This is a genomic window from Streptomyces sp. NPDC090798 (assembly GCF_044768965.1).
Lineage (GTDB): Bacteria > Actinomycetota > Actinomycetes > Streptomycetales > Streptomycetaceae > Streptomyces.
The window spans coordinates 1-56,751 of sequence record NZ_JBIVXA010000003.1 but is presented as its reverse complement, the minus strand read 5'-3'; the positions used below and the strand labels follow the sequence as shown (position 1 = coordinate 56,751).

Annotated in this window: 51 protein-coding genes, 1 rRNA gene and 1 pseudogene (1 of these 53 only partly in view); 17 read left to right on the top strand and 36 right to left on the bottom strand. The window is 71.7% G+C overall.

Features of this window, described 5'->3' with window-relative positions; translation table 11 throughout:
* Both ACIQTP_RS07820 and ACIQTP_RS07815 read left to right on the top strand, forming a co-directional pair.
* Nucleotides 1–1,045: the 3' portion of a glycosyltransferase family 39 protein gene (locus ACIQTP_RS07820; protein ID WP_403397394.1), read on the top strand. Its footprint begins 125 nt before the window's first position; 1,045 of the gene's 1,170 nt are visible here — the last part of the coding sequence; the start codon falls outside the window, past its left edge; its stop codon occupies nt 1,043–1,045.
* Between the two features lie 239 nt (nt 1,046–1,284).
* Entirely contained in the window at nt 1,285–2,325 is a 1,041-nt protein-coding gene (locus ACIQTP_RS07815) for a phosphatase PAP2 family protein (protein WP_403397392.1), read from the top strand.
* 168 nt (nt 2,326–2,493) lie between these two features.
* Here the strand turns inward: ACIQTP_RS07815 and ACIQTP_RS07810 are convergent, their stop codons facing one another.
* Nucleotides 2,494–2,709 carry an I78 family peptidase inhibitor gene (locus ACIQTP_RS07810; protein WP_403397389.1) on the bottom strand — a complete coding sequence of 72 codons (216 nt, stop codon included), beginning with the start codon at nt 2,707–2,709 and terminating at the stop codon, nt 2,494–2,496.
* Between the two features lie 415 nt (nt 2,710–3,124).
* On the opposite strand from ACIQTP_RS07810, the gene ctaD reads away from it, so the two are divergent.
* Nucleotides 3,125–4,819: a cytochrome c oxidase subunit I gene (gene ctaD, locus ACIQTP_RS07805; RefSeq protein ID WP_403397387.1), complete on the top strand. Its 1,695-nt coding sequence runs from the start codon at nt 3,125–3,127 to the stop codon at nt 4,817–4,819.
* On the opposite strand, the gene ACIQTP_RS07800 is transcribed toward ctaD, so the two are convergent.
* From ACIQTP_RS07800 to ACIQTP_RS07785, 4 genes are all read right to left on the bottom strand, one after another.
* On the bottom strand, nt 4,767–5,738 hold the full coding sequence (locus tag ACIQTP_RS07800; RefSeq protein ID WP_403397385.1) for a helix-turn-helix transcriptional regulator: 972 nt from the start codon (nt 5,736–5,738) through the stop codon (nt 4,767–4,769). The two genes, ctaD and ACIQTP_RS07800, sit on opposite strands and share 53 nt — an antisense overlap.
* A 67-nt stretch (nt 5,739–5,805) precedes the next feature.
* On the bottom strand, nt 5,806–6,633 hold the full coding sequence (locus tag ACIQTP_RS07795) for a hypothetical protein (protein ID WP_403398121.1): 828 nt from the start codon (nt 6,631–6,633) through the stop codon (nt 5,806–5,808).
* Between the two features lie 137 nt (nt 6,634–6,770).
* Nucleotides 6,771–8,033 (bottom strand): ABC transporter substrate-binding protein, encoded by a 1,263-nt coding sequence (locus ACIQTP_RS07790; protein ID WP_403398119.1) that lies wholly within the window; start codon nt 8,031–8,033, stop codon nt 6,771–6,773.
* Nucleotides 8,034–8,081: 48 nt separating this feature from the next.
* Nucleotides 8,082–8,624: a hypothetical protein gene (locus ACIQTP_RS07785; protein WP_403397382.1), complete on the bottom strand. Its 543-nt coding sequence runs from the start codon at nt 8,622–8,624 to the stop codon at nt 8,082–8,084.
* 131 nt (nt 8,625–8,755) lie between these two features.
* Here ACIQTP_RS07785 and ACIQTP_RS07780 point away from each other — a divergent pair, with 131 nt between their 5' ends.
* Genes ACIQTP_RS07780 through ACIQTP_RS07770 form a run of 3 tightly spaced genes read left to right on the top strand, consistent with a single transcriptional unit; the run spans nt 8,756 to nt 12,647 of the window.
* On the top strand, nt 8,756–9,250 hold the full coding sequence (locus ACIQTP_RS07780) for a hypothetical protein (protein WP_403397381.1): 495 nt from the start codon (nt 8,756–8,758) through the stop codon (nt 9,248–9,250).
* On the top strand, nt 9,250–11,994 hold the full coding sequence (locus ACIQTP_RS07775; protein ID WP_403397379.1) for an ATP-binding cassette domain-containing protein: 2,745 nt from the start codon (nt 9,250–9,252) through the stop codon (nt 11,992–11,994). The genes ACIQTP_RS07780 and ACIQTP_RS07775 overlap by 1 nt, the downstream gene beginning before the upstream one ends.
* Nucleotides 11,991–12,647, top strand: coding sequence for an ABC transporter ATP-binding protein (locus tag ACIQTP_RS07770; RefSeq protein ID WP_403397377.1), 657 nt, complete (start codon nt 11,991–11,993; stop codon nt 12,645–12,647). Before ACIQTP_RS07775 ends, ACIQTP_RS07770 begins: the two co-directional genes overlap by 4 nt.
* On the opposite strand, the gene ACIQTP_RS07765 is transcribed toward ACIQTP_RS07770, so the two are convergent.
* Nucleotides 12,644–13,105 (bottom strand): transglycosylase family protein, encoded by a 462-nt coding sequence (locus ACIQTP_RS07765; RefSeq protein WP_403397376.1) that lies wholly within the window; start codon nt 13,103–13,105, stop codon nt 12,644–12,646. The two genes, ACIQTP_RS07770 and ACIQTP_RS07765, sit on opposite strands and share 4 nt — an antisense overlap.
* A gap of 99 nt (nt 13,106–13,204) precedes the next feature.
* Nucleotides 13,205–13,921 (bottom strand): transglycosylase family protein, encoded by a 717-nt coding sequence (locus ACIQTP_RS07760; protein WP_403397374.1) that lies wholly within the window; start codon nt 13,919–13,921, stop codon nt 13,205–13,207.
* A 539-nt stretch (nt 13,922–14,460) separates the two neighbouring features.
* Here ACIQTP_RS07760 and ACIQTP_RS07755 point away from each other — a divergent pair.
* Together ACIQTP_RS07755 and ACIQTP_RS07750 are read left to right on the top strand one after the other, a co-directional pair.
* Nucleotides 14,461–15,234, top strand: coding sequence for a hypothetical protein (locus ACIQTP_RS07755; RefSeq protein WP_402044158.1), 774 nt, complete (start codon nt 14,461–14,463; stop codon nt 15,232–15,234).
* A gap of 189 nt (nt 15,235–15,423) precedes the next feature.
* Nucleotides 15,424–15,834 (top strand): hypothetical protein, encoded by a 411-nt coding sequence (locus ACIQTP_RS07750; protein ID WP_402044161.1) that lies wholly within the window; start codon nt 15,424–15,426, stop codon nt 15,832–15,834.
* A gap of 63 nt (nt 15,835–15,897) precedes the next feature.
* Here ACIQTP_RS07750 and der read toward each other — a convergent pair whose 3' ends face one another.
* The 5 genes from der to aroH all read right to left on the bottom strand — a co-directional run bounded on the left by der (nt 15,898) and on the right by aroH (nt 20,465).
* Nucleotides 15,898–17,382, bottom strand: coding sequence for a ribosome biogenesis GTPase Der (der, locus tag ACIQTP_RS07745; RefSeq protein WP_403397371.1), 1,485 nt, complete (start codon nt 17,380–17,382; stop codon nt 15,898–15,900).
* A gap of 77 nt (nt 17,383–17,459) precedes the next feature.
* A complete protein-coding gene (locus ACIQTP_RS07740; protein ID WP_403397369.1) occupies nt 17,460–18,173 on the bottom strand; it encodes a lysophospholipid acyltransferase family protein in 714 nt (237 codons plus the stop codon).
* The gene (gene cmk / locus ACIQTP_RS07735; RefSeq protein WP_403397367.1) at nt 18,131–18,826 is read right to left on the bottom strand and encodes a (d)CMP kinase; all 696 of its coding nucleotides are present in this window, start codon (nt 18,824–18,826) and stop codon (nt 18,131–18,133) included. Before cmk ends, ACIQTP_RS07740 begins: the two co-directional genes overlap by 43 nt.
* A gap of 194 nt (nt 18,827–19,020) precedes the next feature.
* Nucleotides 19,021–20,106 carry a prephenate dehydrogenase gene (locus tag ACIQTP_RS07730; protein WP_403397364.1) on the bottom strand — a complete coding sequence of 362 codons (1,086 nt, stop codon included), beginning with the start codon at nt 20,104–20,106 and terminating at the stop codon, nt 19,021–19,023.
* Nucleotides 20,103–20,465, bottom strand: a complete 363-nt coding sequence (aroH, locus tag ACIQTP_RS07725; protein ID WP_054234458.1) for a chorismate mutase — start codon at nt 20,463–20,465, stop codon at nt 20,103–20,105. The genes ACIQTP_RS07730 and aroH overlap by 4 nt, the downstream gene beginning before the upstream one ends.
* Before the next feature lie 426 nt (nt 20,466–20,891).
* Between aroH and ACIQTP_RS07720 the strand changes: the two genes are divergently transcribed.
* Genes ACIQTP_RS07720 through ACIQTP_RS07705 form a run of 4 tightly spaced genes read left to right on the top strand, consistent with a single transcriptional unit; the run spans nt 20,892 to nt 23,423 of the window.
* Entirely contained in the window at nt 20,892–21,560 is a 669-nt protein-coding gene (locus tag ACIQTP_RS07720; RefSeq protein WP_403398117.1) for a hypothetical protein, read from the top strand.
* Nucleotides 21,561–21,605: 45 nt separating this feature from the next.
* Entirely contained in the window at nt 21,606–22,190 is a 585-nt protein-coding gene (locus ACIQTP_RS07715) for a DUF6529 family protein (protein ID WP_403397363.1), read from the top strand.
* The gene (locus tag ACIQTP_RS07710; RefSeq protein WP_403397361.1) at nt 22,187–22,618 is read left to right on the top strand and encodes a Rieske (2Fe-2S) protein; all 432 of its coding nucleotides are present in this window, start codon (nt 22,187–22,189) and stop codon (nt 22,616–22,618) included. The genes ACIQTP_RS07715 and ACIQTP_RS07710 overlap by 4 nt, the downstream gene beginning before the upstream one ends.
* Nucleotides 22,619–22,640: 22 nt before the next feature.
* Nucleotides 22,641–23,423, top strand: a complete 783-nt coding sequence (locus ACIQTP_RS07705; protein WP_403397359.1) for a DNA polymerase beta superfamily protein — start codon at nt 22,641–22,643, stop codon at nt 23,421–23,423.
* 62 nt (nt 23,424–23,485) lie between these two features.
* Here the strand turns inward: ACIQTP_RS07705 and ACIQTP_RS07700 are convergent, their stop codons facing one another.
* From ACIQTP_RS07700 to ACIQTP_RS07650, 11 genes are all read right to left on the bottom strand, one after another.
* Nucleotides 23,486–24,511 carry an ADP-ribosylglycohydrolase family protein gene (locus ACIQTP_RS07700; RefSeq protein ID WP_403397357.1) on the bottom strand — a complete coding sequence of 342 codons (1,026 nt, stop codon included), beginning with the start codon at nt 24,509–24,511 and terminating at the stop codon, nt 23,486–23,488.
* Nucleotides 24,508–25,251 carry an NUDIX hydrolase gene (locus tag ACIQTP_RS07695; protein ID WP_403397355.1) on the bottom strand — a complete coding sequence of 248 codons (744 nt, stop codon included), beginning with the start codon at nt 25,249–25,251 and terminating at the stop codon, nt 24,508–24,510. Before ACIQTP_RS07695 ends, ACIQTP_RS07700 begins: the two co-directional genes overlap by 4 nt.
* Nucleotides 25,252–25,476: 225 nt before the next feature.
* On the bottom strand, nt 25,477–26,649 hold the full coding sequence (locus ACIQTP_RS07690; RefSeq protein ID WP_403397353.1) for a pseudouridine synthase: 1,173 nt from the start codon (nt 26,647–26,649) through the stop codon (nt 25,477–25,479).
* Entirely contained in the window at nt 26,649–27,305 is a 657-nt protein-coding gene (gene scpB / locus ACIQTP_RS07685; protein WP_402044197.1) for an SMC-Scp complex subunit ScpB, read from the bottom strand. Before scpB ends, ACIQTP_RS07690 begins: the two co-directional genes overlap by 1 nt.
* The gene (locus ACIQTP_RS07680; protein ID WP_403397351.1) at nt 27,302–28,501 is read right to left on the bottom strand and encodes a segregation and condensation protein A; all 1,200 of its coding nucleotides are present in this window, start codon (nt 28,499–28,501) and stop codon (nt 27,302–27,304) included. Before ACIQTP_RS07680 ends, scpB begins: the two co-directional genes overlap by 4 nt.
* Nucleotides 28,502–28,519: 18 nt before the next feature.
* Entirely contained in the window at nt 28,520–29,089 is a 570-nt protein-coding gene (locus ACIQTP_RS07675; RefSeq protein WP_403397350.1) for a hypothetical protein, read from the bottom strand.
* Nucleotides 29,074–30,201, bottom strand: a complete 1,128-nt coding sequence (locus tag ACIQTP_RS07670) for a ParA family protein (RefSeq protein ID WP_075027827.1) — start codon at nt 30,199–30,201, stop codon at nt 29,074–29,076. The genes ACIQTP_RS07675 and ACIQTP_RS07670 overlap by 16 nt, the downstream gene beginning before the upstream one ends.
* 423 nt (nt 30,202–30,624) lie before the next feature.
* Complete coding sequence (gene ald / locus ACIQTP_RS07665; RefSeq protein WP_403397348.1) at nt 30,625–31,749, bottom strand: alanine dehydrogenase; 1,125 nt, start codon at nt 31,747–31,749, stop codon at nt 30,625–30,627.
* A 165-nt stretch (nt 31,750–31,914) separates the two neighbouring features.
* Nucleotides 31,915–34,068 carry a tetratricopeptide repeat protein gene (locus ACIQTP_RS07660; RefSeq protein WP_403397346.1) on the bottom strand — a complete coding sequence of 718 codons (2,154 nt, stop codon included), beginning with the start codon at nt 34,066–34,068 and terminating at the stop codon, nt 31,915–31,917.
* A gap of 181 nt (nt 34,069–34,249) precedes the next feature.
* Nucleotides 34,250–34,876, bottom strand: a complete 627-nt coding sequence (locus ACIQTP_RS07655) for an NUDIX domain-containing protein (protein WP_403397343.1) — start codon at nt 34,874–34,876, stop codon at nt 34,250–34,252.
* Nucleotides 34,877–34,962: 86 nt separating this feature from the next.
* The gene (locus ACIQTP_RS07650; protein WP_402044215.1) at nt 34,963–36,612 is read right to left on the bottom strand and encodes a CTP synthase; all 1,650 of its coding nucleotides are present in this window, start codon (nt 36,610–36,612) and stop codon (nt 34,963–34,965) included.
* Nucleotides 36,613–37,108: 496 nt separating this feature from the next.
* Here ACIQTP_RS07650 and ACIQTP_RS07645 point away from each other — a divergent pair, with 496 nt between their 5' ends.
* The 3 genes from ACIQTP_RS07645 (at nt 37,109) to ACIQTP_RS07635 (ending at nt 42,256) form a co-directional block, all read left to right on the top strand.
* Nucleotides 37,109–38,911, top strand: coding sequence for a glycoside hydrolase family 15 protein (locus ACIQTP_RS07645; RefSeq protein WP_168507782.1), 1,803 nt, complete (start codon nt 37,109–37,111; stop codon nt 38,909–38,911).
* Nucleotides 38,912–39,208: 297 nt separating this feature from the next.
* Nucleotides 39,209–40,546: an FAD-binding protein gene (locus ACIQTP_RS07640; RefSeq protein WP_403397341.1), complete on the top strand. Its 1,338-nt coding sequence runs from the start codon at nt 39,209–39,211 to the stop codon at nt 40,544–40,546.
* A gap of 57 nt (nt 40,547–40,603) precedes the next feature.
* Nucleotides 40,604–42,256, top strand: a complete 1,653-nt coding sequence (locus ACIQTP_RS07635; protein ID WP_403397339.1) for a PucR family transcriptional regulator — start codon at nt 40,604–40,606, stop codon at nt 42,254–42,256.
* 18 nt (nt 42,257–42,274) lie between these two features.
* Here ACIQTP_RS07635 and ACIQTP_RS07630 read toward each other — a convergent pair whose 3' ends face one another.
* From ACIQTP_RS07630 to ACIQTP_RS07605, 6 genes are all read right to left on the bottom strand, one after another.
* On the bottom strand, nt 42,275–43,411 hold the full coding sequence (locus ACIQTP_RS07630) for a glycosyltransferase family 4 protein (RefSeq protein ID WP_403397336.1): 1,137 nt from the start codon (nt 43,409–43,411) through the stop codon (nt 42,275–42,277).
* 231 nt (nt 43,412–43,642) lie between these two features.
* Nucleotides 43,643–44,386: a hypothetical protein gene (locus tag ACIQTP_RS07625; protein WP_403397334.1), complete on the bottom strand. Its 744-nt coding sequence runs from the start codon at nt 44,384–44,386 to the stop codon at nt 43,643–43,645.
* A gap of 147 nt (nt 44,387–44,533) precedes the next feature.
* A complete protein-coding gene (recN, locus tag ACIQTP_RS07620) occupies nt 44,534–46,252 on the bottom strand; it encodes a DNA repair protein RecN (protein ID WP_403398114.1) in 1,719 nt (572 codons plus the stop codon).
* A gap of 138 nt (nt 46,253–46,390) precedes the next feature.
* On the bottom strand, nt 46,391–47,296 hold the full coding sequence (locus ACIQTP_RS07615) for an NAD kinase (protein ID WP_067364895.1): 906 nt from the start codon (nt 47,294–47,296) through the stop codon (nt 46,391–46,393).
* The gene (locus ACIQTP_RS07610) at nt 47,293–48,108 is read right to left on the bottom strand and encodes a TlyA family RNA methyltransferase (protein ID WP_266415616.1); all 816 of its coding nucleotides are present in this window, start codon (nt 48,106–48,108) and stop codon (nt 47,293–47,295) included. The genes ACIQTP_RS07615 and ACIQTP_RS07610 overlap by 4 nt, the downstream gene beginning before the upstream one ends.
* 7 nt (nt 48,109–48,115) lie before the next feature.
* On the bottom strand, nt 48,116–48,427 hold the full coding sequence (locus ACIQTP_RS07605) for a hypothetical protein (RefSeq protein WP_403397331.1): 312 nt from the start codon (nt 48,425–48,427) through the stop codon (nt 48,116–48,118).
* Between the two features lie 42 nt (nt 48,428–48,469).
* On the opposite strand from ACIQTP_RS07605, the gene ACIQTP_RS07600 reads away from it, so the two are divergent.
* Entirely contained in the window at nt 48,470–48,817 is a 348-nt protein-coding gene (locus ACIQTP_RS07600) for an SCP2 sterol-binding domain-containing protein (protein WP_403397329.1), read from the top strand.
* Here the strand turns inward: ACIQTP_RS07600 and ACIQTP_RS07595 are convergent.
* The 4 genes from ACIQTP_RS07595 to ACIQTP_RS07580 form a co-directional block, all read right to left on the bottom strand.
* A complete protein-coding gene (locus ACIQTP_RS07595) occupies nt 48,801–49,700 on the bottom strand; it encodes an ABC transporter ATP-binding protein (RefSeq protein WP_403397327.1) in 900 nt (299 codons plus the stop codon). The genes ACIQTP_RS07600 and ACIQTP_RS07595 overlap by 17 nt on opposite strands.
* Nucleotides 49,697–50,740, bottom strand: a complete 1,044-nt coding sequence (locus ACIQTP_RS07590; protein ID WP_403397325.1) for a FecCD family ABC transporter permease — start codon at nt 50,738–50,740, stop codon at nt 49,697–49,699. Before ACIQTP_RS07590 ends, ACIQTP_RS07595 begins: the two co-directional genes overlap by 4 nt.
* The gene (locus ACIQTP_RS07585) at nt 50,737–51,780 is read right to left on the bottom strand and encodes a FecCD family ABC transporter permease (RefSeq protein ID WP_403397323.1); all 1,044 of its coding nucleotides are present in this window, start codon (nt 51,778–51,780) and stop codon (nt 50,737–50,739) included. Before ACIQTP_RS07585 ends, ACIQTP_RS07590 begins: the two co-directional genes overlap by 4 nt.
* Before the next feature lie 85 nt (nt 51,781–51,865).
* On the bottom strand, nt 51,866–52,894 hold the full coding sequence (locus ACIQTP_RS07580) for an HAD hydrolase-like protein (protein ID WP_403397321.1): 1,029 nt from the start codon (nt 52,892–52,894) through the stop codon (nt 51,866–51,868).
* Nucleotides 52,895–52,966: 72 nt separating this feature from the next.
* Here ACIQTP_RS07580 and ACIQTP_RS07575 point away from each other — a divergent pair, with 72 nt between their 5' ends.
* Nucleotides 52,967–54,259, top strand: a complete 1,293-nt coding sequence (locus tag ACIQTP_RS07575; protein WP_403397319.1) for a DUF1015 domain-containing protein — start codon at nt 52,967–52,969, stop codon at nt 54,257–54,259.
* A 92-nt stretch (nt 54,260–54,351) separates the two neighbouring features.
* Here the strand turns inward: ACIQTP_RS07575 and ACIQTP_RS07570 are convergent, their stop codons facing one another.
* From ACIQTP_RS07570 to rrf, 3 genes and pseudogenes are all read right to left on the bottom strand, one after another.
* Nucleotides 54,352–55,221: a hypothetical protein gene (locus ACIQTP_RS07570; protein WP_403398111.1), complete on the bottom strand. Its 870-nt coding sequence runs from the start codon at nt 55,219–55,221 to the stop codon at nt 54,352–54,354.
* A gap of 177 nt (nt 55,222–55,398) precedes the next feature.
* A pseudogene (locus tag ACIQTP_RS07565) lies at nt 55,399–56,085 on the bottom strand (hypothetical protein); the annotation flags it as partial.
* A 571-nt stretch (nt 56,086–56,656) separates the two neighbouring features.
* Nucleotides 56,657–56,751, bottom strand: a 5S ribosomal RNA gene (rrf, locus tag ACIQTP_RS07560); the annotation flags it as partial.

Genomic DNA, 56,751 nt, shown 5'->3' with positions numbered 1-56,751 from the left:
CGCGGCGAACGGCAAGAGCGCCCACAAACTGCTGACGGCCCGCTGGGACTCGCTCTGGTACACCCGCGTCGCCGATCTCGGCTACGGCTACGAGGTGCGGCTGCCCAACGGCGACGTCCACTCGAACCTCGCGTTCTTCCCGCTGCTGCCCTGGCTGGAGCGGCTCGTCTCGGCGCTCGCCCCTCTGTCGTACGCGGATGCCGGGCTGCTGGTCAGCACGCTGGCCTCGCTCGCCGCGGCCTGGGGGATCTTCACCGTCGCGGACCATGTGTACGGCCCCCGCGTGGGCGTCTGCGCGGCGCTGGTCTGGGCGGTGCTGCCCGTCGGCATCGTGCAGTCGATGGCGTACAGCGAATCCCTGTTCACGGCGCTCGCCGCCTGGTCGCTCTACGCGGTGCTGACCGGCCGCTGGGTGACGGCGGGCCTGCTCGCCGCATTCGCCGGCCTGACCCGCCCGGTGGGAGCCGCGGTGGTGGCGGCCCTGTGGGTGGCGGCCATCACCTCGTTCGTGCGGGATCGGAGCGCGCACCCCGCGCACGGCGCGTCCCGGCTCCGGCGCGCCCTCGGCATGCTCCTCGCGCCGCTCGGCGCCGCCGGGTACGTGCTCTGGGTCGGCCGTCGCACGGGCAAGGGGCCGCTCGGCTACCTCGACGTCCAGGCGGGCTGGCGCAACGGATTCGACGGCGGGTACGCGTTCGCCCGCTTCGTGGGCGACAAGTTCACCTCATTTCCGTCGGCTCTGGCCGGCGTCGGACTGATCGTCGGAGTCGCGCTGATCGTCTGGCTGTACGTGACGTGCATACGACAGCACCAGCCGCCGGCTCTGCTGGTGTACGCGGGGATCGTCCTCGCGCTCGCCCTGTGCGCGTCGAGCTACTTCGGCTCGAAACCGCGCCTCCTGCTGCCCGCCTTCCCCCTCCTGTTCCCCCTCGCGCTGGCCCTGGCCCGACTGCGTACGTCCAGGTCAGCGCTGATTCTCGGTGGTGTGGCGATGGCCTCCGCGCTCTACGGGGCGTTCTGGCTGAACGGCTCCGGTCCGCCATGATCCACTCGTTGACGCTCGGTGAGCGGCCGGAGAATTCCACCCCAGGATTCGGTGAACGAATTCAAAAGTGGCATAAAACCGGAGCCCGAGCCGATCAATGGAATTGAAGGATCGGGACGCCGATGATTAGAGAATCATTGGAATTAAACATCACCCTGAGAGGAATCCCACATCACATCGTCATCACAAAGCGAGTGATTCGGCCTGGAACGCAGCTCACTCGCTGTAACGTCGATTGAGTGCGTACCGAACGAAACCTCACCCGTCTGGACCGGGTCTTCGCCCGGTTGGACCGTGAGCCGGAACGGCCGGCGAACATCGATGTGCCGAAGATGAGCAGGCACAGGGTTGTGCTCTTCGGAGCCACCCTGGCCTTCTACGTGGCCATCGTGTGGGCCGTTGCGATCACGTCGTGGCTGGTCCGGTTCGACTGGCAGGTCATGTTCTTCCGGCCCTATCAGCAGTGGCCGGAGATCCACGCGTTCCTCGACTACTACGTGGTGCTGGGCCAGCGCGGCCCCACCGCCGTGATGGTCGCCTCATGGCTCGGCTGGCGCTCCTGGCGGCAGCACACCCTGCGCCCGCTGCTCACGCTGGGCGCCTCGCTGCTGCTGCTCAACATCACGGTCGGCGCCGCGAAGCTCGGCATGGGCCGCCTCGGCCCGCACTACGCCATCACGATCGGCTCGAACGAGATGGGTCTCGGCGGCGATATATTCCCTTCGGGCCACACCGCGAACGCCGTCGTGACCTGGGGAATCCTGGCCTATCTGGCATCCACCCCGCGGGCGAGGCGCTGGCTGTCGGCGCTGTCCGCCGTGACCTCGCTCGGCGTCGGCCTCACCACCGTCTACCTCGGTACGCACTGGCTGAGCGATGTGCTGCTGGGCTGGGCCGCCGGTCTGCTGATCCTGCTGGCGCTGCCGTGGTGCGAGCCGCTGATCGCCCGCGCCGAGACCGGACTGTTCACCCTGCGCGACGCCTGGCGCGCCCGCCGCCGCCGTGCGGTGCCCGTCCCGGCCGAGGCTCCGGTCGGCTCCCCGGTCGGTGCGCCCGTGCTGGTCAAGCAGTCCGTCCCGGTGGACGAGGAGATTCCGGCGCGCGGTGCGGTGCCCACCGCCCGCCCGCCCCGGACGCCGGTCTATCTGGCGCCCGGACCGCACACGACCCGGTCGGAGCGCACCCCGGTCACTCCGGTCGGCAGCCGCCGTCCACCGCACTCGGACCGCGTGGCGCGCGCCACCACGACGACGTCCGCCCGGCCGCTGACAGGCGGCTGAGCCGCAACGGACCGATCATGGAGTACAGCGGGGCCGGTACGCACAACCTCCCCGCACAGCGAAGGCCCCCGGCTCGTGAGCCGGGGGCCTTCGCCCGTTCCGTGGATTGGGCCTCCCCGCCCGCGGGGATTGGGCCTCCCCGCCTGCGTGGATTCGGCCTCCGCGGCCTCAGCCCTTCCAGCAGCGGGTCACCCGGCCGTCGGTGACCTCGAAGTTCAGCCGCCCCACGCGGTACTCCATGGTGATGATCGCGCCGGGCGGCAGCGAGCGCACCGTGGACCAGCCGTGCTCCCTGGCGCGGTGCTCGGCGTTCCTCTCCTCCAGGCCTACGTAGGCCTGCGGACTGTCCTGGGGCTCTGCGGGCGGGGTGGGAATGGGTGCCATGACCGCCACGTTAGGCGGCCGACCTCGGCGGGGGAAGTCCGGGCAGGAGACCATGCGTCACTCGTGCCCCTCCGGTCACGCTTCTGTCACAGGATCACGACACGCGTTTCGGCCGAACTCCGTCACACGTACGAGGGGTTCCGTACGTGTCCCGCACGCCTTCGAACGTAATTCGGGACTACCTTGACGCCGTCCCGAATAACCCAATGGAAAGTGCGGAGTCCCCGATCGAGATCCCGTGGGGCGAAGCCTTTCCATTCCGATTCCGGGGCATGTCGCGGAAGCTGACACCGCATAGGAAATGCACGGTTCCAGCACAGAACCCCCGCACATCCTCTGTCGGAGCGCGGAGCGACGCGAGCACCACGGCGTGAGCTTCGGTCCGGCCCACGGCGCGACGGCGAAGGGGCGAGCAATGGGCACGGACACCGCGCGGGCGACGGCGCGACCCGTACACAGGAGGCAGCGGCCGGGGCGGCTCGCCGTGGACTGGCTCACCACGACGGACCACAAGAAGATCGGCCACCTCTACCTGATCACGTCCTTCGCCTTCTTCCTCATCGGCGGTCTGATGGCGCTGGTGATGCGCGCCGAACTCGCCCGGCCCGGCCTGCAGATCGTGGACAACAACCAGTACAACCAGTTGTTCACCCTGCACGGCACGATCATGCTGCTGCTGTTCGCCACCCCGACCTTCGCCGGGTTCGCCAACGAGATCATGCCGCTGCAGATCGGATCCCCGGACGTCGCCTTCCCCCGCCTGAACATGCTGTCGTACTGGTTCTTCCTCTTCGGCGGCCTGATCGTCCTCGGCTCGTTCATGGTGCCCGAGGGGCCCGCCTCCTTCGGCTGGTTCGCCTATGCCCCGCTCAACAGCCTTGAACGCTCGCCGGGTATCGGCGCCGACATGTGGATCATGGGCCTGGCACTGACGGGCTTCGGCACGATCCTCGGCGCGGTGAACTTCATCACGACCATCGTCGGGATGCGGGCCCCCGGCATGACGATGTTCCGGCTGCCGATCTTCACCTGGAACATCCTCTTCACCTCGATCCTCGTCCTCTTCGCGTTCCCGGTGCTCGCGGCGGCGCTGCTGGTCCTGGAGGCGGACCGGCAGTTCGGGTCGGTGGTGTTCGAGGCGGCCAACGGCGGCGCACTGCTGTGGCAGCACTTGTTCTGGTTCTTCGGGCATCCCGAGGTCTACATCATCGCGTTGCCGTTCTTCGGGATCATCACGGAGATCCTGCCGGTCTTCAGCAGGAAGCCGGTCTTCGGCTATCTGACGCTGGTCGCCGCGACGATGACCATCACCGGTCTGTCGATCGTGGTGTGGGCGCACCACATGTTCGCGACGGGCGCGGTGCTGCTGCCGTTCTTCTCCTTCATGTCGTTCTTGATCGCGGTGCCCACGGGGGTCAAGTTCTTCAACTGGAGCGGGACGATGATCAAGGGCTCGCTCTCCTTCGAGACGCCCATGCTGTGGGCCATCGGCTTCCTGGTGTCGTTCCTGTTCGGCGGTCTGACCGGAGTGATCCTGGCCTCGCCGCCGATGGACTTCGAGGTCACCGACTCGTATTTCGTGGTCGCGCACTTCCACTACGTCGTCTTCGGCACCGTCGTCTTCGCGACCTTCGGCGGCTTCTACTTCTGGTGGCCCAAGTTCACCGGCAAGATGCTCGACGAACGGCTCGGCAAGATCCATTTCTGGACGCTCTTCATCGGCTTCCACACGACGTTCCTGGTGCAGCACTGGCTGGGTGCCGAGGGCATGCCGCGCCGGTACGCGGACTATCTGGCCGCCGACGGCTTCACGACGCTCAACACCGTGTCGACGATCGGCGCGTTCCTGCTGGGCATGTCCACGCTGCCGTTCCTCTACAACGTCTGGAAGACGTCCCGCTACGGCACGAAGGTCGAGGTGGACGACCCCTGGGGCTTCGGCCGCTCCCTGGAGTGGGCGACCTCGTGTCCGCCGCCCCGGCACAACTTCGTCACGCTGCCCCGGATCCGCTCCGAGAGCCCGGCGTTCGACCTGCACCATCCCCAGTACGGGGCGATCACTCAGGGGAGCGCTCCAGCGCCCGGGACAGCCGGTCCCGGGCCGTCCTGATCGCCTCGGTGAGTTCGGCCGGCTCCAGGACCTCGAACTCGAAGCCCATCAGCATCACGTGAATCACCATCACGTCGAGGCTCGCGGCGCCGGTGCGCAGGACGCAGCTGTCCTCCCCGGAGGCTTCCAGCGTCCCCGCCGAGGGAGAGATCCGCCCGGCCGCCTCCTCCAGGGGCACGAAGAGCCGGACGACCGCCCGCGCGGCGTACGCGCGCGTGGAGACCCCTTTGGAGACGTACGCCGCCAGATCCTCGGCCGGTGGCGTACGGGGGGTGAAGCGGGGTCCGTGCGGAGGCCTGGGGGTGATGCGGTCGGCCCGGAACGTGCGCCAGTCGTCGCGGTCGACGTCCCAGGCGACCAGGTACCAGCGGCGCTCGGTGCACACCAGGCGGTGGGGTTCGACGGTCCGGCGGGTCGGGGAGCCGCCGTGGTCGCGGTACTCGAAGCGCAGCCGCTCACCGTCGCGGCAGGCGTTGGCGAGTTCCGTGAGCACGCCCGGGTCCACGGCGGAGGGCTGGGGGCCACGCAGCATCGGCACGGTGAACGCGTTGAGGGCGCTCACGCGGCGGCGCAGTCGGCTCGGCAGTACCTGTTCGAGCTTGGCGAGGGCGCGTACGGAGGTCTCGCCGATGCCCTCGATGCCCTGTCCGGCGGCCGTGCGCAGCCCGACCGCGACGGCCACCGCCTCGTCGTCGTCCAGCAGCAGCGGCGGCAGCTCGGCTCCCGCGCCCAGCTGGTAGCCGCCCCCCGTGCCCGGGCTGGCGTTGACGGGATAGCCCAGCTCGCGCAGCCGGTCCACATCGCGGCGGATCGTACGGGGCGTCACGCCCAGACGGTCCGCCAGATCGGCCCCGGACCATTCGCGGTGGGCCTGGAGCAGTGAGAGCAACCGCAGCAGTCGTGCCGATGTCTCCAACATGGCGTCGAGTCTGCCAGCCCTTGCGGACAACCACTGTCCGCAAGGTGCTCCCGGGCGCCGGGCGCGGTCAGCCGGCCGCGGTGACCGTCACGGACAGGTCGTTGTCCCGCGTGTAGCAGGGCCCGGCCTCCACCGGGCCGTACAGGGTCTTCACCGGCACCCTCGGGTGGATGAGGAAGGGGCGCTTGTCCGCGATGTCGTCGAGCAGCCGCGCGATCCGTACTCGGGGCCCGCCCTCCCCCGCCGGGCGCAGCCAGAGATCCCAGATGCCGGGCCGCAGGGCGCCGTATGCCACCGTGAAGCCGAACTCCGCCTGCTCCACGGCCACTTCCGCGCGGATCAGCGGACCCACCGCGTCCCGGGGGCAGACCTCGGCATGGGCGTCCGGCGCGAGCGGGATGCCGTACACCCGGCCTCGTACGCCCAGTCCCCGCTCCCCCCGGTACAGCTCGACGGCCTCCGCGTGCGGGGCCCGCAGCCAGCTGCGCACGGAGAGGTCGCCGTGCCGGGTCGCGTACGGGATGCGGACGGCGACATGACCGAGGGAGCCGCTGGGGACCCGGGCGACGAGCGAGCGCAGGTCGTTGACGCCCGGGGCCAGCCGTCGCGGCTCGCCCCCCGCGACCTGGGCGTAGGCGTCCCAGCGGCCCTCGGGCAGGGCGACGCCGCTGGGCAGCGCGGCGCGCAGCCGGCCGTCCCCGGTGGGGGTCAGCGGCAGGCTGACCTCCTCGTGGCCCTCGCGGCGGCGCAGCACCAGGAGCGCGGCGCCCGGCTCACCGGTCTCGGTGACGTCGAAGGTCAGTCCGCCCGCGGAGTCGGCGATGCAGTCGGCGCACGGGGGCACGGCGGCGTCCGGGTCGGCGCGGTGCCGAGCGGTCCGCGGGACCGGCGTCATCATGCGGGCGCCCTTTCGTGCGGGGCGGCACCACCGGGTCCTCCGTCGGATCCGCCTCCTGCCGGGTTAGCCCCCGGGCCCGGGTGAATGGTTGCTTCTCATGTGCACATCAGGGCGCGCAGGACAGCCGAGGCACATCAGGGCTCGTACGACAGTTGCGGCACGTCGAAGCAGTCGCTGTTCATGTCGCCCTGGGAGACCCAGCCCCTGCCGTCCTCCCAGCGGGCCACCGAGACGCAGGCCCGGCGGGTCTTCGGGGGCGTGGGCAGGCGCTCGGAGGTGACGGGGATCAGCAGGCCGTCGGCGGTGTACGGGGCGCCGCGGTTCATGAAGCGGTCGACACACGCGCGTGTGACGCCCGTTTTCGCGCAGGACTTCGCGGCGTCCGTGAACCACATCGCGGCCGCCCAGCCCTCCAGCTGCCATTGGGAGTGCGTCGGCAGGCCCTTGGTGGCGTCCCGGAACGCGCGGACGGCGGCGTCGGAGGTGTCCTCGTAGTTGTGGCTGGATCCGGTCGCCCACAGGGCGTTGCGGCAGCGCGGGGCGTTCTTGTAGTCCGCGGGGACGGTGGAGGTCCAGTTCTGTACGTTGGTGACCTTGGCGATGACCTTGGCGCCGACGTCGTCCATCGCCTTGCACAGCTGGGCGTTGCCGTGCGTGTCGAGGGCGTCGAAGACGAGGTCGGCGCCCTGGGCCTTCAGATCGGCCGCGGCGGCGCGGAAGTTGGGCAGCGCGAAGTCGACCTGTTCGGTGACCACCTGGTAGCCCTCGGCCTTCAGACCCCGGGTGACGAGCCGGGCGTACGCGGCCGACGCGGACTGGTTGTAGGAGATCACGGCGGCCGTACGGGCGCCCTGGACGCGCTTGAAGTAGCGGTAGACCTCGGTGCCGCCGTACAGCTTCCCGCCCCAGCCCGGTGTTCCCTCGCGGGGCGCGAGGCTGCCGTAGATCCCGTAGAGGTGCGGATAGGTGTCGTAGGCCGCGCCGATGGGCTGTCCGCCGATGTCGGGCACCCCGGCGGCGGACACGCGGGAGGCGCCCGCGTAGTCGAGGGCGGTGGTGGCGACGAGGGCGACGACCTTGTCCTCGTCGATGAGCCGGTGCACGCACTCGTTGTCGCCCACGCCGCTGCCGCCGTCGTCGCAGGTGCGCACCTCGACCGGGCGGCCGCCGATGCCCCCGCGCGCGTTGAGTCGGTCGAAGTAGGCCTTGGCCCCGTCGCGGGGGCCGGTGAAGGCGGAGCCGCCGACGGGGCTGGTGGCGCTGGTGACGATGCCGACGCGCAGCGGGGCGGTGCTCTGCGGGGCGGGGGCGGTCCGGTGCTCGAAGTCGCTCTCGGGCAGGCGGCTGCCGCAGGCCGCCGTGGCCAGGACGAGTGCCGTGCCCAGCAGGAGCGGCAGGCCCGCGGCGAGGACTCCTTCCGGAACACCCTTGGGGCGCACGGCCCCTCAGCAGCCGGCCGGGGTCGCGGATCCGTCGCCGCTCAGCGCGACCAGGGCGCAGAGGGTGTTGTCGGAGACCTTCCAGGTGCCGTTCTCGTAGACGGCCGTTCCGGAGGCGTCCGGCAGGGCGGTCGCGCCCTTCAGGGTCAGCGCGTACGTCACCTCGGCCTCGGCCGGCGCGGTGAACACGACCTTCTGGACCTGGGCCGCGACCTGCTGACCACGCTTGTCGCCGCTGAAGCCCTGGACGACCGCGGTCATGCTGTCGCCGTTCTCCAGGTAGTTCAGTTTGTCCTTGACGGGGACGGACGGGGAGAAGAACTTCTCCCAGTTCCGCCTGACCTGGTTCTCGGCCGCCGCCGGGTCGTCCGGACCGGTCGGACTGGGCGACGCGCCGCTGGGCCGCTCCACGGTGGGGGTGGGCGGAGGGCTCGAACTCCCGCCGCCGCTGCTGTCGCCGCACGCCGTGAGGGCCCCGGCGAGGACGAGCACGACCAGCGCCGCCACCCCCCGGCCGTTGTCCCGCCTGAAGTCGCTCGCGAGAACCATGCTGGCTCACCACCGGGTGTCGGTCCGGGCCGTCCGCGCCCGGAGCTTTCAGGGTCAGCTTCCAGAAGGCATAGTGCAAGTCCATTGGCGGACTTGGAAGACACACAGACACACGACGTCTGGGAGCCCGGATGCGGACATCTCGACTGCGGACCGTGCACCCCGTCCTGTGGGCCGGGTGCGCCGCGCTCGCCGCCGGGGCGGTGCTGTGCGTCATCGGCTGGTACGGCATCTCGGGCGAGCGGTACGCGGAACGGCAGTTGCCCTTCCTCGCGTCCTGCACGGTTCCCGGGGCCGCGCTGATCGTCGCGGGCGCGGTGCTGCTCACGCACGGCACAAGCGCCCTGGCGGCGGCGCGCGTCGAGGAGTTGTACGGGCTGCTGGTGGCGACCGAGCCCGCCGACGCGGAGCGGTCCGAACAGGCGGCCGTGGCGCCGCTCGCCGTCAGCGGGGAGCTGCTGATGGTCCCCGGGGGCACGCTGTGGCATCGCGCGGACTGCCCGCTGGTCGCGGGGAAGCCGGCCGCCGTGCCGGTGGACTCGCGGGTGCTGGCGAGCGGGGAGTTGGGCCCGTGCCCGATCTGTGAGCCGCCCGCGGCCGAGCGGTCGCCCGCGCCGGAGCGGTGATGAGCGGCTCCCTGACGTACGACCTCACGCTGGCCGGGCTCTCGGTCGGCGGCGCGGCGGCGCTCACCGGGATCGGACTGGTCGTCACCCACCGGGCGACCGGGGTGCTGAACTTCGCGCACGGCGCGATCGCGATGGTGTGCGCGTATCTGCTGCGGCAGTTCACGGTGGTGTGGGGCCTGCCGCTCGCGCTCGGTGCCGCGGTGACGCTGCTGCTGGTGGCCCCCGCGATCGGCATGGCCCTGGAGCGGTTCGTCTTCCGCCCCCTGTCCGTCCTCGGCGGTGACCCGGCCCAGACGCTGGTCGCGTCTCTCGGCGTCTTCGTGCTGCTGGTCGGCGGGGCCGCGCTGGTGTGGGGCACCGGGGCGCGCGCGGACGCGCCGACGCTGGTGTCGGCGGACCCGTGGGGGCAGTTGGCGGTCGCTGTCGCACTGGCGCTCGGGGTGGGGGGCGTGACGCGCTGGACGCGCTTCGGCACGGAACTGCGGGCTGTCGTCGACGACCGCTCGCTCGCCGTGCTCGGCGGCGTCGACGCGGACCGGGTGGCCGCCGCGGGCTGGGCGTTCGGCTCCTTCACGGCGGGCCTGACAGGCGTGCTCCTCGCGCCGTACGTACGACTCGATCCGTACGGCATGCCGTTGCTCGTCATGGAGGTGATGGCGGTGGCCGTCGCCGCCCGGATGCGCAGCCTGCCGACGGCCGTCGTGGTGGCGCTGGGTCTCGGGGTCGCGCAGAGTCAGCTGACGCGGCTGCATCCGGCGGGCTGGGCGGAGCCGCTGCTCCAGGCGGTGGGCGCGAACCTGTTCGTGGTGGCCCTGTTGGTCGCGGCGCTCGTCCTGCCGGGGATCGGTGACCGGGACGCGCTGCCGCGTACGGCGACGGCCCGGGTGGCGACGCCCCCGGGCGCGTGGATCGTCGCGGTCGTCCTGTTCCTGCTGCCACTCGGCTTCGCGGGCTCGGACCTGCACACGTCGGTGCAGGTGCCCGCGCTGGGAGTGGTGCTCCTGTCCCTGGTCGTGGTGACCGGCCGCGGCGGTCAGATCTCCCTCGGGCAGGCGGCGTACGCGGGTCTGGGCGCCCTGTTCACCGCGCTGCTGGCCGCCGGCCGCTTCCCCGGACTGCCCCGTCTGCCCGAACTGGCCGCGCTGGCGGTGGCGGTGGTGCTGGTCGCCCCGCTCGGGGTCCTGACCGGCTGGCCGGCGATCAGCCGGCACGGCCTGGCGCTGGCCCTGGCGACGTTCGCCGTGGGGGTGGGCGTCAGCCGATTCGTCTTCGCCCAGCCCTACGCGACCTCGGGGCTGTCCCTGGACCGCCCGGCGGGCTTCGACGGCGACCGCGCGTACTACGTGCTCGAACTGGGGCTGCTGGTGGCCGCGTTGCTGGCGACGGGGGCGCTGCGCCGGGGCCGTACGGGCCGCGCCCTGGCCGCGATGCGCGACCACGCGTCGGGCGCCTCCGCGGCGGGCGTACGGGTCCCTTCGCTGAAGCTGACGGCCTTCGTGGCGGGCGCCGCCCTGGCCGCGCTGGGTGGAGGGATGCTCGGCATGGGTCTGCGCGCCTTCGACGCGACGGCGTACGACCCGGTGCGCGGGCTGCTCTGGTTCGCGGCGGTCGTGGTCCTGGGCGCCGACAGCGCCCTCGGCGCGCTGGCCGCGGCGGCGTTGCTGGTGGGGCTCGACGCGGGGGCGCGCGGCGGGGTCGCAGCGGCGCTGATCGGGGTGCTCGCGGTACTCGTCGGCCGGTTTCCCGGTGGCCCGTACGCGGCCCTGCGCACAGCGACGTCCCGGCTCCGGCCACGCCGCCGGGCGACGCCGACCCCGCTGGGGGCGCGGGTGCGCCGACGGCTGCGGTCGGTGGGGACGGGGCCCACTGACCGACCGACCGCCGGCGAACGGCCGGACGCCACCGAACCGGAACCCGCGGCCGCGCCACCGGGCGTCGGTGACCGCCCGGGTCCCGACGGACCCACGAGGACAGGCCGAGGTCCGGAAGCCGGAACACCCGGGCGGGATACGACGTCCCGCCGGCCGAGCGCCTCGCGCACTCCGGCCGTGCCGACGCCCGGATCTCTGTTCGCCCGACGGATACGGGTCGCCTACGACGGATTCACCGCGCTCGACGGGGTCGAGCTCGAGGTCCGGCCCGGGTGGGTCACGGCTGTCGTAGGACCCAACGGGGCCGGCAAGAGCACCCTGTTCCACTGCCTCGCCGGAACTCTCCGCCCGTCGCACGGCCGGGTGCTGTTCGGCGAACGGGACATCACCCGGCTCGCCGCGCACGCCCGGACCCGGCTCGGTGTCGCGCGGACCTTCCAGCAGCTGGCCGTCTTCCCCTCGTTGACGGTGGCCGAGAACGTGCAGGTGGGGGCGGAGCAGGGCCGGATCGCCGATCCCGCCGCGGCGGAACGGGCGTTGCGGCTGTTCGGGCTCGACGGGCCGGTCCGCGCGCTGCCCGCCGAGGGCCTGCCGACCGGGACGCTGCGACGCGTCGAGCTGGCGCGGGCCCTCGCGGGAAGTCCGCACGTGCTGCTGCTCGACGAGCCCGCCGCGGGCCTGGACACCGCCGAAGTGACCGCACTGGCCCGGGTACTGCGGGCACTCGCCGCGGACGGCACGGCCCTGCTGGTCGTCGAGCACGACCTCGATCTGGTCGCCGACCTCGCCGACGTCGTCCATGTCATGGCCGCCGGACGCGTCGTCACCTCCGGCTCCGCCGACCACGTACTGGAACGGGGGCGCGGATGAACATCTCCCTGCGCCACGCGCGCGTGCGCTACGGCCCCCTGGAGGCCCTGCACGGCGTGAGCCTGGTCGCGCCCGGCCCCGGCCTCACCGTGCTGCTCGGCCGCAACGGCTCGGGCCGTACGACCGCCCTGCGCGCCCTCGCGGGAACCGTGCCGCTGTCCGACGGCACGGTCGTCTGGGACGGGGTGGACGTGACCCGGCTGCCCGCCTTCGAACGGGCCCGGCGCGGGTTGTGCCTGGTCCCGGAGCGCCGGGCCGTCTTCGGCTCGCTCACGGTCCGCGAGCACCTGGAGCTCGCCGGGCCCGACTTCGCTCCCGTCCTCGACGCGTACCCGCAGTTGGAGCCTCTCCTCCCCCGCCGCGCCGGCACCCTCTCCGGGGGCGAGCAGCGCATGCTCGCCCTCTCCCGCGCCCTGCTGGCACACGCGCGCGTGGTGCTCGTCGACGAGCCCGCGCAGGGCATGTCACCGGCGGTCGCGGCCCGTACGTACGAACTCCTCGGCGGCCTCGACGCGTGCGTGGTGGTCGCCGAGCAGCGGCTGCCGCCCGGTCTGCGCGAACGGGCGGGGCGGACGACGTACGTCCATGAACTGCGCCGGGGCGCGGTCGCGTTCAGCGGAGAGGCGGCCGAGGTTCGCCGCCGGCAGACCTAGAACGTCCGACCGGGGTTCACCACACGTGCATGACCCCGGAGTTTGTACCTCTTGGCGCAGACGGGCCAGGCGCCCCACCCCTGGGCGGCCACCACCCGCTTGGCGACCTTGATCTGCTCCTTCCGCCGGGCCAGATCCGCGCGCGGGGCGTACGCCAGGCCGCCGAACGCCACCCAGGTGGACTGCCTGAACTGCAGTCCTCCGTAGTGGTGGTTTCCGGTGTTCGCGTGCCAGCGGCCGCCGCTCTCGCACTTGGCGAGGCAGCCCCAGGGCCAGTGGTCCCGCGTACAGCCGTGCGACACCCGCCCTGCCCACGGGCCGGAGAACGGGGCCGGGAACGGGGACGCGACGGCCGCCCTCGCGGGAACGGGGACGGCCAGGGTGGCGGCGACCGCGGTCGCGGCCACGTACCGCATGCGCTTGCTCAACAGGGGCGACGGCGTCGGCTCGAGGTGCATCGGGTCACGCTAAGCAGCGCCCCGGGCGCGTCCGACCCGCCGCGCCCGGGGTCCCACCCGGTCGGAGGACCGGGTGGGGCGGCGGGATGGAGTCGGGGCTCAGAGGTCGAGCCGCTGGCCGGGCACGATCAGGTCGGGGTCACCGCCGATGACCGCCCGGTTGGCGGCGTAGATCTTCCGCCAGGTCGTTCCGTGCCGCTCCGCGATGCCGCTCAGGGTGTCGCCGCCGCGGACGGTGTAGTCACCGCGGGACGCCGCGCGGTTCGTGTGGCCGGATGCGCGCGCCGGGGCCTCGGACGTCTGTGCGGGGGCCGACTTGCCAGTCCACTTGGTGGGAGCCGACTCGGAGGCCGACTTCGACGTCGACTTGGGTGCCGCCTTGGGGGCCGACTTCGTGGTGGCCGACCCTCCGGACGACGCGGCGCCCGAGGACGCCGGTGCGTTGCCGTACGCTCCGGCCCGCGCCGAACAGGTGGGCCAGGCGCCCCATCCCTGTGCGTTCTGGACCTTGGTGGCGACGGCTATCTGGGCGGACTTGGAGGCCTTGTCGGCGGTCGACGCATAGGCCGAACCGCCGTACGCCCGCCAGGTGCCGGCGGAGAACTGCAGTCCTCCGTAGTAGCCGTTGCCGGTGTTGATGTGCCAGTTTCCGCCGCTCTCGCACTTGGCGATGCGGTCCCACACTCCGCCGTCGGCCGCGGCGGCGTTGCCGGTCGCGGCGAGCAGTCCGAGCGGGGCGAGCAGAGCCGCCCCGGTGAGGACCGCCGTCGTACGCGTCGTACGAACCTTACGAGTGTTATCGGCACATGCGGACATGTAGTTCCCTCTCGAAACACCCGGGATCCCCCAAGACGGGGCGCGACTTCCTGCGCGTAGGACGCGGTCGTCGTGCTCCGCCCCGTCCGCCGGAGGTGGTGCTGCGAACCAGTCGTACGGTTCGGCCGGCGGACGTACCCGAGCGGTGCTCTGTGCACACGGCCGAGAAATCTATGGAGCCGGTCGCCCCGATATCAACCAACTCCATGTCATTCGAGGCCAGTTCACAGTTACCGCGGGTATCGGCGATTTTCAGCCACCCACTTCATAGGCTGATTTCAGGATTTGTCGACCAGCCGCTCAAGTGACCTGTGACCCACTTCACGGAACCAACTTCCTTGAACAGGCACGAAGTTGGCTTGGAGTAACAGATTCCGCACAAGGGATCACCCTGCGCGTCGGATGGTTCGATTCCGTTCGTTCCCGGGCGTGACTCCGGCCACAGATCGCCCGTTGTCATCTTCATGAGCCGGGACCCCCGGATTCATGGGCCGGGAGCCACCCGGCATCGCCACGCACCGCATCCCGAGGAGCCACCCGTGCCGCGCATGCTCGACGTCAGCGACGACGTACGCGCCGAGATCGGCGACGAAGAAGCCGACCGGCTGCTCGCCGGAGAGAACGCCCCGGGCAGTTACGACTGCACGTCCTGCCGCACCCCGGGCGACTCGGAACAGGAGCGCACCAGCACCGTCCTGTTCATCGGCGACGAGACCGCCGTCCTCGCCTTCGCCCACGCCACCTGTCTGCCCTCACAGGTCGTCCAGGTCACCGAGGAGCAACTCCAGGGCGCCGTCCGCTCGATCAACCCCGACGGCGTGCCCACCCAGGCCGCGCCCGAGCAGGCCGTGCTCGGCGTGACCAGTGGACTCATCCTGATCAGCGGCGAGTTGCACCCCGCGCTCGTCGTCGAGCCGACGGGGCCCATCGTGCGGCCCGGCTCGACGGACATCGGTGACGACTTCCTGCCGCTCCTCATCGAACAGGGGTTCATGCCGGTGACCGAGCTGAGCTCGGTGCCGCCGGTGCTGCACGGGTGGTCCGTGCTGCTCGCCATGGGGCAGTTGCACGCCGTGCTCCAGCCGGGCACCGGGGGCGGGTCGCCCGTCGCCTGGTGGCAGGCGCACCAGGCGCTCCAGGTCGCGGAGAGCTGGCGGGCCGCCGCCAACAAGCACCAGCAGGTGCTGCTTTTCGCGGCGCCGGTCGGGTCGATCGGGCGGCAGCCGCGGGAGGATCTGCTGCGAGACGCGCTGGACAAGGCGGCGGCGAACGGGAAGTTGGTGGCGGCCGCGATGCCGCTCGCCGGAACGTGAGCGTTCCACTGGGTTGAGCGTGAGCGTTCCACTGGGTTGAGCCGGGGAGCTGCGGTGCGTCGCCTTGTGCGGGTCCGTCGTGGCTGGTCGCGCAGTTCCCCGCGCCCCTGAAGGGCTTGTGCCCCTGGCGGGGCGGGGGAAGCAAAGGTGTGACCGCATCTGTTGGGCTGTGGGGTCGTTGGCACATACGTGCACACCTACGACGCCCCCCGCCGCCAGCCCTTCCAGCCGATCCCGGCCGCGCGAGCGGCTCAGGATCCTCCGGGCGCCCCATCGGCCACGCCGATCTATGACGCGCTCTACGCCGAGTGGGTCAGATCGTTCAGAGCCCTGCCCGGCGACCGCCACGGCGAGGACGAGCTCGGCTTCACGGCTTTCGGGATCCTGACGCAGGGTTCCAGCGCGTACGGAAGCGGATCCTCGTACCCCTCGTCGTACAGCTCCTACAGCGCGGGCGCGTACTCCGCGCGCAACGGCGGCTCCCAGCACGGTCACGGCGCGTCGACGACCGGCGTCTGGCAGCCGGTGGCGCGTCAGCACGGTACGGGACTGCACCACATCCCGGCCGCGCTGCCGCCCGCGCCCCGCAGGGGGCTGTGAGCAGAAACGGTTGAACAGGTGAGGGGCGGCTCCCATGGGAGCCGCCCCTCACCTGTCGCTACGTCACTTCTTCTTGGTGCCGCGCTTCTCGCGCACCCGTACGGAGATATGGATCGGCGTCCCCTCGAAGCCGAACTCCTCGCGCAGCCGGCGCTCGATGAAGCGCCGGTAGCCGTGCTCGATGAAGCCGGAGGCGAAGAGCACGAACCGCGGGGGCTTGGTGCCGGCCTGCGTACCGAAGAGGATGCGGGGCTGCTTGCCGCCGCGGACCGGGTGCGGGTGGGCGGCGACGAGCTCGCCGAGGAACGCGTTCAGACGGCCGGTCGGGACGCGGGTCTCCCAGCCGTCCAGGGCCGTCTCGATCGCGGGGACGAGCTTCTCCATGTGCCGTCCGGTGCGCGCCGAGACGTTCACCCGGGGGGCCCACGCCACCTGGAGGAGCTCGGTATCGATCTCCCGCTCCAGGTAGTAGCGGCGCTCCTCGTCGAGGGTGTCCCACTTGTTGAAGGCGAGGACGATCGCGCGGCCCGCCTCGACGGCCATCGTCACGATGCGCTGGTCCTGTACGGAGATGGTCTCGGACGCGTCGATCAGGATGACCGCGACCTCGGCCTTCTCGACGGCGGCGGCCGTGCGCAGCGAGGCGTAGTAGTCCGCGCCCTGCTGGAGGTGGACGCGCTTGCGGATGCCCGCCGTGTCGACGAACTTCCAGGTGATGCCGCCGAGTTCGATGAGCTCGTCGACCGGGTCACGGGTGGTGCCCGCGATCTCGTTGACGACCACACGGTCCTCGTTGGCCACCTTGTTCAGGAGCGAGGACTTGCCGACGTTCGGGCGGCCGATGAGGGCGATACGGCGGGGGCCGCCCACCGCGGCACCGAAGGTCTGCGCCGGGGCCTCGGGCAGGGCCTCCAGGACGGCGTCCAGCATGTCGCCGGTGCCACGGCCGTGCAGCGCGGAGACGGGGTGCGGCTCGCCGAGACCGAGGGACCAGAGGTACGAGGCGTCGGCCTCGCCGCTCGGGCCGTCGACCTTGTTGGCGCACAGCACGACGGGCTTGCCGGCCTTGCGCAGCAGGCGTACGACCGCCTCGTCGGTGTCGGTCGCGCCGACCTTGGCGTCGACGACGAAGACGACCGCGTCGGCCGCCTCGATCGCGTACTCGGCCTGCGCGGCCACGGACGCGTCGATGCCGAGGACGTCCTGCTCCCAGCCACCGGTGTCGACGAGCTTGAAGCGGCGGCCCGCCCACTCGGCCTCGTAGGTGACGCGGTCGCGGGTGACGCCGGGCTTGTCCTCGACGACCGCCTCGCGGCGGCCGATGATCCGGTTCACCAGGGTCGACTTGCCGACGTTGGGCCGGCCGACGACGGCGAGGACGGGCAGCGGGCCGTGGCCCGCCTCGTCGATCGCGCCCTCGACGTCCTCGATGTCGAAGCCCTCTTCCGCGGCGAGCTCCATGAACTCCGCGTACTCGGCATCGCCAAGCGCCCCGTGCTCGTGCTCGGCCGGGCCGGCCGAGCCGTCGGGCTGGATGTGGTCGTTCATGAAGTCCGTACCTCGTCGTTCATCGTGGTGATCGGTGGACCGCCCGCATATCGGGTGATCCACTACTCAAGTGTCGCCTAGTGCCCGGTGGGGCGCCCGGCGTTTTCCGGGCGTCCGGTCAGACGCCTGGCATGGTCCAGGTGGGCGCTCAGCTGCTTCTGGATGCGGGCGGTCGCCTCGTCCAGCGCCTTGCGGGTACGCCGTCCACTGCCGTCGCCCGCCTCGAAGGGGTCTCCGAAGACGACGTCGACCCGGCTGCGCAGCGGGGGCAACGCCTTTGTCAACCGGCTGCTCTTCTCGGAACTTCCCAGGACCGCCACCGGGACGATCGGCGCGCCGGAGCGGACCGCGAAGTACGCGAGTCCGGCACGCAGCGAGGCGAAGTCGCCGTCGCCGCGGGTGCCCTCCGGGAAGATCCCGAGCACGCCGCCGGACGACAGGACGCCGAGGGCGTCGGTGATGGCGGTGCGGTCGGTGGTCTCACGGTCCACCTTCACCTGGCCGATGGCGAGCAGGAAGGGGTCGAGCGGACCGATGAACGCTTCCTTCTTGATCAGGAAGTGGGTGGGGCGGGGCGCCACTCCCATGACCATCGGGCCGTCGATGGCGTGCGAGTGGTTCACCGCCAGGATCGCCGGGCCGGTCGCGGGGACCTTCCAGGCGCCGAGCACGCGCGGCTTCCACAGCCCGTACATCAGGCCGACGCCGATACGGCGCCCCACCTCGGCGCCTCTTTCGGAGGGTGCGGTCACCTGGCAGCCCGCTTCTCCTCGACGAGGGTGACGACGCACTCGATGACCTGCTGGAGCGTGAGGTCGGAGGTGTCCACCTCGACCGCGTCGTCCGCCTTGGCGAGGGGGGAGGTCTTACGGCTGGAGTCGGCGGCGTCCCGCTTGAGCAGGGCCTCGCGGGTGCTGTTGACGTCCGCGCCCTTCAGTTCACCGCTGCGGCGGGAGGCACGCGCCTCCGGGGAAGCGGTGAGGAAGATCTTCAGATCGGCGTCCGGCAGCACGGTGGTGCCGATGTCGCGTCCCTCGACGACTATGCCCAGCCCGGCGGCGGACGCGATCGAACGCTGCAGCTCGGTGATCCGGGCGCGCACCTCGGGCACCGCGCTGACCGCGCTGACCTTGGAGGTGACCTCCTGCGTACGGATCGGGCCCGCGACGTCGGTCCCGTCGACCGTGATGGCCGGCGCGGACGGGTCGGTCCCGGAGATGATCTCCGGCTTCCCGGCCACGGCGGCGATCGCGGTCGGGTCCGTGATGTCGATGCCGTTGGTCACCATCCACCAGGTGATCGCCCGGTACTGCGCGCCCGTGTCCAGGTAGCTGAGGCCCAGCTGCGCGGCCACGGCCTTGGAGGTGCTCGACTTGCCCGTGCCGGAGGGGCCGTCGATGGCGACAATCACTGCCTGGGCGGGCCGGGCGGCGCCGTTTTCCACGGTGGGAACACCTTCCTGGTGCGGGGTGGAGGTCTGTGCGGGGCACGATCGCGCCCCGCACAAGGTTACTGGCTCCCCGGACCCCGCATTACTGGCCCTTCCCGGGGCCGATCACCCGACGCGCCCCGACCCGCCACACAGGCCACCCGGCCCGGACAACAGCCCTACTGCGGCGGCGGGCCCGGACGACGGTCCTACTGCCGCAGCGCCCAGCCCCGCTCCCGCAGCGCCGTGCTCAGCACCAGTGCCGCCCTCGGCTCCACCATCAGCTGGACGAGGCCGGCCTGCTGTCCGGTCGCGTGCTCGATGCGTACGTCCTCGATGTTGACTCCGGCGGCCCCCGCGTCGGCGAAGATGCGGGCCAGCTGGCCGGGCTGGTCGTCGATGAGGACGGCCACCGTCTCGTACGTCAGAGGCGCGGCACCGTGCTTGCCGGGGACGCGGACCTGGCCCGCGTTGCCGCGGCGCAGAACGTCCTCGACGCCGCTCGCGCCCTCGCGCCGCTTGGCCTCGTCGGAGGACTGGAGGGCGCGCAGGGCCTGGACGGTCTCGTCGAGGTCGGCGGAGACGTCCGCGAGGAGGTCGGCGACCGGGCCCGGGTTCGCGGAGAGGATGTCGATCCACATCCGGGGGTCGGAGGCCGCGATCCGGGTCACGTCACGGATGCCCTGCCCGCACAGCCGTACCGCCGCCTCCTCCGCGTTCTCCAGGCGCGCGGCGACCATGCTGGACACCAGGTGCGGCATGTGGGAGACGAGCGCGACAGCGCGGTCGTGGGCGTCGGCGTCCATGACGACCGGGACGGCGCGGCAGTGCGACACCAGCTCGAGGGCGAGGTTCAGGACCTCGGTGTCGGTGTCCCGGGTGGGGGTGAGGACCCAGGGGCGGCCTTCGAAGAGGTCGCCCGTCGCGGCCAGCGGGCCCGACTTCTCGCGGCCCGACATGGGGTGCGAACCGATGTACGCGCAGAGGTCGAGGCCGAGCGCCTCCAGCTCGCGGCGCGGTCCGCCCTTGACGCTCGCCACGTCGAGGTAGCCGCGCGCGACCCCGCGCCGCATGGCGTCCGCGAGCGTCGCCGCCACGTGCGCCGGCGGGGCCGCCACGATCGCCAGGTCCACGGGCCCGCCGGGCGCCTCGTCGGTGCCGGCGCCGAGCGCGGCCGCCGTACGGGCCTGCTCCGGGTCGTGGTCGGTGAGGTGGACGACGACGCCACGCTGGGAGAGCGCGAGGGCCGCCGACGTACCGATCAGCCCGGTTCCGATGACGAGCGCGGTTCTCACTGGGCGATGTCCTTGCGCAGCGCGCCCGCGGCGCCCAGGTAGACGTGCGCGATGTCGGCGCGGGGCTTGTCGGACTCGATGTGCGCGAGGACCCGTACGACCCGGGGCATCGCGCCCTCGATGTCCAGCTCCTGCGCGCAGATCAGCGGCACGTCGACGATGCCCAGCTTGCGGGCGGCGGCGGCCGGGAAGTCGCTGTGCAGATCGGGCGTCGCGGTGAACCAGATGCTGATGAGGTCGTCGGTGGTGAGACCGTTCCGCTCCAGGACGGCGGTGAGCAGCTCGCTGACCTGCTCGTCCATGTGGCCGGCCTCGTCCCGTTCCAGTTGGACGGCGCCCCGGACCGCTCGTACCGCCACGGTGTCACTCCTCGCTGAGCCGAGCTACGTACTGGTCGTATCTCGTCGTATGTCGTCGTGTCTCGTCTTGTCACACCAGCGTAGTCAGGCCGCAACGCGCGAGTGCGCGGCGCCCGCCTGACGAGACGGCCGCCGCGCACGAAAGGGAGCACGCCTCAGAGCGACTGCTGCTTGATGAGGTCCTCCAGGGAGGCGCCCGACTGCGGCAGCTCTCCGCTCGGGGTCAGTTTGTCGACCGCCTGGGGCAGGTGCTGGGCGATCTGGTCCGCGGCAGGTCACCATCCGGCCCGAATCTCCGCCAATGTCACCCGAATCGCCCTATTCCGCCACTTGTAGTGAGAACACGCCCGTGCGCCTCTGGACGCCGGGGCACGGGTCCGCTCTCATGGCAGGAGACTCGCCTCGGGGGAGGCCCGCATGGCCCGTATGAAACGCCCAGGACCGCTGCTCACCCTTCTGGCGGGACTTCTGCTCGCCGTGTTCCTGCTGACGCTCGACGCGACGACCGGGTCGAAGAACGCGTACTCCTCGCGCCAGGAGGCCTCACCCAGCGCCACGCCACAGGCGAGCCCGCCGCCCACCGGTACGCCGCCGTCGCCGAGCCCCCCGCCCCCTTCGAAGAGCGCGCCGCCGAACGCCGACTACGCGGGCCGCACCGACGACAACTCCTCGGCGGTCGCCGTCTCCCTGCGGGACGGCAGGGCGATCGCGTACTTCTGCGACGGCCGGAGCAAGGAGTCGTGGCTGAAGGGCGACGTCAAGGACGACGGCACCATGAAGCTCACCGGCAAGCACGGCGCCGAAGTGAACGGCACGCTCAAGGACGGCACAAGCATCCGCGGCACCGTCGATCTCGGCGGGCAGCGTTACGCGTTCACCGCCGACAAGGCGGTCAAGCCGTCCGGGCTCTACCGCGCGACCGCCACGGTGCGCGGCGCCAAGCTCGACGGCGGCTGGATCGTGCTGCCCGGCGGCAGGCAGGTCGGCATCCTCGACCGCGACGGCAAGCCCGCGGCGGCGCCGACGATCGACCCGCGGACCGGCACCGTGACGGTCGACGGACAGACACTCACCGCCTCGCCCGTCACTCCATGACCCGTTCGTAACCCTTCCTGGCCCTTTCCTGATCGGGGAGCCGACATGACCGTGGATCCGAACGCCGCCACCCAGGGCTTCCCCCCTCCCCCGCCCGCCCACCGCCGCCCGGGCGCGGCCCGCTATCTCGTCCCGGCCCTGGTCGGCGCGGCGGTCGCGGTCGGCCTCGGTGCCTACGGCAAGGTGCACCACCCGGCGGGGACCGCCTTCAACCTCGCGGGATTCAGCAGCCCGTACGCGGTGAAGTCGTGGCTGGCGACGACGGCGTTCGCCTTCGCGCTGGTCCAGGTCGTCTCGGCCTTCATGGTCTACGGGAAGCTGCCCGGGCCGAGCTGGGCGCCGGTGCTGCACCGCTGGTCGGGGCGGGTGGCGTTCCTGGCGGCGGTGCCGGTCGCGGTGCACTGCCTGTACGCGTTCGGCTATCAGACGTACGAACCGAGGGTGATGTGGCACTCGCTCCTGGGTTGCTTCTTTTTTGGTGCATTTAGTGCCAAAATGCTCCTGCTCCGCTCGGAGCGACTGCCCGGCTGGCTGCTGCCCCTGGTCGGAGGACTCGTCTTCGTCGTCCTCACGGCCATCTGGCTGACGTCGGCTCTCTGGTTCTTCCGTACGTTCGGAGTGACGACATGATGACCCCCCCGGCGCGGCGCACGGTGCTCGGAACGGGCGCGGCCTTCCTGCTCGCGGGGTGCAGCAAGTACGGCGACAGCAACAGCTCGTCGGCCCCGACCGCGACCACCTCTCCGATCTCCTCCCCCAAGTCGTCAGCGGGCCGGGAACTCGCCGAGAAGAGCGACATCCCGGTCGGCGGCGGCAAGATCTTCAAGGATCAGAAGGTCGTGGTCACCCAGCCGAAGAAGGACGAGTTCAAGGCCTTCTCGGCGATCTGCACCCATCAGGGCTGCACGGTGAGCAAGGTCGCCGACGGCACCATCGACTGCCCCTGCCACGGCAGCAAGTACCGCATCACCGACGCCTCGGTGGTCGCGGGCCCGGCCCCGCGTCCCCTGCCCGCGAAGAAGATCACGGTGAAGGGAAAATCGATCTTCCTGGCGTGAGCGGGCACGTACGCTCCAGGACATGCATCCCGAGACCCCGGTGTCCCTGGTGCGCGACCACACGATCTACTCCTGTGTGATGGGTTCGCGCGCCTTCGGGCTGGCCACGGACGGCAGCGACACGGACCGCCGGGGTGTGTTCCTCGCACCGACCCCGCTCTTCTGGCGCTTCGAGAAGCCCCCGACGCACGTCGAGGGGCCGGCCGAGGAACAGTTCAGCTGGGAACTGGAGCGCTTCTGCGCCCTCGCGCTGCGCGCCAACCCGAACATCCTGGAGTGCCTGCACTCCCCTCTCGTCGAGTACGCCGACGAGACGGGTCGCGAACTCCTCGCCCTGCGCGAGGCGTTCCTCTCCCGCCGGGCGCACGACACGTTCGCCCGCTACGCGCTGGGCCAGCGCAAGAAGCTGGACGCCGACGTCCGGCAGCACGGCGCCCCGCGCTGGAAACACGCCATGCACCTGCTGCGCCTCCTCATGAGCTCCCGTGACCTGCTGCGCACCGGCGCGCTGACGATAGACGTCGGCCTCCGGCGCGAGGCGCTCCTCGCGGTGAAGCGCGGCGAGGTCCCGTGGCCGGAGGTCGAGGCCTGGATGTCCCGGCTGGCGACCGAGGCGGACGAGGCGGCCGTCCACAGCCCGCTGCCCGCCGAACCGGACCACTCCCGCGTCGAGGACTTCCTCCTGCGCACCCGCCGCGCCTCAGCCCTCCGCGCGGACCGCGGAACTCCCCGGACCCGCCGGCCGGACCCGGACGACGAAAGCGTGCGGGGCGTCGTAGACGGACGGAGCGTCCGGCAGCGCTGAGGCGTCCTGCGCCACGTCAGCGCGCCATATCCACTGCATCCCCTGCATCCCAGAGCGGTCTCTCACGCATCCCAGAGCGCCCCCAGCGACATGAGGTCGCTCTGGTACTCGATGCGGTCGGCCCACTCCGTCGGCCAGGCGTCGGAGCCGTGGTGGGCGCCGGCGAACGCGCCCGTCAGGCAGGCGATGGAGTCGGAGTCGCCGGAGGTGCAGGCCGCGCGGCGCAGCGCGGTGACGGGCTCGTCGACGAACTGCAGGAAGCAGAGCAGTCCGGTGGCGAGCGCCTCCTCGGCGATCCAGCCCGCGCCGGTGGCCAGGCACGGGTCGCTCTCGGGCGAGGCGGTGCGCACGGCGTCCTGAAGGCGGTCGAGGACCTCCAGGCACTCGTCCCAGCCGCGCTCGATGAAGTGCTCCGGTGTGGGGTCCTGGCTGCGGGTCCACAGGTCGCCGAGCCAGCGGGAGAGGTAACGGCCGCGGTTCTCCTGGGCGTACGAGCGCAGGAGACCGATGAGTTCCGTCGGCTCGGCCCCTCCGGCGAGGAGCCACACGGCGTGAGCGGTGAGGTCCGAGGCGGCGAGCGCGGTGGGATGGCCGTGGGTGAGCGCGGCCTGCAACTGCGCGGCGCCCGAACGCTGTTCATCGCTGAGCCCCCGTACGAGCCCGACCGGCGCCACCCGCATGTTGGCCCCGCACCCCTTGGAGCCGATCTGGCTGGCCTCCTGCCAGGGCCGGCCCTGGGTCTTCAGGAGGTTGCAGGCCACGAGGCAGGTGCGGCCCGGCGCGCGGTTGTTGTCGGGCGACTGGTACCAGTCCACGAACTCCTCGCGCACCGGCCGTTCCATCCGCAGCGGTGTGAGCAGGCCGCGGTCCATCGCCGTACGCAGTCCCCGCCCCAGCGCCAGCGTCATCTGCGTGTCGTCCGTGACGATCGCGGGCCGCGGCAGCTTCATCTCGCGCCAGGGGCCGAACTTGGCCAGGATCGAGGGGACGTCGTTGAACTCGGTCGGGAAGCCCAGCGCGTCGCCGAGGGCGAGGCCGAGCAGGGATCCGGTGGCGGCGTGCTTCGCGAGCGTCGGGGTGGTGGTCATGAGGGCCGTCCTTCCGAAGGGGGACGCAGCAGGGGTGGCTGCAGGGCGGTGGCGCCGCCCGCGCGGTAGAGCGCGGCGGGTTTGCCGCGGCCTCCGGTGAGGCGTGCGGCCCCCGGGACCGGTTCGACGAACCCGGGCGTGGCGAGGACCTTGCGCCGGAAGTTGGGCCGGTCGAGGACGGCGCCCCACACCGTCTCGTAGACCCGCTGCAGCTCACCGAGGGTGAACTCGGGCGGGCAGAAGGACGTGGCCAGACAGGTGTACTCGAGCTTGGCGCCGACGCGTTCGTGGGCGTCGGCGAGGATGCGGTCGTGGTCGAAGGCGAGCGGGCCGACCGAGCCGTACGGCAGCCAGCGGGCCTGTGCCGCGTCACCGCCGCCGTGCGGCTCGGGAGGGTCGGGAAGCAGCGCGGCGAACGCGACGGAGACGACCCGCATTCTCGGGTCGCGGTCGGGTTCGCTGTAGGTCCGCAGCTGTTCCAGGTGGAGGCAGGAGAGGTCCGGGATGCCGGTCTCCTCGGCGAGTACACGCCGGGCGGCCGTCTCCGCGGACTCCTTCGGCAGCACGAAGCCCCCGGGCAGTGCCCAGCGGCCGGCGTACGGTTCCTGCCCCCGTTCGACGAGCAGCACCTCGAGTTCGCCCGCGCGGACGGTCAGAACGGCGAGATCGACGGTGACGGCGAAGGGCTCGAAGGCGTACTTGTCGTAGCCCTCGGGGACGAGGCCTCCCCTTGCGCGCAAGTCACCCGCCCCCGGTTCCGCACGAGTCATCGTCAGCACGAGTAATAGTCAGTACGACTATAAAAAGCCGAACCGCGCCCCCACAAGACCTCGGGCGCGGTTCCCGCACATCGGTGACAGAAGCCCTCAGCGGCCCCTGGAGCGCGTCGGAGCTCGCTGGGCTCCCCGAGGGCGGTGAAAGCGGGCGGAGGGCGCACAGCGCCCTCCTGGGCCGTCAGGCGGGGCCTAGAGATCGACCTCCTGCATGAGCATCCCGACCTCGGTGTTCGACAGGCGGCGCAGCCAGCCCGACTTCTGGTCGCCCAGGGTGATCGGGCCGAAGGCCACGCGCACGAGCTTGTCGACCGGGAAGCCGGCCTCCGCGAGCATGCGGCGCACGATGTGCTTGCGGCCCTCGTGGAGGGTCACCTCGACGAGGTAGTTCTTGCCGGTCTGCTCGACGACCCGGAAGTGGTCCGCCTTCGCGTACCCGTCCTCCAGCTGGATGCCGTCCTTGAGCCGCTTGCCCAGGTCGCGCGGGATCGGACCCACGATGTGCGCGAGGTAGACCTTCTTCACGCCGTACTTGGGGTGGGTCAGCCGGTGCGCCAGCTCGCCGTGGTTGGTGAGCAGGATGACGCCCTCGGTCTCGGTGTCGAGCCGCCCGACGTGGAAGAGCCGCGTCTCGCGGTTCGTCACGTAGTCACCGAGGCACTGCCGGCCCTCCGTGTCCTCCATGGTCGAGACCACACCGGCGGGCTTGTTCAGCGAGAAGAACTGGTACGACTGCGTGGCGACGGTCAGACCGTCGACCCGGATCTCGTCCTTCTCGGGATCGACGCGCAGCCCCTGCTCCAGGACGATCTGGCCGTTGACCTCGACCCGGGCCTGCTCGACGAGCTCCTCACAAGCACGCCGGGAGCCGTAGCCCGCACGCGCGAGCACCTTCTGCAGGCGCTCGCCCTCCTGCTCGGCGCCCGGGAAGGTCTTGGGCAGCTTGACTTCCTTCTTGCCCGCGTACCGGTCCCGGTTGCGCTCCTCGGTCCGCGTCTCGTACTCGCGCGAGCGCGAGGGCTCCGTACGGCCACCACGCGGCTGACCCTGCTTGGGGCCGCCCTTGGCGCCGCCGCGGGCCGCGTTGCCGCGCCCGGACTTCGGGCCTTCGTGGGACGCGGCGGGGCCTACGTCGTAGCGGCGCTCCTCGGGGCGGGGCTTGCCGGCGCGCTTCGGCCTGTCGTCGCGCCCTCCCGCGCTCCTCGGCTGGGAGCCGCCCCCACCGGTGCCCCGGGGGTTGCCGCTCCCGCCGGCCCCGCGGGGGTTGCCGCCTCCGCCGGTCCCGCGGGAACTACCGCCTCCACCAGTCCCGCGCGGGTTGCCGCGCCCGCTGTTCCTGCCACTGCCACTGCCACTGCTTCGCATCAAAGTTCCGTCGTCGTCGTGTCGTCTGCATCTGCATCCGGTGCATCCGGATCGAACGACGGGACCCCTTCCAGCGTCTCGGCCTCGATCGCGTCCGCCTCGGGGAGGAAGGGCGCGAGCTCCGGGAGCTCGTCCAGACCGCGCAGGCCCATTCGCTCCAGGAAGTAGTTCGTCGTCACGTACAGGATCGCACCTGTTTCGGGTTCCGTGCCCGCCTCCTCGACCAGACCGCGCTGCAACAGGGTGCGCATCACACCGTCACAGTTCACTCCGCGGACCGCCGAGACCCGGGATCGGCTGACCGGCTGGCGGTAGGCGACGACCGCCAGGGTCTCAAGTGCCGCCTGGGTGAGCCGGGCCTGCTGCCCGTCGAGGACGAAGCGTTCGACCGCCGCCGCGTACTCGGGCCGGGTGTAGAACCGCCAGCCGCCCGCGATGAGCCGCAGCTCGAAACCGCGGCCCTGGACGGTGTACTCGTCGGCCAGCTCCCGCAGCGCGTCCTTGATCTGCCGTTTGGGCCGCTCCAGGATCTTCGCGAGGTGCTCCTCGGTCGCGGGCTCGTCCACGACCATGAGGACGGCCTCCAGGGCGGGCTTCAGGTCGAGGTCGGCGACGGTACGCAGGCCCGCCGCGATGTCGGTGGTCTCCTGGTTCACGCCTTCTCCTCCTTGGCGCCGTCCTTGGCCCTGTCGTCCTTGGTGTCGCCGTCCTTGGCCCGGTCGTCCTTGGCCGCCTCCGCCGGGCGGTCGAACTCGTCCGTCACCTTCGGCTGGTCGCCGCCGTCCCCGCCCGTCCAGCGCACCATGAGCTCCCCGAGGGCCTCCTCCTGGTCGAGGGCTACGGCCTTCTCCCGGTAGAGCTCCAGCAACGCCAGGAACCGGGCCACGACGGTGAGGGTGTCCTCGGTGTCCTCGACGAGGGCGCGGAAACTGGCCTCCCCGAGCTCACGCAGCCGCGCCACCACGATCCCGGCCTGCTCCTGCACGCTCACCAGCGGGGCGTGGATGTGGTCGACGTACACCTGCGGCTTGGGCTTGGGCTGCATCGCCTTCACGGCGAGCCTGGCGAATCCTTCCGCCCCGATGCTGATGACCACCTCGGGCAGCAGCTCGGCGTGGTGGGCCTCGAGCCCGACGGTACGGGGGTAGCGGCGGCCCTCCTCCTCCAGCCGGGCGTTGAAGATGTCCGCGATCTGCTTGTATGCGCGGTACTGGAGCAGCCGCGCGAACAGCAGGTCCCGCGCCTCCAGCAGCGCCAGATCCGCCTCGTCCTCGACCTCGGCGGCCGGGAGCAGCCGGGCGGCCTTCAGATCGAGGAGCGTCGCCGCGACGACCAGGAACTCGGTCGTCTGGTCGAGGTCCCAGTCGGGCCCCATCGCCCTGATGTGCGCCATGAACTCGTCGGTGACCTTGGACAGCGCCACTTCGGTGACATCGAGCTTGTGCTTCGAGATCAGCTGAAGCAGCAGGTCGAACGGCCCCTCGAAGTTCGCGAGGCGCACCTTGAAGACCCCGTCACCGGCCTCGCCTGCGGGAACCGCGTGTTCGGGCTCCGTCCTCGGCGCCTCCGGTGCCACGAGGGCCTCGGCCTGCGCCGGAGGCTCGGGCAGCGACTCCTTGGGCAGCGGTTCCTCGGGCAGCGGTTCCTCGGGCGCCGTCTCCGCGGCGGCCTCGACGAGCTCCTCCACCGACTCGGTTCGCCCTTCGGCCGACGGCCCCTCGGCCGACTCGACGCGCTCCTCGGGCCGCCCGTCCCGCTCCTCCGTCGGCACCGGCGTCGCGCCGGGGCCCCGGCCCAGGACACGGCGACGGCCGCCGGAGCCGGCGGGGACAGAGGTGTCGTTCGAGGTCATAGCCGTCGCAGGCTACCGCTACCGCCCGCGAAGCCGTCGTACGAGGATGCTCGCGTCCCCGCGGGATTCAAGATCGGCGAGTACGACGGCGACCGCCTCGCGGACGATCCGGCCGCGGTCGACCGCGAGCCCGTGCTCCCCGCGGAGCACCAGCCGGGCGTGCTCGAGGTCCATGAGTTCCTCGGCGGACACGTACACAGTGATCTTCTCGTCGTGCCGCTCCCGCCCGCTGGGCCGCCGGTTGGCGGCGCGGGAGCGCTTGCTGCCGCGGGCGGGCTGCCCGCCGGCGCCCTCCTGCGTCGCCTGGCGCCGCGCCGAGCGCTCCGGGGCCGTACCCCGGCTGCGGGACTCTCCCGCGTCCGCCTCGGCGTCCGCCGCGACGTGTTCGTCGCCCTCGCCGTCACCGCCCTGCACGGGCACCAACTGCGGCGCGTCCTCCGCGACGGCGGCCGGGTCGCTCTCACCGGCCGGAGCCGGTACCCGGGCCTCGCCGTTGGTCCGGCGGGTGGGGGTGGAGGACTGGAGCGCCATGCCCCCGGTGGTACGGAACAGTTCGTCGGCCCCCGGCAGACTCACTCGGCGTGACACCGGGCGAGCACCTCCCTGGCGAGCTGGCGATAGGCGGCGGCACCGACGGAGTTGGAGGCGTACGTGGTGATCGGCTCACCGGCGACGGTGGTCTCCGGGAAGCGGACGGTCCGGCCGATCACCGTGTGGTAGACGTGATCGTCGAACGCCTCGACCACGCGCGCGAGCACCTCACGGCTGTGCACCGTGCGGGAGTCGTACATCGTGGCGAGGATGCCGTCGAGCTCCAGCTCGGGGTTGAGCCGCTCCTGGACCTTCTCGATGGTCTCGGTCAGCAGCGCGACGCCACGCAGGGCGAAGAACTCGCACTCGAGCGGCACGATCACCTTGTGGGCCGCCGTGAGGGCGTTGACGGTGAGCAGGCCGAGCGAGGGCTGACAGTCGATCACGATGTAGTCGTAGTCGGCCATCAGCGGCTTCAGCGCGCGCTGAAGCGTGGACTCGCGCGCGACCTCGGACACCAACTGCACCTCGGCGGCGGACAGGTCGATGTTGCTGGGCAGCAGGTCCATGTTCGGGACCGCCGTCTTCAGGAGCACCTCGTCGGCCGCCATGCCCCGCTCCATGAGCAGGTTGTAGACGGTGAGGTCGAGCTCCATGGGGTTGACGCCGAGGCCCACGGAGAGCGCGCCCTGCGGGTCGAAGTCGACGAGCAGGACCCGGCGTCCGTACTCCGCGAGCGCGGCGCCCAGGTTGATGGTCGACGTCGTCTTGCCGACGCCGCCCTTCTGGTTGCACATCGCGATGATCGTCGCGGGGCCGTGGCTGGTCAGCGGACCCGGGATCGGGAAGTAGGGCAGCGGGCGTCCGGTCGGTCCGACGCGCTCACGGCGCTGACGGGCCGCGTCGGGCGCGAGCGTGGCCGCGTACTCCGGATCGGGCTCGTACTCGGCGTCGGGGTCGTAGAAGTGCCCCTCGGGCAGTTCGTCGTAGTCGGCGAAGTGGGTGTGGTTCCCGCCACTTCCGTTGCCGGCCATGGCGTTCACGTGATGGCCATCCATGCTCTGGTGTGCTGTCTGAGTCATCCGGGGACTCTTTTGCGCTGCGAAGGTTCGGACAGCGACGGAGCCGACAGCCTCGAGCCCCGTGGGGCCCTGGCCCCGCGCCGGCATTCCTGGTTGACCACCCCCGGGAGTAAATGTCGACTCATTCACAAGTCGTCTTACCTCCTTGGTGACCAGGAAACTTCTAGATAGGTCAGCGTGGCACCATGCCGACGGTTGGCGACTCTATGGCGTGTCACCGGTCCGCAGCAACACAATCCGCCGGACCCGACCCGATGTGTCGGCAACCGAACACCCCTCTGTCAAGGGCGTAAGGCCGTCGCACAGCAGGTTTCACCGGTGTGCGAATCGGTTAAAGGGTTACGTTCGTGGCGAGTTGAACGAGTGTCGCAAAGTGACCCGACACACACCCGGCCGGACCTCGCTGGGCAAGGTCCGGCCGGGTGCCGGGCGTTGACGACCTGTGTTGACGTATCGCCTTTTGCTGATTGATGGGTCAGCCGGCCACTCGTCCGGTCACCCTTCGGTGTCTCAGCCGAGCAGGGACTCCAGCCCGACGTGCTCCAGGCCGTGCGCCTCCGCGACCTCGCGGTACACGACCTTGCCGTCGTGCGTGTTGAGGCCCTTGGCCAGTGCGGGGTCGCGGCGCAGCGCCTCGGCCCAGCCGCGGTTGGCCAGTTCCACGATGTACGGCAGCGTGGCGTTGGTCAGCGCGTACGTGGAGGTGTTGGGCACGGCGCCGGGCATGTTGGCGACGCAGTAGAAGACCGAGTTGTGGACCGGGAAGGTCGGCTCGGCGTGCGTGGTCGGACGGGAGTCCTCGAAGCAGCCGCCCTGGTCGATCGCGATGTCGACAAGAACACTTCCCGCCTTCATCCGGGAGACCAGCTCGTTGGTGACGAGCTTCGGGGCCTTGGCGCCGGGGATGAGGACCGCACCGATGACGAGGTCGGCCTCGAGGCAGGCCTTCTCGAGCTCGAAGGCGTTGGAGACGACGGTCTGGATCTTCGTACCGAAGATCTTGTCCGCCTCCTTGAGCTTGTTGATGTCACGGTCGAGCAGGGTCACCTGGAAGCCCATGCCGATGGCGATCTGCGCGGCGTTCCAGCCGGAGACGCCGCCGCCGATGACGACCGCCTTGGCGGGCAGCACACCGGGGACACCGCCGGGCAGCACACCGCGGCCGCCGTTGGCGCGCATCAGGTGGTAGGCGCCGACCTGGGGGGCGAGACGGCCCGCGACCTCGGACATCGGGGCGAGCAGCGGCAGCGCGCGGCTCGGCAGCTCGACCGTCTCGTACGCGATCGCCGTGGTGCCGGACTCCAGGAGCGCGTCGGTGCACTCCTTGGACGCGGCCAGGTGCAGGTAGGTGAAGAGGGTCTGGTCCTTGCGGAGGCGGTGGTACTCCTCCGCGATGGGCTCCTTGACCTTCAGCAGCAGGTCGGCGGCGGCCCAGACCTCGTCGGCGGTCTCCAGGATCTGCGCACCGGCAAAAACGTACTCGTCGTCCGTGATCGAGGAGCCGACACCGGCGTTCCGCTCGACGACGACCTGGTGGCCGTTGCGCACCAGCTCGTGCACACCGGCGGGGGTGATGGCCACCCGGAACTCGTTGTTCTTGACCTCGCGGGGGATGCCGACCTTCACGTCGATCACGGTCCTTGACTCAGAGGGTTCTGGGGCTATGCACGGCCGGGGCGATGCAAGCCGGGGCAATGCATGTCATACCCGGATACACAGGGGCGCACCGGGAGACACCACGGAAGAACGCGGCGGAGCCAGTCTAATGAAGGGTTTCTCTCTGTCTAGCCTTTCAATGCATCAATCTTCGACGGATGCACTACGGATTTCGCAGGTGTCAGCGCCTTGCTCCGTGCCTTCCGTGCCTTTAGCGCCTTCAGCCCCTTCAGCGCCTTCTGGCTCTTCAGCGCCTTCTGGCTCTTCCCTGGCCGTCGCGCTCTCCGGGAGCTCATCACCCAGCATGCGCTCGGCCGCCTTGCGGTGCAGTCGTGCCGCGGCGGGGTCGCCGAGCCGGTCCAGGGTGTCGGCCAGCCGGAGCTGCAGTGCGGCCTGCAGCCGGTGATCCTCGGCGCGGCGCGCCCACTCGACCGCCTCGTGGCAGGTGCGCAGCGACTCCTCGGGCCGCCCGGCGTACTCCTGGACGCGCGCCAGCTCGCTCAACGCCCGCGCCTGAGCGGGCACATCGCCGTTCCTGCGGTGTCCGGTGACGGCGGCGCGCCAGTTGCGCAGCGCCTCGCCGTAGCGGCCCGCGTAGGTGTGCGCGGTGGCGATACGGCCGTACAGCCGGGCGGCGTCCACCTGCTCGTCCCGCGCCAGGCGCTGGGCGAGCGCCCTGCCGTACCAGTCGGCGGCCCGGTCGTGGTCCCCGAGCTCCTGGTGGGCGCCGCCTACGGATTCCATCGCGCGGCCGGTCGCATACGGGTCGTTCGCCTCGCGTCCGGCGTCCAGGGCGGCCCGGTAGCGGGCCAGGGCGTCGGCCGTACGGCCGGTCTGCGCGTCCAGGTCGGCGAGGTTCAGCAGGGCCGCGGCCTTCTCGCGGGGCAGGCCCCGGCGCTCGGCGACGTCGAGGACGAGGCGGTGGATGCCGTACAGCTCGGGCGCCGCGGCCCGGGTGCCGAAGTGGGCGACCATCGCCCGCACCAGCGCGGCCATCAGCCGCCTGGCCAGGGTGTCCAGCTCCCCGTCCGCGACCGCGAGCCGGGCCGCGGCCAGCAGCGCGGGCTGCCGGATGCGCAGCCAGTCCTCGGCCGCCCTGGGGGTCGGGAAGCGCAGTTCGCGGGGCAGCGCGGCGAGCTTCTCGCGGGCGGGCGCGTTGTCGGTCTCGGTGATGGCCCGGCAGGACACCAGCAGCCGTACGGTCCGCTCCAGCATCCGGGCGCGGGCCAGCTGCAGCTCGGCCGGGCGGTCCTGGCTCTCGGCGAGGGAGCGCAGCAGCGGCAGCAGGCAGCCGGGCACCTCGTACTGCGGCAGCGGCGACTCGACGGGCCGTACGAGGCCGAAGCCGACGAAGTCGTCCAGCGTGGACCGCGCGGTGTCCACCGAGCAGCCGGCCAGCGCGGACGCGGTGTGCGGGTCGATGAGGCCGACCGGGGCGAGCGAGAGCAGACGCAGTATCCGCGCGGCGGTGGCGGACAGCGCGGTGTAGACGAGGTGGAAGACCCGGCCGAGCGGGGTGCTCTCGTCGCCCTCGGTGCGCAGCTGCTTGGCGAGGTCGGCGACGGCCGAGGTGGGGCGGGCGGCGAGCCAGCCTCCCGCGAGGCGCAGGGCGGCGGGCTGACCGGCGCACTCCTCGACCAGTCCCTCGGCGGCGAGCGGGTCGACAGTGATGCGCACCGAGCCGGTGAAGCGGTCGAGCAGTTCGAGCGCGGACTTGGTGTCCAGGCCGCCCAGGGTGCAGGGGCGGACGTCCGCGATGCCGGTCAGCGGCCCGCCGGAGACCGCGACGACCAGGCACTCGGGGGTGTCCGGGAGCAGCGCGTCGACCTGCTCGGCGTCGGCCGCGTCGTCGAACAGCAGCAGAACGCGGCGGGTGGCGAGGGCCTCGCGCACCGCCTCGCTCAGGTCGTCGGCGGCTGCCCCCGCCGGCGCGGGCAGCCCCAGGGCCCTCAGCAGCTCCCGCGCGGTGCGCTCGGTGGGCACGGGGGTGCCGTCGGGTTCGGTGAGCCGGGCGCGCAGCACCCCGTCCGGGTAACTCCCCGCAACCTGCCGTACGAGCTCCTCGGCGAGCGCGGTGCGGCCCGAGCCGGGCCTGCCGGCGATGAGCAGCACGCGCGCGCGGGGTGCCTTGCGGCCCGCGAGGGTGTCCAGGCCCGCGCGCTGGATGTCGACCCTGAGTTCCTTCAACTCTCGTGTGCGGCCGAGGAACTGACCCTCCGTAGGAGCGGACCCGGCAGCCGGGCGCCGCCCCGCCGACGACACTTTCGTGCCGTCTGTGTCCACCGCCTGATCCGCCACGGGCCACACTCCCGTCCCACTGCGCGCGCAAGCCCGCCGGGACTCCGGTTCGGGCGTTTCCAGAGCCTAGTTCACGCTCTGCGACGATCCGGGCGGAGCACGGCGGGGACGTCCCCCGATCGGATCAGCCGATCGTAGGACTGACGCTGTCCGATGGTGGGCGAGGAGCGTCCGGGGTGCGTCAGGACTCGAAGGGGCGGGCCGGCCAGGGCGCCTCGGCCGGGCGCAGCGCGTCGAGTCCGTCGCCGCCGCGAGCGGCGATCAGGGCGAGGACGCCCACGACGAGACAGTTGTTGTGCAGCTCTCCGGCGAGCACCCCACGCACGAGTTCGCCGACGGGGACCCGGGCCAGCTCCATGTCGGCCTCTTCGTCCTCGACCTCGAAGCGCTCCCCCTCGGCCTCCGCGAGTTCGCGGGCGAGGAAGATCCGCACGGCCTCGGAGCAGCCGCCCGGGGTGGTGTAGACGTCGGTCAGCACACGCCAGTCCTCGGCCTTGACGTGCGCCTCCTCGTACAGCTCGCGCTGGGCGGCGTGCAGCGGGTTCTCACCGGGGACGTCGAGAAGTCCGGCCGGGATCTCCCACAGCTTGTGGCGCACGGGGTGCCGGTACTGGCGCAGCACCACCGCGCGGTCCTGGTCGTCGAGGGCGAGGACGGCCACGGAGCCGGGGTGGACCTGGTAGTCGCGGCGGGCGACCGATCCGTCCGGCATGACCACGTCGTCGGTGCGGACGGACGTCTTGTTGCCGACGAAGGGAGTCGCGGTGGCCCTGACTTCCCACTCCTCGGGGATGTCCTTGATCGTCATGTCGCCCTGTTCCTCCTAGGCACCGAACGAAAACCGGGGCACGTGTCCCAAAAGACGCGTACCCCGGCCACCGTACAGCCCTTGTGCTACTTGCCCGTCTTGCGCTCGACGGCGGCCTTGACCAGGCCCGCGAAGAGCGGGTGCGGGCGGGTCGGGCGGGAGCGCAGCTCGGGGTGCGCCTGGGTCGCGACCAGGTAGGGGTGCACCTCGCGCGGGTACTCGACGTACTCCACGAGCTTGCCGTCCGGGGAGGTGCCGGAGAACTGCAGACCGGCCTTCTTCTCCAGCTCGCCGCGGTAGGCGTTGTTCACCTCGTAGCGGTGACGGTGACGCTCCTCGACGTACTCCTTGCCGTCGTACACCTCGCGCGCGATGGAGCCCTCGGCGAGCTTGGCCGGATACATGCCCAGGCGCATCGTTCCGCCCATGTCGCCCTCGCCCGCCACGATGTCGAGCTGCTCGGCCATCGTGGAGATGACCGGGTGGGCGGTGGCGGAGTCGAACTCGGTGGAGTTGGCGTCCGGGATGCCGGCCAGGTTGCGCGCGGCCTCGATCACGATGCACTGCAGGCCGAGACAGAGGCCGAGCAGCGGGATCTTGTGCTCGCGGGCGTACTGGATCGCGCCGACCTTGCCCGACACGCCACGGTCGCCGAAGCCGCCGGGGATGCAGATCGCGTCGACGTCGCCGAGCTGCTTCGCGGCGCCCGCCGGAGTCTTGCAGTCGTCCGAGGTGACCCACTTGATCTTCACACGGGCCTTGTTGGCGAAGCCGCCGGCCCGCAGCGCCTCGGTGACCGAGAGGTAGGCGTCGGGCAGGTCGATGTACTTGCCGACGAGCGCGAGGTTGATCTCGTGGAGCGGGTTGTGGACGCGGTCGAGCAGATCGTCCCAGGTCGTCCAGTCCACATCGCGGAAGGGCAGGTCCAGCTTGCGCACGACGTAGGCGTCCAGGCCCTCGGTGTGCAGCACCTTCGGGATGTCGTAGATCGACTTGGCGTCGATGGCCGCGACCACGGCCGCCTCGTCGACGTCGCACATCAGCGAGATCTTGCGCTTGATGGCGGTGGGCACCTCACGGTCGGCGCGCAGCACGATCGCGTCCGGCTGGATACCGATGTTCCTGAGAGCCGCGACCGAGTGCTGGGTCGGCTTGGTCTTCAGCTCCCCGGAGGGGCCGATGTACGGCAGCAGCGAGATGTGGACCACGAACACGTTGTCCCGGCCGACCTCGTGCCGGACCTGGCGGACGGTCTCCAGGAAGGGCAGCGACTCGATGTCGCCGACCGTGCCGCCGACCTCGGTGATGACGACGTCGACGTCGTCGGTCGCCATACGCCGGATGCGGTGCTTGATCTCGTTGGTGATGTGCGGGATGACCTGCACGGTGTCGCCCAGGTACTCGCCACGCCGCTCCTTGGCGATGACCGTCGAGTACACCTGTCCTGTAGTGACATTGGCGGAGCCGTCCAAGTCAACGTCGAGGAAGCGCTCGTAGTGTCCGATGTCCAGGTCGGTCTCGGCGCCGTCGTTGGTGACGAACACCTCACCGTGCTGGAACGGGTTCATGGTGCCCGGGTCGACGTTCAGGTAGGGGTCGAGTTTCTGCATGGTGACCCGCAGGCCCCGCGCCTTGAGCAGCGCACCCAGGCTGGAGGCGGTCAGGCCCTTACCGAGGGAGGAGGCGACACCCCCGGTGACGAAGATGTGCTTGGTCGTCGTGGATTTGGGCGGCATGGCCAAGAGGGGGCTCCCGTGGTCGCGGTCTGGGGTGCGTACCGGCGTGGTGTCCGAAGATTTCCGGAGGTGCCGTCGCTGCGGTTCGGGGGTTTCTTGCCCACCGGTCCACGGGCTACCAGGGTATCAGCGACCCGGAGAGGCTGCTTCCGGCCACACTCCGCACACACATCGGCACAGACCACACACAGCGCTCACTCGATCGGACCAGTCGGGTTGCCTGGAGCGGCACGCGGATCACCCACGTGCGTCGTATCCTGCTCGGACACTCGCTGCCGAGTCCGGCCGGCACACGGCACCATCCCCGCCCGTATCCCGGAACCACGAGAGCTCGTCAGTTCGTTTCGCAACGACAATCGCACCGATAATTGACGTTCCGCAACGACGCTTTACCAACGTTCTAACGTTCAATCTTCTAACGTTTTAACGTTCCTGTTCCCTGACCGCAGAGCGACCGCCCCTCGGGGGCGACGTGGCCGTTCGACTGGAGATGCACGTGGCCGGGCGCATCGAGGACTACGCACTCATCGGAGACATGCAGACCGCAGCACTGGTCTGCCGGGACGGCACAGTGGACTGGCTGTGCCTGCCCCGCTTCGACTCCCATGCCATCTTCGCGGGACTGCTCGGCACGGAGGAACACGGATTCTGGCGGCTCGGGCCCGCCCACGCGGCCGACGCCGAACCGCCGACGGCGGCGCGCCGCTCGTACCGCGGCGACTCGCTGATCCTGGAATCCGAGTGGGACACCCCACGCGGCACGGTCCGAGTGACCGATTTCATGCCGCCGCGCGACGGCGCACCCCAGCTGATCCGGATCGTGGAAGGCGTCACGGGCCGGGTCCCGATGCGCTCCGCGCTGCGGATGCGTTTCTCGTACGGCCGTGTCGTGCCCTGGGTGCACAAGCACGAGGGGCGCACGGTCGCCGTCGCCGGACCCGACTCGGTGTGGTTCGACACCGCCTGCGAGACGTACGGCAAGGCGCTGACCACGTACGCGGACTTCACGGTGGCACCCGGTGACCGGATCGCGTTCACCATCTCGTGGGAACCCTCACACAAGAAGCCCCCCGCGCTGCCCGAGCCGGAGCAGGCCCTGGAGGCCACCGAGGACTTCTGGCGCGACTGGGTCGATCAGTGCACGTACCACGGCCCCTACCGCGAGGCCGTCGTCCGCTCCCTGATCACCCTCAAGGCCCTGACGTACGCCCCCACGGGCGGCATCGTCGCCGCGCCCACCACCTCCCTCCCGGAGGAGATCGGCGGCGTACGCAACTGGGACTACCGCTACACCTGGCTGCGCGACGCGGCGATCACCCTCTCCTCCCTCCTGCGCACCGGCTACCGCGAGGAAGCCCGCGCCTGGCGTGAATGGCTGCTGCGCGCCGTGGCCGGCGACCCGGAGAACCTGCAGATCATGTACGGCATCGCGGGCGAGCGGGAGTTGGGCGAGGCGGAGCTCGACTGGCTGCCCGGATACGAGAACTCGGGGCCCGTACGGGTCGGCAACGGCGCCGCGCACCAGCTTCAGCTGGACGTCTACGGCGAGGTCATCGAGGCCCTGCACCTGGCCCACATGACGGGCCTGTCCCGCAACGACTACGCCTCGCTCCTCCAGTTGAAGCTGATCCGCTACCTGGAGGACCACTGGGACCAGCCGGACGAGGGCATCTGGGAGGTCCGCGGCCCGCGCCGCCACTTCGTGCACTCCAAGGTGATGGCCTGGGTCGCCGTCGACCGCACGATCAAGCTCATCGAGTCCGGTGACGCGGACGGCCCGCTGGAGAAGTGGCGCGAACTGCGCGACGACATCCACCGGGACGTGTGCGAGAAGGGCTACGACAAGGAGCGCAACACCTTCACGCAGTCGTACGGCTCCAAGGAACTGGACGCCTCGCTGCTCCTCATCCCGCAGATGGGCTTCCTCCCCCCGGACGACAAGCGCGTGATCGGCACCATCGAGGCGATCCAGCGCGAGCTGTCCACCTCGGACGGCTTCATCCTGCGCTACCCGACCACCGGCGAGGACGCGGGCGTGGACGGCCTCGAGGGCGACGAGGGGGCCTTCCTGGCCTGCTCCTTCTGGATGGCGGACGACCTGGCGATGATCGGCCGCGTCGACGAGGCCCGCAAGCTCTTCGAGAGGCTCCTGGCCCTCCGCAACGACCTGGGCCTCCTGGCCGAGGAATGGGACCCCCGCCTCCAGCGCCAGGTGGGCAACTTCCCCCAGGCCTTCAGCCACGTGCCCCTCATCGACACGGCCCTGAGGCTGACGGCGAGCGGGGCGTACGGCGGCTGACACGAGCGCGAGAGCAGCCCGCGCTCCCCTATCGGGGGGAGTCGCGGGCAACTTCCGGCGTGAGGCCGCGAGCAGCTTTCAGCAGGAGGACGCGGGAAACTTCCGGCGGGCGGTCGCGCGCAACCGCCCTTCTTCAGGGACACGGGCCGCTGCTTTCTCCAGGGGTCGCGGGCAGCGGCCTTCAGGGGCGCGGGGAACTGGGCGGCCAGCCCCCGTCGAGCCCGCGGCCCAAATCCCACCGGTCACAACCCCTAGGCTGAAAGCAGCCCTGTCCCCCGCAGAAAGGGGGCACCTGCGATGTCCCCCTTCGCAAAGGCCCACACCCGCCTCGCCGCCCTACGCGCGGACCTGACCGGCGACGCTTTCAGGCCAGAAGACCCCGGCTACGACAACGCCCGCAAGGTCTTCAACAGCCTGATCGATCGCCACCCCGCAGTGATCGCCCAGTGTGCGACCAAGGCGGACGTAGTCCATTGCGTCCGCTTCGCCCGGGACCTGGACCTCCACATCGCGATCCGAGCCGGCGGCCACAGCCCGGCCGGGATGTCGCTCAACGACAACGGCCTGGTCATCGACCTGCGCCGGATGCACACGGTGACCGTCCACCCCGGCTCCCGGACGGTACGGGTCGAGGGCGGCGCCCTCATGAGCCACCTCGACCACGCCACCCGGCCCCACGGTCTGGCCACCACCGGCGCCCGGAACTCGACCACCGGCGTCGCCGGCTTCGCCCTCGGCGGCGGCACCGGCTGGCTCGACCGCGCCTTCGGCCTCGCCGTCGACAACCTGCTCGGCGTCGAACTGGTCACGCCCGACGGCTCGCAGATCCAGGCCACCGAACACGAGAACCCGGAACTCTTCTGGGCCCTGCACGGCGGTGGCGGCAACTTCGGCGTCGCCACCGCACTGACCCTGAGACTGCACCCGCTGCCGGATTTCTCGATCGCCCTGCTGACGTACCGCCCGGAGACCGGCCCGGACGTGGTCCGCACCTACCGCGAGATCATCGAGGCCGCCCCGCCGGAGACGGGCGGCGGCATCTTCCACACACAGCTGGTCGACGCGCTCCTGACGTACGCGGGAGCCGAACAGGACCTCCGCAGACTCGCCCGGCCGCTGCTGGCGCTGCCCCACGAGGCCGAGATCCTCACCCCCCTCCCCTACGCCGCCTTCCAGCGCATCCTGGACAGCCCGCCGGGCCTGAGGAACCACAGTTCCGCGGAGTCCCTGACCGGCCTGCCCGACGAGGCCGTGGACGTCTTCTGCGGGCTGGCGAACGCCATGCCCATGCCCACGGCCACCCGGCACTCGCTGTTCCCGCAGGGCGGCGCGATCGCCTCCGGCCCGGAGCGCTTCCCGGTGCCGTTCCGGGACGCCCGGTGGACCGTGCACCCCTTCGGGATGTGGGAGGACCCGGCCGACGACGAGCGCTGCCTCCAGTGGGTCGAGGACGTGCGCGCCGCCTTCCGGCCGTGGAGCACCGGCGCGGTCTGCCTCAACCTCGTCGGCGACGAGGGAGCGGACCGCGTGATGGCCGGCCTCGGCGCCGGGAACATCCGACGGCTGGCCGCGGTGAAGGCCGCGTACGACCCGGACAACGTCTTCCGCTTCAACCACAACATCCTGCCCCGGTAGCGAACGCCCCGGCCTCGGACATGCCTCCGGGAGGCCTCCCCAGGTAGCGTCCGCTGCATGGACAGCCGTTTGGACAGCCATGTGGACAGTCGATACGACACCCAGGGCGCCGGAATCACCGTGCAGCGGGCGCTGGAGCTGCCCGGGCTGCGCAGCGGGCTGCCGGAGATCCTCGCGGGCGCCGACCGGCTGGGCCGCACCGTGCGCTGGGTGCACGCGGGCGAGGTCCCGAACATCGCCTCGCTCCTCAAGGGCGGCGAACTGCTCCTGACCACGGGCTACGGCCTCGGCACCCGCCCCGCCGACCAGCGCGCGTTCGTCCGCACCCTCGCGGAGCGCGGTATCGCGGCACTCGTCGTGGAGCTCGGCCCGCGCTTCACCCGGCTGCCCTCGGCCCTCGTGGAAACGGCCCGCTCCGCCGGTCTCCCCCTGGTCCAGCTGCACCGCGAGGTGCCCTTCGTGGCGGTCACGGAGGAGATCCACACCGAGATCGTCAACGGCCACTACGCACTGCTGCAGCGGGCCGAGGAGGTGCACCGGCGCTGTACCGAGGCCCTCCTCGGCGGCGGGGGCATACCCCAGGTCCTCGGCATCCTCGCGGACTTCAGCGGCAACCCCGTCTTCCTGGAGACCGCGGACGGACAGCTCCTGTACGCCGCGGGGGCCGGCTCAGCCGGCGCCGATCCGCTCCAGGTGTGGGAGGGGATGCGCGGCCAGCACAAGGAGGAGCCGCCCGCCGGGACGACCCTCGTCGACGTGCCGGGCGGCGGCCCCGGCACCGGTTCGGTACGCGCCCGGCTGGTCCTCCTGCCCGTCGGCGCCCCGGTCGCCCCGGTCCACCGGATCGCCGCGGAGCAGGCCGCGGGCATCCTGGCCGTCGTCCTCATGCAGGCCCGCCAGGAGGAGGAGCTCGCGGCACGCGGACGCGGCGACTTCCTCACCGACCTCGCGGAGGGCCGTATCGCCGCCGAGGACGCCCCCGCACAGGCCCGCGTGCTCGGCTTCAAACCCGGCAACAACCCGCTCCTGCCGGTCGTGATGCGGCTCGCCGACGGCCCCTCCCCCGGCGGCGGCTGGGCCGTCCTGGCGCGCGCGGTCGCGGAGGAGCTGGCCTCGGTGGGAGTGCCGGTCCTCTTGGGCGTACGCCCGGTGGAGGGCCGCGTCCCCCTGCTGCTGGGCCTGCGTTCGGAGTCCGAGCGCGCGGCGGTCGCGGACCGGGTCGCGGCGGCTCTCAGGGCGGGCGTGGAACGCGCGGGCATGCAGCGGCCCGGGGCACAGCCGCCCGTGGTGGTGGTCGGGGTCGCGGGCGGCTGGGCGGCGGCCTCGGCGGGCCTGCGGCACGCGGCGGAGACGGCGACGGCCGCGCAGGGCCTGACGGACCGCCCCTGGTACGACGCCCGCCGCCTCGACACCGACCTGCTCCTGTGGCGGCTGCGCGACCATCCGGACCTTGCGGCCTTCGTGGACCGCGCCATCGGCCCCCTCCGCGACCACGACCTCCGCTCCAAGCCGCCGCTGCTGCCCACCCTGGAGACGTACTTGGCGCACGCGGGCCGCAAGGCGGAGACGGCCCGCGAGCTGCACCTGAACCGCCAGACCCTCTACAACCGCCTCGCCCGGATCGGGGAGTTGCTGGGCACGGACCTGGACGACCCGCAGACGGTACTGGCGTTGAGCCTGGCACTGCGAGCACGACGGCACGTGCCCTGAGCCACTGGACGACAGGGCCTAGGCAAGGGGCCTCGTCTGGGTCAACTCGTCGTAGACGCTCAGCACTTGGGCCACGGTCTCGTCCTCGGTCGGCCAGGTCGTGGCCTGCCGCACCCCCCGCTCCTTGAGCAACTCCCGGCGATCGTCGTCCGCGAGCAGCCGCACGACGGCCTCGGCGAGCGCGTCGGCGTCCGCGCACGGGACGAGTTCGGCCGCGTCGCCGACCAGTTCGGGGATGCCGCCGACGGCGGTCGCGACGAGCGGCACGCGCGCGTGCAGGGCCTCCTGGGCGAGCACGGAACGGGACTCCCAACCGCTCGGCAGCACCGCGAGATCGGAGGCCAGGAGCAGCTCGGAGACGTCGTCGCGCCGCCCGACGAGCCGCACCGGCAGCTCCTCGTCCTCGATCCGCCGCTGGAGGGCCGCCCGCAGCGGCCCCTCCCCGGCGATCACCAGGAGCGGCACGGGGTCGAGCGAGCGCCACGCGCGCGAGGCGTCCAGCAAGGTGTCGTATCCGCGGTGCCGGTCGAGAGAGCCGACGGCCATGAGCAACGGGCGTTCGGTGGCGCCGAGTTCGGCCCGTGCCTTGTGGCGCAGCCGGTCGGGGTCCCCGTACTCGACGGCCTTGCGTGGCGTCGGGAACGCGACGGCCGCGAGCCGGGCGTCCCGCGCCCCGCGCCTGCGGGCGCGGTCCACGAGATCGGACGAGGAGCCCAGCACCACCGCCGCGGCCCTGGCGACCCGTCGCTCCAGCAGCCGCAGCAGATGTGCCCGCGCCCCCTCCGCGTGCGAACGGGTGTGCCAGGTGACGACGAGCGGGGTGCGCCGCCCGCTGAGCGCGAGCGCGGCCCGGAGCGCTGCGTGCAGCCCGTGCGCGTGCACGAGGTCGGCGTCCTCACAGGCCGCCCGCAGTGCGGCCACGGCGGCCGGATCGCTGCTGCGCGGCACGGGAACGTGCTGGGCGCCCACGCCACTGAACCCGTACGCGAGGTCGGCCTCGGCGGGTGCGCACACGGTGACCCGCACGCCCCGGGCGACGAGCCCCGAGGCCAGCGACCGCACATGCGCGCTGCTGCCCGCGCTTTTGCCGCCGAGCACCTGCACGGTGCGCAGCGGCGACTGACCGTGCGGTGAGTGGCTGCTCACGTGGCTCACGTGGCCGGGGCTCCTGGTTCGGCGTCGGACGGGCACGGAGAACGTACAGAGGAAAGGCAGAGGGGGGTGTACCGCACGTCGTGCTCCGCGTACAACGCCAAGGATGCCAGGCCGTACGGGTGTTCCGGGACCGCCATCGGAGCAAGCCTCGCGGCGCAGCGCCCAACTCGACGACACCTGTCACCCACAAGAGTGACAAGTCGCGTGTCTTCGCGACGGGTTGCCCGGCCCTCACCCCAGCGGTCGCGCGACCGCCTCGCTGACCTTGTCCCCGTACACGGTCGCGGCCACCAGCGCCGCGGCGTGGGCGAGGAGCCCGGCCCGCCCGTTGCCCGCGACGATCGCGCTGCCCAGCGCGGCGCCGAGCGCGTGGGCCCCGGTGTCGCCGATCATCGCGCGCTCGCCGAGGTCGTCGGGGAACACGGCCGCCGCCGCACCCATCGCCGCGGCCGACAGCCGTCCGGCGGGCCCGCCCCGCAGCACCCCCGGGGCCCCCAGCGCGAGCACCGCACCGGCGGCCCGCCCCGGCCGGACATCCACGAGGTTGACGAAGTGCGCGCTCCCGGCGATCACGACCCCCGCGAGCAGCTTGTCCAGAGGCCGCTCCTTGAGCAGCGCCCCCGCCACCAGCCCCGCGGCCGAGATCCCGAACAGCTTGACCGCCCCACTGGTCACCTCCCCGTCCCTCAGCGCCCCCAGATGCGCCCGGAACCCCCGGCGCGGGTCCCCCGCCCCGACCACGTCGTCGTATGCGCCGCACGCCCCGGCGACCAGGACCGCGGCCCCGGCTCCGCGGTGGACGCGCGCGGTCGCGAGCGCCGCTCCGAGGGCGGTGGCGGGGCCGGCGTACAGCTCGACGGTGCGCCCGGCGTAGTTCGTGCGCTGCCAGCGCTCCGGGGCGCCGGGGGCCTTGGCTCGCAGGCCTGCGATGCCGGCGCGGGTGACGGCGACGGCGGTACCGAAGACGCTGATCATGCGACAACTCCAGGGGCCCGCGGAGCGGGCAAAGGTGTGGGTGGGCGGGGAATCCGCCGCGGAGCGGCGAAGGGAAGACCGCGGAGCGGTCAAGGCCTCCGTCGCGGAGCGAACCAAAAGCCGGCCCCCGCCCGCGGACGCGGGGAACTACCGGTCACCCCGAGCCGTGGCCAGCAATTCCTCCGCATGCGCCCGGGCCGTCTCCGAGTCCTCCTGCCCCGCCAGCATCCGGGACAGCTCCCGAATCCGCTCCTCCCCCTCGAGCACCTTCACCCCGGAGCGCGTCACGGATCCGTCGTTGGTCTTCTCGACCAGCAGCTGCCGGTCGGCGAACGCGGCGACCTGCGGCAGATGAGTCACCACGACGACCTGCGCGCTCTTGGCGAGCTTGGCCAACCGCCGCCCGATCTCGACCGCGGCCTTGCCACCCACACCGGCGTCGACCTCGTCGAAGAGATACGTCGGCACCGGGTCGGTCCCCGCGAAGACGACCTCCACCGCGAGCATCACGCGTGAGAGCTCACCACCGGAGGCCCCCTTGGCGATGGGCCGCGGCGGCGCCCCGGGATGCGGGGCGAGCAGCAGCTCGACCTCGTCCACACCCGCGGGCCCGTACGCGACGGTGCGCCCGCCGAGCTCCACACCCTCGGGGTCGTCGCTCTGCCGGATCTCGAACGACACGCGCGCGTGCGGCATGGCGAGCGAGGCCAGCTCGGCGGTCACGGCGGCGGCGAACCGTTCGGCGGCCTCGGTCCGGGCGTCCGTCAGCGCCTGCGCAAGGCCGCCCAGTTCGGCCCGCAACGCGTCCCGCTCGCCGGTCAGCCCGTCGATCCGCTCGTCGTCGCCGTCGAGTTCGAGAAGCCGTGCGGCGCCCTGCTCGGCCCACGCGAGTACGGCGTCGATGTCCTCGCCGTACTTCCGGGTCAGCTGGGTGAGCGCGGCCCGGCGCTCCTCCACGGCCGCGAGCCGCAAGGGGTCGGCGTCGAGGTCATCGGCGTACCCGGCCAGCTCCCCCGCCACGTCACGCAGCAGGATGTTGATCTCCCCGATCCGCCCGGACAGCCCGGCGAGCGCGGCGTCGTGCGACCGTACGGCCTCCAGGGCCCGGTGCGCGCCCGCGACGAGCGTCGCCGCGTCGATGCCCTCGGGGTCCTCGGGGTTGCCCGCGAGCGCGGCGTGGGCGGCCGTGGCGGCGGACGCGAGTGCCTCCGCGTGCCCGAGCCGCTCCGCCTCCGCCGAGAGCTCCGCGTCCTCGCCCGCGCGCGGCTCGACCGCCGCGATCTCGTCGAGTCCGAAGCGCAGCAGGTCGGCTTCCTGGGCCCGCTCACGCGCGCGCGTGGTGATCTCGTCCAGCTCGGCCGAGACGGCCCGCAGCCGCCGGTAGGCCCCCGCGTACTTGGCGAGCGGCACGGCGACCGCGTCCCCGGCGTACCGGTCGAGCGCCTGCCGCTGCCGGGACAGTTTGAGCAGCCCCTGCTGGTCGGTCTGCCCGTGCACGGCCACCAGCTCGTCGGCCAGCTCGGCGAGCACGCCCACCGGGACGGAACGGCCGCCCAGGTGCGCCCGTGAGCGTCCCTCGGCCGAAACGGTACGGCTGATCAGCAGCGCGCCGTCGTCGAGCTCGGCGCCCGCCTCCTCGGCCCGTACGATCGCCGTACCGCCCGTGGGTACGGTGATCCGCCCCTCCACGACGGCGTTCTTGGCGCCGATCCGTACGAGGGCGGGGTCCGCGCGCCCGCCGAGCAGCAGCCCGAGGCTGGTGACCACCATCGTCTTGCCCGCACCGGTCTCACCGGTCACGGCGGTGAAGCCTGGCGACAGCTCGACGACCGCGTCGTCGATGACTCCGAGCGACCGTATCCGCATCTCCTCCAACACGGACACGACCTTACGAGGTCCAGCCACGGATGTGCGACGGCCCCCGCCCCGCAGCCGCGAACCCGCAGGTGACAAGCACCTACAAACGGTGCCTTGTCACCCACGGGAGTGGACCTGACGGGAGCGTCAGTGCGGCGCCCCGCGCCAGCCGGAAACCGGCAGCGCGAACTTGGCCACCAGCCGGTCGGTGAACGAGGCGTGGTGCAGTCGGGCCAGCCGCACCGGCACGGCCCCCCGCCGTACCTCGACCCGCGCCCCCGGCGGCAGCTCCACCGTCCGCCGCCCGTCGCACCACAGCACCCCGGGCGGAATGTGCGGCAGCACCTCCACCGCGAGCACCGAGTTCGGCGAGGTCACCATCGGCTTGGCGAACAGCGCGTGCGCGCTGATCGGCACCATGAGCAGCGCCTCGACCTCGGGCCAGACGACGGGTCCGCCGGCGGAGAAGGCGTACGCCGTGGACCCGGTCGGGGTCGCGCAGACGATGCCGTCGCAGCCGAAGCCGGTGACCGGCCGGCCGTCGATCTCGAGGATGACCTCGAGGAGCTTCTCCGCGGAGACCTTCTGCACGGCGGCCTCGTTGAGCGCCCAGTCGGTGTGCACGATGTCGCCGTTCTGGTGGACGACGACGTCGACGGTCATGCGTTCCTCGACCTCGTACGCCTTGGTCACCACCCGGTCGACGACCTTGTCGAGGTCGTCACGCTCGGCCTCCGCGAGGAAGCCGACGCTGCCGAGGTTGACGCCGAGCATCGGCACGCCGGAGGCGCGGGCGAACTCGGCGCCGCGCAGCAGTGTGCCGTCACCACCGAGCACGATCAGCAGTTCACATCCGTCGAGGCACTGCGGAGTGGCTTCCTTCACCAGCTCCACCTCGGGCGGCAGCGGCAGATCGGCCGCCTCCGCCTCCAGCACGCGCACCCCGATCCCGGAGCGCAGCAGCCCCTGGACCACGAGTTCGGCGCTGCGGATCGCGGCCGGCCGCCCGGTGTGGGCCAGCAGGAAAACAGTACGAGCTCGGGTCTCTGTCAACGCGGCCCCTCCGCCACTGCACGGTCAACGTCGGCCGGGTCGAGTTCGGGTGCCCCGGCACGCAGCCACAGAAAGTACTCGACATTGCCCGAGGGTCCGGGCAGCGGACTCGCGGTCACGCCCTTCACCCCGAGCCCCAGCTCCGCGGCCCGCCGGGCCACTCCGCGCACCGCCTCGGCGCGCAGTTCCGGACTGCGTACGACTCCACCACTGCCCAGCCGTTCCTTCCCCACCTCGAACTGCGGCTTGACCATCATCACCAGATCGGCGTCGGGCGCCGCGCACCGCACCAGGGCGGGCAGCACCAGGCCGAGCGGGATGAAGGACAGATCCCCGACAACAAGATCCACGGGCTCCCCATCGATCGCCTCCAACGTCAACTCGCGTACGTTCGTACGGTCCTTGACGGTGACGCGTTCATCGCTCTGCAGAGACCAGGCGAGTTGACCGTAGCCGACGTCGACGGCGACGACATGGGAGGCGCCCGCGCGCAGCAGTACGTCGGTGAAGCCTCCGGTGGACGCTCCGGCGTCCAGCGCCCGCCGCCCCCCGACCTTCAGTCCCTGGGGTACGAAGGCCGCCAGGGCGCCCGCGAGCTTGTGCCCGCCGCGCGAGACGTAGTCGGGGTCGCTGTCGTCCTGGGTGACCACGATCGCGGCCGCGGTCTCCACCTGGGTGGCGGGTTTGGTCGCGAGGGTCTTGCCGACACTCACCCGGCCGGCGGCGATCAGCTGGCTGGCGTGCTCGCGCGAGCGGGCGAGCTTCCGGCGGACCAGCTCGGCGTCGAGGCGGCGGCGTGCCACTCCTGCCACGTTGGGTTCAGCTCCTGCGGTCGTACGGTGTAGGGGGCACCGGAGGTCCCGGGCGGGCGTCGAGCGCGGTCAGCGCGTCGCGCAGCCCCCGGTGTACATCCTCGTACACCTCGACGTGTCCGTCCGTGGCGAGGTGGTCGGCGTCGCCCAGCCGCTCGAGCTGGGCGTCGACCTCGGCGTTCCCGGTGGGGGTGCGGTCCAGGTCCAGCGGGGCCGGGGCGGCGGGGTCGTACTCGAGTTCGGGTTCGACCTCGACCGGAACCTCCGGCTCCGACATCGGGCCCTGCGGAGTCCCGGCCTCCGGCACTGACTCGTTCATGCCCCGACGCTACCCCGAAGCGCTGCGGTACCGTCGACCGCGATGGCCACGATTGAGGAGTGCCGCAGCGCACTCGACAAGCTCTCGGACAACATGGCGGGCGCCGACGGGAACGTACGCGAGGCGGCGGCCCTGGACCGCTCGCTCAGCTGTCGTATCACCGAGCTCGACGTCACCTTCGTCGGTCGCCTCAAGGACGGCCGGATCGAGGTGCTCGAGACCCTCCAGGGGCCGCCCCGCGAGAAAGCCCAGATCAGACTCACCATGTCCGGCGACGACCTGGTCGCCATGGTCGACGGGGAGCTGAACTTCGCGAAGGCCTGGGGCTCGGGCCGGGTGCGGCTGGAGGCGGCCCTGCTCGACCTGTTCCGCCTCAGGAAGCTTCTTTAGCGGCTCCGGCGGACACCTTCACGCGGGCCTTCCGCGCCGCCGGCACGACCAGCGGCGTCCCGGTCTCCGGGTCGTCGATGACCTGGCAGCGCAGCCCGAAGACCTCCTCGACCAGTTCGGCCGTGACGATGTCGTTCGGCGCGCCCTCGGCGATGACCCGGCCCTCGCGCAGGGCGATGAGGTGGGTGGCGTACCGGGCCGCGTGATTGAGGTCGTGCAGCACGGCGACCAGGGTGCGCCCCTGCTCCTCGTGGAGTTCGGCGCACAGGTCGAGCACGTCGATCTGGTGCTGGATGTCGAGGTAGGTCGTCGGCTCGTCGAGCAGCAGCAGCGGGGTCTGCTGGGCGAGGGCCATCGCGATCCACACGCGCTGCCGCTGGCCGCCGGACAGTTCGTCGACATAGCGATCGGCCAGTTCGGCGACACCGGTCGAGGCCATCGACTCCTGTACGACCCGCTCGTCCTGCGTCGACCACTGACGCAGCAGGCCCTGGTGCGGATAGCGGCCCCGGCCGACCAGGTCGCCGACCGTGATCCCGTCCGGCGCGATCGACGACTGCGGCAGCAGCCCGAGCGTCCTGGCCACCTTCTTCGCGGGCATCGACTGGATGACCTGCCCGTCGAGCAGCACCCGTCCCTCGGAGGGCTTGAGCATCCGCGACAGGGCACGCAGCAGCGTGGACTTGCCGCAGGCGTTCGGGCCGACGATCACGGTGAAGGAGTTGTCGGGGATCTCCACCGACAGCTTCTCCGCGATGACGCGCTGGTCGTAGCCGAGGGTGACGTTGTCGGCGGACAGGCGGTTCACAGTGCTCCTTCGGGTGTTCTTGTTCGCCTGGATGTTCTTGTTCGCCTGAGCGTTCTCGTTCGCCGTGGCGCTCATATCCGGCCCGCCTTGCGCTCGGTGACCAGCAGCCACAGCAGATAGATCCCGCCCAGGACCCCCGTCACCACGCCGACGGGCAGCTGATCGGCGCCGAAGGCCCGCTGCGAGGCCCAGTCCGCGACGATCAGCAGGGTCGCGCCCATGCACATCGACGGCACCAGGTTCGGCCCCGGCGAGCGGGTCAGCCGCCGGGCGAGCTGCGGTGCGGTGAGCGCCACGAAGCCGACCGGGCCCGCGGCGGCGGTGGCACCGGCGGTGAGCAGCACGGCGGCCAGCATCAGCACCAGTCGTACGCGCTCGACGCGCACTCCGAGGGCGTACGACACGTCGTCGCCCATCTCCAGCATGCGCAGCCCGCGCGCGTTGGCGAGGACGGGCGGGACGAGGACGGCGCACAGGACGAGCAGCGGCCAGACCTGCGCCCAGTCACGGCCGTTGAGAGAGCCGGTCATCCAGACGACCGCACGGGCCGCGTCGACGATGTCCGCCTTGGTGAGCAGATAGCCGTTGACCGCCGTGACGATCGCGGAGACTCCGATACCGACCAGGACCAGTCGGTATCCGTGCACGCCCCGCTTCCAGGCGAGCAGATAGATGGCGAGCCCGGTCAGCAGACCGCCGACGAGTGCTCCCAGCGCGACCTGGTCCGCGCTGCCCGAGAACAGCACGATCATGATGAGCGCCCCTGCCGTCGATCCCTGGCCGAGGCCGAGGACGTCCGGGCTGCCCAGCGGGTTGCGAGAGATGGACTGGAAGAGCGCCCCGCCGAGCCCGAGCGAGGCCCCGACCAGCAGGCCGACGAGCACCCGCGGCAGCCGCAGGTCGTTGACGATGAACTCCTGGCCCGCACTCCCGTTGCCGACGAGCGTCTTGAGGACGTCGACGGCCGGGATCGGGAAGTCGCCGGTGCCGATCAGCACCACGCTCGCGGCGAGCGCGGCCACCAGCAGCAGTACGACGACGGTGAACGCCCGGACGTCAAGCCGGACGGAGAGGCCGCCGCGCGTCCGCACGGCTCGGGTACGTGTGGTCGTCACAGCTGGGCCGTCCTCCGCCGTCGTACGAGATAGATGAAGACCGGCCCGCCGAGGACCGCGGTGACGATGCCGACCTGCAGCTCCGCGGGCCGCGCGATCATCCGCCCCACGACATCGGCGCCGAGGAGCAGCACGGGCGACAGCACGGTCGCGTACGGCAGGATCCAGCGCAGGTCGGGCCCGGTGAAGGAGCGGACCACGTGCGGGACCATGAGCCCGACGAAGACGATCGGCCCGCAGGCGGCGGTCGCGGCGCCGCACAGCACGGTGGCGGCGGCCATGGACAGCGCCCGGGTGCGGTTCAGGTTGGCGCCGAGCGCGCGGGCGGTGTCGTCGCCCATGGCCGTGGCGTTCAGCGGCCGGGCGAGCGCCAGCGCGACGACCGCGCCGACCACGAGGAAGGGCAGCACCTGCTTGATGGTGGAGTCGGTGGCCGAGGCCAGCGAACCCACCGTCCAGAAGCGCATCTTGCCGAGCGCCGCGTCGTCCATGATCATCACGGCCTGGAGATAGCCGTAGAGCGCGGCGCTGATCGCCGTGCCGGCGAGCGCGAGCCGCACCGGAGTGGCACCGCGGCTGCCGCCCAGGAACCAGACCAGCGCCCCGACCGCGGCCGCGCCGAAGAAGGCGAACCACACATAGCCGCTCAGGCTCGTCACACCGAGGTAGGTGATGGCGGTGACGACCGCGGCGGACGCGCCCGCGTTGATGCCGAGCAGTCCGGGATCGGCCAGCGGATTGCGGGTGAGCGCCTGCAGGACGGCACCCGACAGCCCGAGCGCGGCGCCGACGAGCAGCCCGAGGACGGTACGCGAGATCCGGTCGTCCACCACGACGTCGGAGTACGTCCCCGTGCCGTGGAACAGACCGTGCCAGACCTGGTCCAGCGGCAGCGCTTTCGCACCGATCGCGATGCTCGCCAACGCGACGAGCACCAGGAGGGCCAGGGAGGCGAGGAGCCCAACGGCGCGTATCGCCTGACGGCTTGGGGGCGCGGGGGCTGTCTCCGCGCGCTGTTCGGGGGGACTGTCGACCAACACGCAGTTAGGTTAGCCTACCCTCGCTCACGCTTCGATCCCCGGTGACTACTCACCACCACCGAGGAGTCCCTGAGCCCCTCGGCCGTCAGAGCCCCAGCCGCGCGAGCGCCTTCCCCCCGTCCAGCTCGCACGTCCCGTCCCCTGCGGCCGTCCACGCCGCCGCGCACAGCGCCCGCAGCCCGTCGAGCGCCTCACCGTCGCCCGCCAGCTCCAAACGCTCGCTCCCGGCCTGCGCCGTCCAGCCGCCGCAGCAAAACCCGTCGCCCTCCGCCACGACCTCCGGCTGCCCGGTGAGCAGCCCGCGCAGATCGGCGTCCACATACGTCGGCCGGTGCTGCGGCGGGGCGGCGAGGAGCTGCACGCCGTCCGTCACCCCGGTGAGCACGAGCAGCGAGTCCACCTCGCCGTTGAACGCGCCCTCGATGTCCGTGTCCAGCCGGTCGCCGACCACCAGCGGCCGCTTCGCCCCGGTCCGCAGGATCGTCTCGCGGTGCATCGGGGGCAGCGGTTTGCCCGCCACCTGCGGCTCGGCGCCCGTGGCGATGCGTACGACCTCCACCGCGGCCCCGTTCCCCGGCGCGATCCCCCGCGCGCTCGGGATCGTCAGGTCGGTGTTGGACGCGAACCACGGCACCCCGCGCGCGACGGCGTAGGACGCCTCCGCGAAGCGCCCCCAGGGCAGGTCGGGACCGCCGAACCCCTGGACGACCGCCACCGGGTCGTCGTCCGCCGACTCGACCGGCTCGAGCCCGCGCTCGCGCAGCGCGACCCGCAGTCCCTCGCCGCCGATGACCAGCACCCGCGCACCGGCGGGCACCTGCTCGCTGATCAGCCGCGCCACGGCCTGCGCCGAGGTGATGACGTCATCGGCGTCCGTCGGTATGCCGAGCTCACTCAGATGCTCCGCCACCGCATCGGGTGTACGCAGCGCGTTGTTCGTGACATACGCGAGGTGCAGCCCTCCCGAGCGGGCGGTGCCCAGTGACTCCACGGCATGCGCGATCGCGTTGCCGCCCGCGTACACCACGCCGTCCAGGTCGAGCAGAGCCGTGTCGTAGGCCTCACTCAGGGCCTGTTCACAGGCCTCGGGCCGCGTCCTGACGGTCTGGCTCATTACGCATCGCTCCTCGTTCGATCTCTTTCCCCCGATCATCCCGCACAGCGCCGGCACACTTACGATGCCTCAATGAACTATGCAGGTCCCGCGGAGGAAACCCCGGCGCGCAGCGGCCTCGAACTGACCCCGTTCCGGGGCCTGCGCTACGACCCCGACCGGGTCGGCAGCCTCGCCGCCGTGACATCTCCGCCGTACGACGTCATCGTCCGGCCGGACGGTCTGCTCCATCTCGAGTCCGCCGACCCGCACAACATCGTCCGGCTGATCCTCCCCCAGGACACGACCCCGACCGCCCGCAACCGCCAGGCGGCGGACACCCTGCACGACTGGGTGTCCGAAGGCGTCCTGGCCGCCGACCCCGAGCCGGGCCTGTACGTCTACGAGCAGCACGACGACGGCATGCTGCAACGCGGCATCATCGGCGCCCTGCGCCTGTCGGAGCCGTCCGCCGGCGTCGTCCTCCCGCACGAGGACGTCATGCCGCACATCATCGCGGACCGCGCGGCCCTGATGCGTGCCACCTCGGCCAACCTCGAACCGCTCCTGCTGACCTACCGCGGCAACGGCTCCCGGGTCGGCACGGCCGCCGTCATCGAGCGCGCCGCGGAGGGCGACCCGCTGCTCTCGACGACCACGGAGGACGGTTTCAGCCACCGTCTGTGGGCGATCACCGACCCGGCCGACCTGGCCGAGATCCAGACGGATCTCGGCCGGCACCAGGCCCTCATCGCGGACGGCCACCACCGCTGGGCGACGTACCTGCGGCTACGCGCCGAGCATCCCTCACCCAGCCCCTGGGACTACGGTCTCGTGCTCCTGGTGGACACCGCGCGCTACCCGCTCCGGGTCCGCGCGATCCACCGCCTGCTGCACAAGCTGCCGGTCGCGGAGGCGCTGAGCGCCCTCGCGGACTCGTTCCGCGTACGTCACCTCGACGTTCCGCTCCCCGAGGCCCTGGAGGCCCTCGCCGCGGCCGCCGCCGAGGGCAACGCCTTCCTCCTCGCGGGCGACGGCTCGTTCCACCTGGTCGACCGCCCGTCCCCGGACCTCCTCGCCCGTACGATCCCGGCGGACCGCCCCGAGGCCTGGCGCACCCTGGACGCGACCGTCCTGCACGCCGCGCTCCTGGCCCGCATCTGGGGCATCCCCGAGGACTCGCCCGCCCACATCGCGTACATCCACGACACGGCCGCCACGGTGGAGAAAGCGGAGCGCGACGGCGGTACGGCCGTCCTGATGCACCCGGTCCGCGAGGAGGTCGTACGCGACCTCGCCCGCCAGGGCGTCACGATGCCCCGCAAGTCGACGTCGTTCGGCCCGAAACCGGCGTCGGGGCTGGTACTGCGGGCACTGCCTCTCTGAGCCACCCCGGCGAGAACAGGGGCACAAACGCCGCGGGCGGCGGGATCCCTTCCGGAATCCCGCCGCCCGTGTCCTACGACAACCGCTCTACGTCAGCCGCGCGGAGCATCGTCATCGTCATCGTCGTCGGCCTCGACGACCGGCTTGGCCTGCTCGGCCTCGGCGATGTCGTCCTCACCGTCGTCCTCGGTGTCGACCTCGGTCTCAACCTCGGTGTCGGCCTCCGCGTCCGCCGCGGTCTCGATCTCGCCCTCAGTCTCGTCCTCGGTCTCGTCCTCGTCCTCGATGAACGCGTCGACGAACTCGACGCCGTCCAGCTCGGCGAGCCGGTCGGAGGCGTCCGTGCTGCCGTCCTTGTCGGACTCGACGGCCTTCGCGAACCACTCGCGCGCCTCGCCCTCACGACCGGCGGCCAGCAGCGCGTCGGCGTAGGCGTAACGCAGTCGGGCCGTCCAGGGCTGTACGGAGTTCGAGGCGAGCTCCGGGCTCTGGAGCGTCACGATGGCGGCGTCGAGCTGCCCCATGTCGCGCCGGGCGCCGGCCGCCACGAGCCGCATCTCGACCTGACCGGCCTTGTCCAGCTTGTGCACCTCGGGCGCACCCGCCATGTCCAGCGCCTTCTCGGGCCGGCTCAGGCCGCGCTCACAGTCCGCCATGACGGGCCACAGGTCCACGTTCCCGGTCATACGGCGCGCCGCCCGGAACTCGGCGAGCGCCTCGCTGTACTTCTGGTTCGCGTACGCGGCGAACCCGGCCGCCTCACGTACGGCGGCCACACGCGACGCCAGCCGCAGGGCGATCTTCGAGTACGCGTACGCGCCCTCGGGGTCCTCGTCGATGAGCCGGGCGACCATCACCAGGTTCCTGGAGACGTCCTCCGCAAGCCCCTTCGGCAGGCTCTGGAGCTCCTGCCGTACGTCCGCGTCGATCTCCTCGCCCGTGACGTCATCGGGGATCGGCAGCCGCTTGATCGGCTCACGGTCCCGGTCGCGCTCGTCGCGGCCACGGAAGCCGCCACCGCGCCGGTCGTCGCCCCGACGGTCGTCACGGCCCCGGAAGCCACCGGAGCCACCGGGGCGGCCACCCCGGTCGTCACGACGGGGGCCACCACGTCCGCGGTCGTCGCGGCCTCGGTCGTCGCGTCCCCGGTCGTCGCGGGCGCGGAAGCCGCCGCCACGGCTGTCGTCACGACGGTCATCGCGACGGTCGTCCCGCCTGTCGTCGCGACGGAAGGCCGGACGGTCGCCCTCACGACGGTGATCACGGCGGAAGTCACCGCGGTCGTCGCGCCGGAAGCTGCCACCACGGTTGTCGTCCCGACGGAACCCGCCACGGTCGCCGCTGTCACGTCGGTCGTCGCGACGGTCGTCCCGGCGGAAGCCACCGCGGTCACCGCTGTCACGACGGTCGTCACGGCGGTCATCGCGACGGAAACCACCGCGGTCGTCGTCACGACGGGGACCAGTGCTGGGTCGGTCGTCACGACGCGGGCCGCTGCTGGGTCGGTCGTCACGGCGGAACGGCGGACGGTCCCCGTCCCGACGGAACCCGCCACGGTCGTCGCCCCGACGGTCGTCGCGCCGGAAGTCACCGCGGTCATCACGGCGGAAGCCACCGCGGTCACCGCTGTCACGACGGTCGTCACGGCGATCGTCGCGACGGAAACCACCGCGGTCGTCGCCCCGGCGATCGTCACGCCGGTCGTCCCGACGGGAGTCACCGCGGTCGTCGCGCCGGAAGCTGCCACCACGGTTGTCGTCCCGACGGAACCCACCGCGGTCGTCGTCGCGACGCGGACCGCTGCTGGGACGGTCATCGCGACGCGGACCAGTGCTGGGTCGGTCGTCACGACGCGGACCAGTGCTGGGTCGGTCGTCACGACGGAACGCCGGACGGTCCCCGTCCCGACGGAACCCACGGTCACGGTCGTCGCGACGCGGGCCGCTGGTGGGTCGGTCGTCACGGCGGAACGGCGGGCGACCGCCCCGGTCGCCCTCACGCCGGTCGTCACGGCCACGGAAACCGCCGCCGCCCCGGTTGTCATCACGACGGCTGTCGTCACGACGGTTGTCATCGCGGCGGAAGCCGCCGCCACCACGGTTGTCGTCACGACGGAACCCACCGCGGTCGTCGTCGCGGCGCGGAGTACCACCGGGGCGCTCGTCACGCCGGTCGTTGTCGCGGCGCGGACCCCCGCGGTAGCCGCCGCGGTCACCACTGTCCCGGCGGCGCTGATCGCGCTCCGGTCGCTCGTCGGGAGAGTTGGTGGACATGGTGACTCCTGTCATCGGTACCGCAAGTCATTCTCGCGCAGCCGGGTACCCGGCGCGCTTCGGAAAAACAAAAAAGGACCTCTGGTCCCAGCGAGTCGCTGGGACCAGAGGTCCTCCAAAAATTGTTCGGCGGCGTCCTACTCTCCCACAGGGTCCCCCCTGCAGTACCATCGGCGCTGTGAGGCTTAGCTTCCGGGTTCGGAATGTAACCGGGCGTTT

Coding starts and splice junctions, on each gene's coding strand:
- ACIQTP_RS07810 (WP_403397389.1), bottom strand. CDS start 2,709: ATGGCACCCATTCCCACCCCGCCCGCAGAGCCCCAGGACAGTCCGCAG.
- ctaD (WP_403397387.1), top strand. CDS start 3,125: ATGGGCACGGACACCGCGCGGGCGACGGCGCGACCCGTACACAGGAGG.
- ACIQTP_RS07800 (WP_403397385.1), bottom strand. CDS start 5,738: ATGTTGGAGACATCGGCACGACTGCTGCGGTTGCTCTCACTGCTCCAG.
- ACIQTP_RS07795 (WP_403398121.1), bottom strand. CDS start 6,633: ATGACGCCGGTCCCGCGGACCGCTCGGCACCGCGCCGACCCGGACGCC.
- ACIQTP_RS07785 (WP_403397382.1), bottom strand. CDS start 8,624: ATGGTTCTCGCGAGCGACTTCAGGCGGGACAACGGCCGGGGGGTGGCG.
- ACIQTP_RS07780 (WP_403397381.1), top strand. CDS start 8,756: ATGCGGACATCTCGACTGCGGACCGTGCACCCCGTCCTGTGGGCCGGG.
- ACIQTP_RS07775 (WP_403397379.1), top strand. CDS start 9,250: ATGAGCGGCTCCCTGACGTACGACCTCACGCTGGCCGGGCTCTCGGTC.
- ACIQTP_RS07770 (WP_403397377.1), top strand. CDS start 11,991: ATGAACATCTCCCTGCGCCACGCGCGCGTGCGCTACGGCCCCCTGGAG.
- ACIQTP_RS07765 (WP_403397376.1), bottom strand. CDS start 13,105: ATGCACCTCGAGCCGACGCCGTCGCCCCTGTTGAGCAAGCGCATGCGG.
- ACIQTP_RS07760 (WP_403397374.1), bottom strand. CDS start 13,921: ATGTCCGCATGTGCCGATAACACTCGTAAGGTTCGTACGACGCGTACG.
- der (WP_403397371.1), bottom strand. CDS start 17,382: ATGAACGACCACATCCAGCCCGACGGCTCGGCCGGCCCGGCCGAGCAC.
- ACIQTP_RS07720 (WP_403398117.1), top strand. CDS start 20,892: ATGAAACGCCCAGGACCGCTGCTCACCCTTCTGGCGGGACTTCTGCTC.
- ACIQTP_RS07715 (WP_403397363.1), top strand. CDS start 21,606: ATGACCGTGGATCCGAACGCCGCCACCCAGGGCTTCCCCCCTCCCCCG.
- ACIQTP_RS07710 (WP_403397361.1), top strand. CDS start 22,187: ATGATGACCCCCCCGGCGCGGCGCACGGTGCTCGGAACGGGCGCGGCC.
- ACIQTP_RS07705 (WP_403397359.1), top strand. CDS start 22,641: ATGCATCCCGAGACCCCGGTGTCCCTGGTGCGCGACCACACGATCTAC.
- ACIQTP_RS07700 (WP_403397357.1), bottom strand. CDS start 24,511: ATGACCACCACCCCGACGCTCGCGAAGCACGCCGCCACCGGATCCCTG.
- ACIQTP_RS07690 (WP_403397353.1), bottom strand. CDS start 26,649: ATGCGAAGCAGTGGCAGTGGCAGTGGCAGGAACAGCGGGCGCGGCAAC.
- ACIQTP_RS07680 (WP_403397351.1), bottom strand. CDS start 28,501: ATGACCTCGAACGACACCTCTGTCCCCGCCGGCTCCGGCGGCCGTCGC.
- ACIQTP_RS07670 (WP_075027827.1), bottom strand. CDS start 30,201: ATGCCGGCGCGGGGCCAGGGCCCCACGGGGCTCGAGGCTGTCGGCTCC.
- ACIQTP_RS07655 (WP_403397343.1), bottom strand. CDS start 34,876: ATGACGATCAAGGACATCCCCGAGGAGTGGGAAGTCAGGGCCACCGCG.
- ACIQTP_RS07650 (WP_402044215.1), bottom strand. CDS start 36,612: ATGCCGCCCAAATCCACGACGACCAAGCACATCTTCGTCACCGGGGGT.
- ACIQTP_RS07640 (WP_403397341.1), top strand. CDS start 39,209: ATGTCCCCCTTCGCAAAGGCCCACACCCGCCTCGCCGCCCTACGCGCG.
- ACIQTP_RS07635 (WP_403397339.1), top strand. CDS start 40,604: ATGGACAGCCGTTTGGACAGCCATGTGGACAGTCGATACGACACCCAG.
- ACIQTP_RS07625 (WP_403397334.1), bottom strand. CDS start 44,386: ATGATCAGCGTCTTCGGTACCGCCGTCGCCGTCACCCGCGCCGGCATC.
- recN (WP_403398114.1), bottom strand. CDS start 46,252: ATGCGGATACGGTCGCTCGGAGTCATCGACGACGCGGTCGTCGAGCTG.
- ACIQTP_RS07605 (WP_403397331.1), bottom strand. CDS start 48,427: ATGAACGAGTCAGTGCCGGAGGCCGGGACTCCGCAGGGCCCGATGTCG.
- ACIQTP_RS07600 (WP_403397329.1), top strand. CDS start 48,470: ATGGCCACGATTGAGGAGTGCCGCAGCGCACTCGACAAGCTCTCGGAC.
- ACIQTP_RS07595 (WP_403397327.1), bottom strand. CDS start 49,700: ATGAGCGCCACGGCGAACGAGAACGCTCAGGCGAACAAGAACATCCAG.
- ACIQTP_RS07580 (WP_403397321.1), bottom strand. CDS start 52,894: ATGAGCCAGACCGTCAGGACGCGGCCCGAGGCCTGTGAACAGGCCCTG.
- ACIQTP_RS07575 (WP_403397319.1), top strand. CDS start 52,967: ATGAACTATGCAGGTCCCGCGGAGGAAACCCCGGCGCGCAGCGGCCTC.